The sequence below is a fragment of the Aeromonas sp. 75A genome (genome assembly GCF_051919425.1).
GTDB lineage: Bacteria > Pseudomonadota > Gammaproteobacteria > Enterobacterales > Aeromonadaceae > Aeromonas > Aeromonas veronii.
The window spans coordinates 287,477-345,147 of record NZ_JBQBES010000002.1; the positions used below are offsets into that span (position 1 = coordinate 287,477).

The window sequence follows — 57,671 nt, forward strand, 5'->3', positions numbered from 1 at the left end:
CGCCATAAGCTGCCATCCCCATGACTTTATATTCGTCACCAAACCAATCAAAACCTAAATATTGTGTCACCATGCTATAAAGAATACCGATACTGTTAGGCCAGCAGCTTTTCGAGATAACTGAAATATCATTTCCACAACCTAAACCCAGAGTAATCGTATCATGCTCGCCGTAACCATCAATCGTCATGATTACAGACTCTGAATAACCAGAACAGAAGAAAGCGCTGGCCGCATGACAAGCATGATGAGCTACTGAAATGACTTGGCATTCAGGAAACATAGCCTTGATATTGTTAAGTGTTTGTTGCGTATAAAGATAACGATTCAGAGACCACTTTATATATCGAAGCAAATCTTGTGATATATCTCTATAAATACCTAAGCGAGCAATTAATTCTTGCAAAAAATTCAGTGGGTACATCCCTTGCCGACATACGCGCATTTCAGACAATACGGCCAAAATATTATTTTTAAGCAGGGATGACTGTTCATGAACACAACAACTATCAATGTAGCTGAATAACTTGTCGGTTACATATAGCTCAGGATCATGATTTAATGCTATATATCTCAAATTCCCAAGTGTATGCTGTTTGATCAGATCGATAACTGTATTAATGGATATTATGGGAAAAGCCCCATCATGCTTTATATTGGAAAAACGCTCCTCAGTTAAGCAATACAGAACCTCACCATCCATATTGACCAGCGATACGGCTGAATCATGCCCAAAATAATTAATACCAAGAACAAGTTCTTTCATAATTATAGTCCCCTGATAACATGGGTTTTATTTATGCGAGATCGCTGGTTTAAAATTCACTATGCACCATAATTTTTTTTCGCTAATTTATAGAATAACACCCATTCGAGGATCAGGTACGTGACCACACATCATTCGGTATCCATCCGTTAGGAAATATCTTGGTGGGTGGTAATATTCCAGTAGTTCATCGGTAACTAGGAATTTTTCATTGACTTTGTCCTTTCTCACAAATATTGCATTGGTACCATTGAGATTACAGCCAACCAGTTGATAATTTTTTTTGTCACCCAATTCAGCCAGTGCAGCCAGACTGGCCCCTTGATAATCTGTCAAATTCCAGATGTGATTCTTGTTATATTCTATTGACCATTTCATGGGGGGAGGGAATTTTGCGTTATACTCAATTACAACAACCCAAGGTTGCACAATATCAGTTTTTTCCCAGACATAATAATCATTACCATCAATGTCAATACATAGCATGCCTATGTCACCATTGAAATGGTTACCAATCAATTGGTTGATATTATCTTTGTCGATGAACTGATGTTCAAAATATAACATTCCATCAGCAATTTGTTTGGCAAAACGCTCTTTTATCAAGGCAGCATTAGTATTACTTCCTTCAATCCATAAACCTTGCCAGCCTTGTTTTAAAAGTAATAACGAATTATTTTCTAAGCCATCACCGACACCAAACTCGACAAATGTATGTGGCAAGGTAGCCCCCAATCTACGAAATACCTCAGCTAACATACCGTCTTCATCATGCTGTGAGTAACATTTATAGCCAAAGGGCTCTAGGCGTCGTTTATCCTTGTATTTGTCATCAGCCAACAATGCACGAATCTCTGATGAACATAACAAGGCATTGACTTTATCAATATACGCTGCCGCTATATCTTCCTTCCCGGCTTCAAAAAACTCTGACAAATCAACTAATTTTATATTCTTTGCTAAACAGTCAGCGAAAAAATCACTCATGATTTCATTATGGTATGAGAGCGAACAGATCAGAATGTATTCAGGCTTAGCTTGAAAAATGGATGCTCGGCTATACGTAGTGACATTAAGTACGGCATCGAAACCATCACTGCATGATTTATCTGCAATGCCGATTAGATTACATTCTTTAAATACATTCTTTTGTATCAACTCTTTAGTCATGGCCCCTGCTGGATACAATAAAACTCGGTCTTGCGAACGAATGAGCTCCGGCAATAAACTGAATATTTTCTTGTATACACAATCATGAATAAAAGATGTCATATATACTCCGTGTTATTTTGTCTTTATCAAGGTATGCATTTCACGAATCAGCTCATCACAAACATGTTCTTGTGTAGCGGAAATACGTCTGTGCTGCCAGTTTGGATAATCCAGATGCCAATTCTCGCCATCATTGGGTACCCAAACAACGGTTTTGACACCATAACCTGCTGCTATATGTGCACTGGCTGAACGCGGTGTCAGGACCAGTGCTGCATGACGGATAATTTTTAGCATATTCATTTCATCACCGATATAAGAGGCATTTGCTCCTGCAGTGACAAGCTCCTGATTGAATCGTAGCTTATCTTCGTCTGAGACATTATCTGTCGAGTTATTGGTAATATAATTCCCTGTCAAAACGACAGGTAAAGGGGCGTTCTTTATGATTCTTTTTATATTATCCAAGGAAAGATTCGGACTTGCCCAATTAGCCGTAGGCTGTAATGCAATATAACTATCGGGCATTAATCCGGCACAAGGTGGTACCGCGGGCAACTCCAGCCCAGGATTAGAATCAAAATTAATACCTAAACCAAGGTAATAACAGCCTAAATAATTTGCTGCTGGCGATGAATCCTTTTCTCTATGAAACAGCGCATAATTTTCCGGCAAAGGATAGGCCCCAGAGCCCAACTTCAAAAGTTCATCACTATAGGCTGAAACAATTTCTGGTAAGGTATTGTAATAAACCGACAGGTTGGGATTACGGCGTGCAAATTCACGAGCAGCACTCAGTGCACACAATTTATCACCTAACCCCCAACCTGTCTCAATTACAATTTCGACGGCCATCACATCTGTATCGGTAATTGTTGCTGGTACATCGATACAACCAGGTCGTAATTGGCTTATTTTCCTGCAGTCCAGAAATTCAGCTAATTCCTGCCTAAATGCAGTATGCTCGTAACCTTCACAAAGATCAACCAATTCAAAATTTAACGCCTCTGCGGCTGTACGCAGGGCTACCACAATTTCATTGTGGTAGCGGGTATTGGCTACGACAACAATATCCGGTTTCAATTCGGTGAGACTGTCATAGCTATAAGCAAAAATACCATTACCTGTTTTGCCAATTTTTTTACTATTTTTATCCAAGGCACCAAGGACTGTGAAATGACAGAAATAGCCACGATACACCAGATTAAATACCAGTTCACAATGTGGTGCAAATACAATACGTCTACCCTGATTTTTCAATGGTGCAAGATATTTTTGATAGTTATCCAGCACCACAGAGGGAATAGGAGCAAGATAGCTCTGCATACAAAAAGGCATAAAGTACTCCTGCTACCATACCAGATTATAGAAATTCACCGAGAACTACTATCTCAATATTTTCTTCACGCCAATGTTTCTGTTGGAAGTATATTTCCGTACTGTAGGCTGGAGAGAAAATAAGTATCGCATCCGGCTTGATCCTTTCAATTTCTGAGTACGGGAGGACTGGAATATTAACAGGGGGTACTTTCCCTTCCGGATTAATATCGCAAAAAGCCGCTACATTCAGGTTCCGTAGTTGTGTTTTTTCGTACAAATCAAACATGGCCTTGCTGGCGGCAGCAAGCACAACCGTCTTCCCCTCTTCAATCCAACGTAAAGCATGGGCATTGACCTGTTCTCTCAACCCCATAATATTATCGCTGATAGGACCAGTGCATTTATCACACAGCGACAACACGCCTTCTTCTCCCTTATATAATTGTTGCTGCATTTTTTTATGTCGCTCACCCAGCCAGATATCAGCTAGTGATTCATCACGCACATCACCTATAATCTGCTCTCCGTCAGCATCCCAACAGCAGGGTACACACTCGCCAGTCCATAACACACACAACTCCGAACGAATCTTAAAGCAAGTCCGTTTATGATTAAATTCGTCATCCAATGCTACAATAGTAATATCTCCACCTTTAGGATGCTTGTCAGTACGTTTTTCTATAAATCGAACATTATCATGTTGGCCAAAGTGGTCCATCATAATGGTCAAATCTTCATCCATATTATGCGCAGTACGTAAAAACTGTATCGTAATTACGGTATCAGAATTCCTGCGGTCACGTTCGGCGATGAACTTTTCAATATTACCTTTTACTTTTTCAAAATGATTATTGTTTCTTATTTTTTTATAAGCATCTGGATCCATAGTGTCAATACAACATAGTACATTTCCACCGTACTCCAACAATATATCAATCTTGTCATCATTCAATAAAATTGCATTAGTAGAAACATTTCCAGGGCCATAACCATGGGCCTTGAAATATTGTAGAGCATCACGCAATTTAGGATAAATCAAGGTATCCCCAAAATGATGTAACCAATGGATCGGCATTTTATATTCACGGGATTGATCGACAACTTTTTTGAAAAGATCCAAGTCCATGTGTCCTATAGGTCTATTCAGACCTGCTGAACGCGCGCACATGGTACAATCTATATTGCAATAATTAGTCAGTTCAACCTGAAACAACCCAGGTGCCTTAATTGAATTAGTCATTTTAACTCCTTTTAGTGCACGACTAAAACAGTCATAACACTATAACAACTTGATATTATGAATACGAAAATATCACTATTTTCAATTCATTGATTCACTTGTTTTATAAAACACCGATATTACTATCTGAAGACAATAATATTAGTGCAAGCGGTTTTATCATTGTACTGCAGCCGGATCTCGGCACTTATTTCGCTGGCAAAGGCCCGTGACGCGACCGTAAAACAGTCCACATCCCGTCTTTTGGCCTCTGCCAACGTGATTACTTGATGTTCACCCAATCGAATACAACTATTCAAGGCCCGACGATCAATCACGCAGCAAATATTGATACCATGTGTAGTAAGGAACTCATACACTTTCAATCCCAATTCACCAGCACCATATAACGCCGTTTTGGTAATACCTGACTGTCGTAACTTCTGTAACAACAACGGTGCAACCTTCTCATCATCCTGATAGGTAGCCAACTCACCGCACTGCTGTAATTGGTCAGGGAAAGCCAGAGCTACCAGTCCAGGATACCAAACCGTATTACGTAGAATCGGATCTGTGCCATCCAATAACAACTGATATGCCTGCTCACCGCTGCATACTCGTTCTTTAAGCTCGAGCACGCGGCTATGTGGCAACAGTGGCTGGCTGCATCCCGGCGCCATTGGCAACGATAAATTGGCCAACTCACGCGCTTCATGCCACATAGGATAAAGAGTCAGACGATAGAGAATTCCCACCAGATAGTGACGCTCGGCGAGTGACGGCCCTTCCTCCATCCAGCCAGCTGCAGATGCTTGCTCACCCCATCTCAGCAGGATGCCAACAAACGCCTCGCGCGATTGCCGACCGAGGATCGCATCATCAGATTGTGCAACTGGTTTGGTCGTGATCTGGCCATCATTCGTTATCTGATAGCATCGGGTCGAGCTGAGCGCACCATTGAGCAAGATCTCGCTTATTTCAGGATAGGCCGCTAATTGCTGAGCCCATGCTTGGCATGATGCGGGCTGAAATATCTGCAGTTTTTGGCTTAGCGCTACCCGGCTCGCACGCTGACTGGCATAAAACATGAAGTAGTTAACATCATTCAGCCCAGCCAACTGATGGAGATTTTGTAACAGGCTGCCACCACATCCCCAATCGAGAATAGCGATCTCGGAGCTGTTTCTTACCCCCTGTTGCACCAGGTATTGCAGCAGCCACTGCCGCTGTTGTTGCAAGTGGGCAACGATCTGCGGCTGGACAGTTTCCAACCAGCTCAGCACCTCACACCAGAGCGGCGTTTGTACCAGCTCCGACAGGGTGCAATGCTGCTGCGCTACCCAGCTCTCAGGGCATGTCAACCCCAGATCCTCAAGCAACTCAGTCAGCGTATATCCACGGCGCTGACAGAGCTGATGCACAAGATCCAGCGACCACTCTCGACTGGGTAGAAAGCTGGAACGACGGGAAACCGCCAAAGTCTTGACAGTCAGTCTGTGTCCGGGTATCTGTGCAAGAAGACGCGCGATAACATCACCTTCGCGCAATAGACAAAACAGCGTAGTGATACCCTGTTGCTGGCATCTCTCTATGAGCCAGCGAGCAAACACGTAAAGGACCGGCGCGTAGATACGACCAGCTAATTCTGAGCTGGTCGAGCAATCACTCAGCCAGCGCCATTGGCGCCGCAACCGCTCTAAGCCTGGAATGCAAAGAGGAAACAGACGCTGCTCGTACTTCACTTGCGCGAGGTAATCATCCCCTAACCCAACATGACAGGCGCTTAGCCCGGAGGCCTTTGCCATCTGCAGGTCGGTAATTTTGTCGTCCCCAATGTGCAAAACCGATTCAGGCGGCCATTGCTGCTCGGCCAGCAGGCGCTGATACAGACCCCCATCCTGTTTGCTGGCCCGATATTCGCCAGAAACATAGATCCTATGCAGCAACAGCTGCGGAGCCTTAGTACTGAAGAAGCGCTGCAACAGGCTGGCAGGCAGATACATATCGGAAAGCAGCACGATCAGTAGGCCGCGCTGTTGCTGACTGAGCAGCCAATCGACCAGTACCGGATTAAGCCACCAGTTGTCGTATTCCAGCTGCTGCTCCAGCTGGGCCAACTGCTCCCCCTGAGCGCTGGGCCAGCAAGCATAGATGTGCTCTAGCCGCACCTCTCTGTGACCTTCTCGCTGCATCATCTGACGCCGAGCCATCGATTCAGCCTCTTTACGGTATTCGACAAAGGCATCAGGATCGTCATTGCAAAGAATACCTAACTGGTAAGCTTGTACTGCCAGCTGATGCCAGAATTGCTCGACGGTTCCGGCGTGACGGAAGATCAAAGTGTCGAAGACATCACATGAAATGGCACGGATCGGCTGCGCTTGCAGAGCTCCATCCAATTTCGATAGATAATTCATCATGCTTATCTCCCTGTCATAGGCTGAGCTAGGTGTCGATAGTGTTGCAGCGCATTGTCGACGGCATCATCCATATCGAAATAGCGGTACTCGGCAAGGCGCCCCAAAGCAATCAGTTGCGGGAACTGGGCCAATTCATCGCGGCAAGACTGATAGTTCTGTTTGGCTGCGTTGGTAAACAACGGGTAGTAAGGCTCGAGCCCCTGTTCCGGCTGATAGTCACAAGGATATTCGTATACGATACTGGTGCCGAGATGAACCTGCCCGCTGAAATGCTTGAATTCGGTGATCCGCGTGAAGGCTTCTTCATTCGGATAATTGACGGTGGTGACAGGCTGAAATTGCTCTTGCGCCAGATGGCGATGTTCAAAACGCAGTGAGCGATATGGCAGGTAGTTTCCCTCTGCCGGCATCAACTGATCCAGCCTACCGGTATATATCAGTGGGCCATCGAAAGGAAGACCATCCAGCAGCACCCTCTTCTGCAGCCAGTCCAACCTGACATGCTGTTCCATAGGGGTCGACAACCTTACGTCAATCAAGGGGTGCGCAAGTATGCGCTCAAACATTGCGGTATAGCCTTCCGCCGGCACCGCCTGCCAGGGATCGGTGAAGTAGCGATCATCCCGACTCACCACCACGGGCACTCGTGCCGTCACCTCGGGGGAGATCTGCTCGGGCGGAACCCCCCACTGTTTGCAGGTGTAGTTGATGAAGGCTTTCTGATAGATAAAATCTGCCAATTCACTCAGCAGGGGATGCGCCTCTTTGCGCAGTTCCAGAATTGGCACTCTGGCTCCATCACCAAATCGGGTGCGCAGGGCCTCAATCATGGCGGCGGCCTTGTCGGCGGGGAAACAGCGCTCGATGCTGGTCAGGTTGAACGGGATCGGCACCAGCTGCCCGTCGATGCGTGACAACACATGATGCTCATAAGGCAGCCACTCGGTAAACTGCGAGAGGTAATCCCAGACTTCCTTGTTATCGGTATGGAAGAGGTGCGGTCCATAGCGATGGATCAACACCCCATGCTCATCATACTCGTCAAAGCAGTTGCCACCGATATGATCGCGCTGCTCCAGCACAAGTACCTTCCAACCGAGCTGGCTGGCCATTCGCTCAGCCATCACGGCACCGGAAAGCCCGGCGCCAATGACGATCGCCTGATAACTCATGCCGCCTCTCCAAACAGTTGTTGCATGACCCGTGCTGGATAAGCTCGCTGCATCCAAGCCAGTTGATGTCGCTCATCGAAGAACCAGCCTGGCGCCAGCTTCGCTACCTCGGTAACTGACTGCTCGATAAGCTGCGTGAAGCGGGCTACGTCATCCTGCCGCAGAAAGTAGAGTGCGGCAGAGTAATAGTGATGGGCACGCCCCTGGGCAATGGCCACGGGATCCGCCCCAAACGCAGCGGCGTTATCACAGGCACGCAGCAGATCACGCAGCGACTGCTCACGACGTTCTGCCGATTTGCGGGTCTGTCCGCCAAAGCTCTGGATATGGAAGCGATAGCGGCCCAATAATTCGGGGATAAAATCCAGCGTCCCCGGATTGTGGGAGAGGTTCAAGATGTGCCAGGGATAATCGAGGATGATCTTGCACCCCTCATCGATGGCATTTTCCATCCCTTCATAACGGCGAAACATTATGGAACTGGCATTGACGAACACCCCGAAGCGGATCAATTCCTCCCGTGTCATCACGGGTTCAAGATAGCGAGCATTGTAATAATCGCGTGTGAATAGCTTGATCCGTGCGCCAGTTTCATCATCAAACATCTCCGCTTCGTGGTAGCAAAGCGTGCAGCCAGTGTGTGTATCAAGATAATCGGCCTGGCTCTGCAGCTTGCCCGGCAGAGCAAGATCATCCCCGTCGACATAGGCGATATATTCACCGGTGGCCTCTCTCAGCAAGCGTTTCTGGGTCTTGGCCAACCCCATATTCTGCGAATTCTGTAGTGCCTTGAGTTGCGGCCACTGCTGCGCCAGCCGCTGCATAATGGCCCAGGAGTCATCGCTCGAGCCGTCATCAATGGCAATGACCTCAAAATCGAAATTGGTTTGCTGTTCCAGCAGACTTAGCAGACAGGGCTCGATAAAGCGCCCAAGGTTATACACCGGCACCAGTACGCTGACTTTCATAGAGGATCCAGAAGTAGAGTAAAAAAGAAGCGAATTGGAGAAAATGGACAAGGCTACCGCACGGTCTCTGTCAACCCTTCCTGCCCTTGATGGCAATATTTACTGCAAGAGCCGTGCCTGACCAATCTAATTCATTGATATGACTTGATTTATGTGACCTGGAATCCACTATTCAATACGATCAAGCTGACGGCTGCAGGCCACCAGCATGTCGATGCCGTCCCAGAGCCATTCGAATGCCAGCGCTTGTCCCGGACTTGCCACCCGATCGATACGGCAGCAAGGCGACAGCGGTAGCTCACACTCAAGCCGCGTTTTATCTGGCCCAACCCAGACACAGGTCTGCATATCCCAAGGCTGTAGCAGCAACTCATCAAGGGTATCGGCAACAAATTCGGCGACTGTACCTCCTCCGATGTGTTCAAGCCGCAAAGAGGCGGTGGGAGTCAATAAGGTGACGCCAGAGAAGGTGTCAAGCTTCATCTGGCCATCATAGGCGGCATTTTGTTGACTATTGATAAGGCGTTCCATCATCAGGAAGGGATTATCTGCAAATGGGGCGAAGATCCCTTCGAGCAGACAACGGCGCAACGCACTGGTGGGAGTGCCCAACCAGCAAATGGTGGTGGGGGACGCGCAGGCTTGTTGATTGAAACGGGTAAAGTCTTGTTGCAAAGCCGCGACCACTTGCCGCCACGCAGCAGCATCCAGGTTGGCGAGCCATTGGCTATCCAACACCACCATGGAGCGGCGATCCGGAAACACGATTTCCTGAGCACGGGGTGAGAGCGGAATAGCCCGTACCCGGCTGATGGTTTCATCACCTCCCCAGATAATGCGAAGCCGACACCGGGCCGACAGCCAGGCGGTGACGCGCTCGTCATGGTCATACCGGATAAAACGGGTACGCGAGGCAATCTCTTGCCACTCGGGCAGAGAGAATAGCTCGTTCAGGATGGCCAGCATGGCCTCTTGCACCGGGTCGATGCGCGATGAGAGACGTACCACGGACCCATTGCCCATCAGCAGCGCCATGACCCAGGAGTAGAACGCGACGGTCGGCACGTTGGAGGGGACCAGATGAAAAACCATCCCCAGCGGGGCGCGCCCTGCCATGCGTTTACGCTGTACCTCAATCTGGCGCTGCCGCAACCAAAAACCAAAAGCGGCCAGATCCGGGTTCTCTCGCCCCTCCTTCAGCAGACGAGCAGAGAGCGCAGCCACAAAGTTGCAGATGACGGGCGCAAAGCTTGGTAACGGGCGAATGACAAAACCTTGCCAGCCACTGACGGGAGCCACGAAAGCGACCTCGGGCCCCGCTTGCCACATGGCATCTTCTGCATCTGACCGGATCACTGGAAAGTGTCGCTGCATCCCCTCACCTCGGCGCCTTGCTGACGTCCTGATACATGAAAATAGCGGCCACGACGACCGCAGGGACAATCATCCTCGCCCAGTAGCACACCAAGATCTTCGCTGAGTAAACTGTGGCCTGGATAACTTTGGGGAATGGCAGAGATCACCTGCAACAAACCGGGTTGGCCGATCCCGAGCGGTCGATGGGTCAGCGGATCCCGCACCAGCAGATCAGCAAAAAGCGGGGCGTGCAGATGGCCCTGCTCGCACTCGACAAACACCGATCCCACCTGCTCCACCATTCCATAGAAGTTGTGCACCCGACTCAGCCCCAGCTGTTCATGGCAACACTGCTTGAAAGCTTGATTATCCACCGCTAGGTGTTGCAGCTTCTTCCAGCCACCGCTGTGAAAAAGCGTGCCCTGCGTCAGCGGCAGTTGCAGACCTCGCTCACGCAGCGGTTCCAGCAGACATTGCCAGACCATGAAGGTGAAACCGAACAACAGGACCGGCTGGCCCGCATATTTGTCACAAAAGGCCTCGATGACAGGCCAGTTGGGCCGCATCTGCTCATCGAGGGCATAAGTATGGTCACGGCCAAGGAAGGAGAGCCCCAGCGCACCGGCTCCTCGGGCTGAAAAGCCGCTGCGGTTTTGAATAAGGGCAGGTTGCTCCACCAGCAGCATGGGCAACCGTTGCTTGCCGACAAACTCTTGCAGGATCTTCACCAGCACCTTGCTCTGCAGGGCGGCGGTCTCCCTGTCCAGCACAATTCGTGACGGCGTTCCGGTAGTGCCAGAGGAGGTCAGCACCTTGAACACCTCGTCTTGCGGCACGCTCTGCCATTGGTCCAATTTGAACAGGCGGGCGGCCAGATAGGGAAGCTCTTGATAGGTCGAAGCCTGACCCCAGCCAAACGCCGACAGAATATTGGCAAAAGCTGGACACCCCTGCCCGTGCCGCTGCGTCAATTCATTCAGGCGAGCAAGGAGCAGCCCACTTTTTTCCTGTTGGGGCAGCCCGAAAACCGGCGCATCAAACAGCCTGTTCATAGCTGCTCCAGCGCTGTTAATAGGGCCGGATAATCAATCTTCATATTGCTGCGTCGTGGCAAATGGTGTTGGTAGATACGCACGCTTGATGGTGGCACCATCAGCCAGCGGGCCAGCTCCAGCTGTAGTGCATCACTGGGGCACGCGTCTGCCTCGATGGCTACCAACAGGCGATCATCGCGGCCGGTAGCGGCGCTGGAATAGCCCCTCCCCTGCAACCAGGCTTCCACTTCAGCCAAGCTTACCCGTTTGCCAAACAGCTTCAGGAAACGGTTGAGTCGCCCGGTCAGATAGAAGCGGCCCGCCTCATCACAACGAGCCAGATCGCCGGTAAAGAGCGCATCCATATCACGTCCCCGAACCAGATCTTCAGGGCGCTCGGCATAGCCAAGCATCACATTTGGCCCTTGGTAGACTAACTCCCCTTCCCCGTCGGGAAAGCCGGGCTCATGACGCAGAGAGAGACGCCCGCCCGGTACGGCACGGCCGATGGCATCCGGGGCAATCATCACTTCATCGTGCGCCAGCCAGGCAATGCGCGGCGCCGCTTCGGTCTGGCCATACATCACGAAAAAACGGCGTCCCAGCGCAGCTGCCTGTTCGGCAAATTGCTTTGCCAGTGCCGGCTCAAGTCGTCCTCCGGCCTGGGTCAGGGTCATCAGGCTGGGATAGCGGGCCCACTCAAAACGCAAGCGGTTTAGCATCTGAAAGGTAAACGGGACCCCCGCCACGCTGGTGACCTGATGGCGATTTACCTCATCCCAGAAGTGGCGCTCAAGGGGACTGGCAGTACATAAAACCAGCGAGGCACCAGCCAAAAGATGGCTGTTGAGCACCGACATACCGAAGGAGTAAAAAAGTGGCAATGAGGTGATGGCTCGCTCACGCCCGTTCAGCGCCAGATATTCGGCGATGGCCGCGGCATTGGCATCAAGATTGGTTCGCGACAATCGCACCCATTTGCAGGAACCTGTACTGCCCGATGTCGGCAGCAGCATGGCCAGCTCAGGGTGAAGCGAGGGCGCATCGCCAAGATGCGCAACTGCCCCATCCTCCAATACCCGCAGACTGACACTAAAGCGCTGGCACTGCTCATGGTGCAACCGGGCATCCTGTGCAGGATCGGCCAGCATGATGGCGTGGCCATCACGCAGGGCCAGCAAGTAGTGAAGCAGATGCAGGGTGGATGTCACAAATGGCAGGTAGACCAAATGGCGACCGGCAGGATAGATGGTGGCCAACTGCGCCACACGCTGGGCCAGCTCACCATAACTGAGCCACCCCTCTTGCGGGTCTCGCCAGGCGGGCTCGCTGTTACCCTCAACCAGATGGGCCAGCAAATCAGGCCGGTTCAAATCACCATCCCCCCATCGACCCCAATCACCTGCCCGGTCACATAGCTCGACAAGTCGGACGCGAGAAACAGGGCCACTTTGGCCACTTCATCTGGCGTGCCAATCCGTCCCATGGCGATGCTGGCCACCCGCTCGGCAAACTTCTCTTGCGGGATAGCATGCGCCATATCGGTATCGATAAACCCGGGGGCAATGGCATTGACCCGGATCTGGCTGGCGGCCAGCTCCTTGGCCAGTGACTGGGTAATACCGATCACCGCCGCCTTGCTGCCGGCATAGCAGCTTAGCCCGGCGGCCCCCACCTGCCCCATCAGGGAGGCGAGATTGATGATGCTGCCACCACCACTGCGCCGCATCAGGCGGGCGGCATACTGGCTGCAGTAGATCACGCTAAAGGTATTGTTGCTGAATGTCTTTTGCAGATGGGTCTGGTTAGCCATCCCCAATAACGCCTCTTCCAGCATGCCGGCATTGTTGACCAACACGTCCAGCTGACGAGTCTGAGCAAACAGCTGCTGAAAAGCCTGCTTGACCGCCGACGGATCAGCCACATCAAAACAGAGAGGCTGGCAAGGCACGCCAAACTCGGTACCAATCTCGGTCGCCAGCTGGCTCATCGTCACCTCATCACGGCCTCCCAGCCACAGTTCAGCCCCCTGAGAAGCAAACTGGCGGGCGATGGCAAGACCGATGCCACGCCCGGCACCGGTGATCAACACACGTTTGCCCTGCGACAGCCCCTGCATCAGAAAGCGACCCCGTACTTGGCCAGGATCTCGCGCGCCTTGCCGACCGAACTCATGTCGATAATGTCATCGGTGTCGAGCAGCACGCCGTAGTTATCCTCCAACTGGGCAATCAGCCCCATGTGGGCGACGGAGTCCCACTGCGGGATGCTATTGTAGGCCAGCCCATCGCTGACGCTGCCGATATCGAGACCCAAAGCCTCGGCAAAAACCTGTTCCAATGCGATTGTCATCTGAAAAATCTCCGTAGCCGCTCACGGGCGACATAGTAATCCGCAGGCAGCAGTTCCAATGCAAAAAATCCGTTCTCTTGCCCTATCTGGCGATAACCCAGTTGTTCATTCAAGCGCAGGGCCGAGCGATTGTTCTCCCGAACCAAAGTGCGGATACAACCGATGTGCAACTCGTCAAAACCCTGATCAAGCTGGGATAAGGCAGCAGCAACGGCCAGCATGGGATGCCGCACGGTCGAGTTGCCCAGATAGAGTCCCGCATCGGCAATCGCCTGCCCCTGTAGCGCGTCCTGGCACTCACCTTTCAGATTGACGTAGCCCGCTCGCACGCCCTTGCACCAGAGCACCCAGTGCTGCTGATCCTGCCGCTCAAGGGTGGCGGCGAACCATTGGCGCTGTTGCCGTGGCGAAATACGCGTCTGGGATACCATCTGCATTCGCACCTCATCCTTATTGCGCCAACGCCGCAAGGCAAGAAGATCCCACGGCTCTATCGGGCGTAACTCAACGCCATAGCTCATCTTAAACGCCATCCACTTTTCATGAACTGTCTCTCTTATCGACCACACTGCTGCCATTCCGTAGCAAAAATCGATAATACAAGCAGAAAAACCAGTATAATATCAAAAATAATCAAAGAGTTGTCATCGATTATCCTGGCTTTGACCAGTCATTAATCCAGCGGAGAGAGCCCATCTATGGCCATCGCCATTATCCCGGCCCGGGGTGGCAGCAAACGCATTCCACGCAAGAATATCCTCCTCTTCTGTGGTCAGCCCATGCTCGCCTATGCCATCCAGGCGGCGCAGAAATCTGGCTGTTTCAGCAAGGTGGTGGTCTCCACCGATGATGAGGAGATTGCCAAGGTTGCTCGTCAACTGGGCGCGGAAGTACCATTTCTGCGGCCAGCCAACCTCGCCGATGATCACACAGGTACCACCCCTGTGGTGATCGACACCATCCAGCGGCTCGACCAGCTCGGCATCCAGGCAGAACACTACTGCTGCATCTATGCCACGGTGCCGCTTATCCAGGCCAATGACCTGAAGGCCGCCTATCAGCGGCTGACCGCAAACAAGGCACCATTTGTCTACACGGTGGCTGAATTCGGCTTCCCTATCCAGCGCGCCGTGCGCATGGATGAGCAGGGCCGGGTCACCCCCTTCTGGCCAGAACAGATGGCGAAACGCTCTCAGGATCTGGAGCCTGCCTATCAGGATGCTGGCCAGTACTATTGGGGGACGCGGGCTGCCTGGTTGGGCGGGATCAGCCCCATCGGTGGAGAGGGGATTGGCCATATTCTGCCAAGACACAGGGTGGTCGATATCGATACGCCGGAAGATTGGCATCTGGCCGAACTGCTCTATCAAGTGCTGGCCCAAGATGGCGTTTAAGGTTGCCTTCCGGCTCGACGCCGGCGCCGAGATCGGCCTGGGTCATCTGATGCGCTGTCTGGCCATCGCCGATCGGCTGATAACGGCTGGCGCCGAGTGCCACTTTCTCTGCCATCAGCTACCGGCCCACCTGTTGCCACTGCTTCAATCCCACCAGCATCACCCCCTTTGCGCTCTGGACGACGCAGGCCCATTGCCCACCTTGCGTCCGGAGTGGCTGGTATGTGATCACTACCAGATTGATCGGCAGATCGAGCAGACATTGGCAATCCACTGTGATCAGTTGCTGGTGATCGACGATCTGGCCGATCGCCCTCATAATGGTCAGTTGCTGCTGGATCAGGGGCCACTGCGCAGCGCCGCCGATTACCAGCCGCTCACCCAAGCCGATTGCCGACTGCTGCTGGGTACCGACTATGCCCTCCTGCGCCCCGCCTATCGCCAGCTGGCGCGGCCACACGCCAGTCAGTGGCAACGGGGCCTTGTCTGCTTTGGCGGCGCCGATCCCGCCGGCGCCTGCCTCGTCACCCTCAACACGCTGGCTCGACTGCCATGGGCTAAAACCGTCAGCTGGACTCTGGTAGCCGGTGGGGCCAATCCTTTCTGGCCCGAGCTGCAACAAAGGGTTGCCGAACTGCCCGATCTGCCGCTCACCCTGCTGAGTCAGAGCGACCAGATGGCCGACCTGATGAGCCGACACGACTTCGCCATTGGCGCTGCGGGCGGCATGACTTGGGAGCGAGCCTGTCTCGGCCTGCCGACCCTAGCGGTGCCCATCGTCGACAATCAGCAGTTCAACGACCAGGTGATCGCCCGCTTCCAGCTGGCCGAGCGGCTGACTCTGAGCGAGCTGGCCGAGCCTGAGCTGCTCCTGCAAACCCTGCACCGGCTTGAACAACAGTCAGACGACTACCGCCGCCGTGGCCAGCAACAGGTGGACGGGCTGGGGCTGGATCGACTCACCGCCTGGTTGCTGCAACAATCGGATTATCAGCTGTTACCTGATGGTCAACAGTGGCAACTACGCCACGATGACAAACCACTGCTAACCCTGACTCTGGACGGTCAGCACCTGACATGGCAGGCCACCCGGTCACTTCAGCCCACGGAGTGGCAAGAGCTGGCACATCGCTTGCAAACAATTTTCTCCCAATTTCCCCTCTATCTTGCCGAGCCACCGCAGATAGCGCCCCCTGCCCCCTGGCAGCCGGCGCCGCAAGGCTGGCAACTTGGCACAGGAATCTGAACACAGATGCAGATCGATCATCGCCCCATCAACCAGGAACAGGCCCCCTATGTGATTGCCGAACTGTCGGCCAACCACAATGGCAATCTGGACCGAGCCCTGGCCATCATGACCGCCGCCAAAGCAGCGGGTGCCAGCGCCGTCAAGCTGCAAACCTACCGCCCGGATACCATCACCCTCAAAAGTGATCGACCGGAATTTCAGATCCACGGTGGTTTGTGGGATGGCCACAGCCTCTACGATCTTTATGAGTGGGCGCACACCCCCTGGGAGTGGCACCAGGCGCTGTTTGCCAAGGGGCGCGAGCTGGGACTGACGGTCTTTAGCAGCCCGTTCGACTTCAGCGCGGTGGATCAGCTGGAATCCCTCGATTGCCCGGCCTACAAGATCGCCTCCTTCGAGCTGGTGGATCTGCCCCTCATTCGCTACGCCGCCCAGACCGGCAAGCCGCTCATCATGTCCACCGGCATGGCGATCGAGGCCGAAATTGCCGCCGCGGTCGAGATGGCACTCAAGCACGGCAACGGCCAGCTGGCGCTGCTGCACTGCGTCAGCGGCTATCCGGCGCCGGCGGCCGAATATAACCTGCGTACCATCCCCATGTTGCGCCAGCGCTTCGGGGTCGAGGTGGGGCTCTCCGATCACACCCTGGGGTCGGCCACAGCCATCGCCGCTACCGCGCTCGGGGCCACCCTTATCGAGAAACACTTCACCCTGGCCCGCGCCGACGGCGGGCCGGATTGCGCCTTCTCCATGGAGCCGGCGGAACTTACCGAACTGGTAACCTCGGTCAATACCGCCCATGCCGCCCTCGGAGTGGCCGATTACCAGCTCACAGCCAGTGAACAGGGTAACCGCGCGTTTCGCCGCTCCCTCTATCTGGTCAAGGAGATGGCCGCCGGCGAGGTGCTCACCGCAGAGCATATCAAGTCGGTGCGCCCCGCCCTCGGCCTGCCCCCGGCCGATTACGATCGGCTCATCGGCAAGCGGGTCAACCGCGACATGGCAGCCAATCAGCCTCTCAACTGGGATTGGATTGCACAAGATGAATGAAGATCTGCTGCGCCACCATCTGGCGATCATCGAACAGCGTTGGCCACAGCTTGCTGCCCACCTCACGGTGGCACAGCTGGGCGATCTGCAGGTGGAGTTGTGTGAAGGCCTCAGCAGCACCCTGCTGGTCAATGGCATCCAGCTCACCAGCCGGCACGATCGGGTGAAGGAGGCCGAACTGCAAGCGGCAACTCTTCCCGATGTACCCGTGCTGCATCTTTATGGCACCGGACTCGGCGATCTGCAGAAGGTGTTGCTGACACGCCCCCGGTTAGAAACCCTGCATGTCCATATCATGCACCACAATCTCTTCACTCTGGTGCTGGCCTTGCTCGAGCACGACGAGTGGCTGCAAGACCCCCGGGTAGAGCTGAGCCTCGCGGCCGATGAACAGGAGATTGTCCTCCCCTTCTTCGCCCTCCCCAGCGAACTGGAGCTGGCCGAAGATGCGGCCTGCCGCATTCGTGGGCGTTTGATTAGCGAGATACTGGCCGGGTACACTCGCCAACGCTTTGATCCTGCATCGCCACGGATCTTAAGCCGGCTGGCTGAGAATATGTCTCTGGTGGCAAAAGATGGTGACGTGAGCTCTCTATTTGGCTCTCGTTCTGATAGCAGTGCACTGGTCATCGCCAGTGGACCCACCCTAGCACAACATCTGCCAAAACTGGCTGGCTGGCTGGCACATCATCCCGACTGGCTGGTGATTTGCGTCGATACAGCGCTGGTTTCGTTACGCAGTTATGGCCTTGCGCCTCATTTAGTGGTCAGTATTGATGATGCGCTTACCCCAGACAGGTTGCCAGGGGCAGGGTTGGATACAGTCCCTCTTGTCTACGCGCCCATGGTACCATCCGACACTCTGAATGCTTGGCCAGGCCCACGGCTTACCACCTACTCAGTCAGTCCCATGTATGCAGCGCTGGCTCGCAAACATCCCAAGGGAACCCTGCATCAGGGAGGAAGCGTCATTCATCCGACCGTCGATCTGGCAGTACAAATCGGATGCACTGAGGTACTCCTGCTTGGTTGCGATTTTGCCTTCCCCGGTGGCCAGACCCATGCCGGCTGGCAAGACGGAGCTCTCGGCCCCAGCGCCAGTCAGGCACTGAGCTGGGTCGTGGATGGTCATGGGAACCGGGTCAGCACCAATCCCAACTTCACAACCTATCAAATTGAGCTAGAACGCTATATGGCAGCCCATCCCGAAGTTCATTTCTGGAACAGCAGCCGAGATGGTGCTGCTCTGCTCGGCAGTGAATATCATCCGGACTTTGTATCATGACGCTCAAACACCATTGCATCACACTCGCCCACCGTTTTCGGCTCGGCCACCATGTGGAGAGTGCTCTGACCCTTCCTGATTTACTCGAACAGGTTTTGCTGGCGCTCCCACACGAACATCGCAGCGAGGCAGCCAGAATCATTGCCGCATTGCTGGCATGTCAAGAGCGCCATGACTGGCTTGGATTAGCCGATTGGCTGGAAGGTGAGCTGGCAGCTCTGTTAAGCACCTAGACCAGACTGAGCAAGTCCGCTTCAAGCAACATGTCTGCCAGCTGGCGGGCTTGCCAGAATGGAATGTGGATCGTCTCGGCAATCTCGAACAGGGTCATATCTCCATCACTGTAAGCAAGCAGGTTCATCATGTCTCGCACAGCCCATCCTGACCAGCGGGTCGACAGATCCGGATAGAGACCGCGCTTGCCCATTTGTGGTTCGCAAAGCACCGTTACTCGATAACGTCCATCCAGCTCAATACATTCAATTGCCCTGCGCACCGCCATAAAGCCTCCCGCCAAGCCAGCAGGAGTTACGAGAGAGAGATCATCAAGCGAGGTGTGATACTCAGGGTAACAACCATATTTTGTGCGCATAATCGAGGCGATCGGCAGGTCAACCCCGGGAGCGCACAGCTGACGCTCATTGGAACCTCGGTCCAGAAAGCTGAAACGATGAAATCCCGGGTCAATGTGGGCAAGAGCGTGCAATGCGGCTCTGTCAGCCAATGTGCCACCACGGCGTGAGGGCAAATAGGAGTAACCACGTTCATCCCCAAGACAAGAGAGGTTGAACCCCGCCAGCGTCTGTGCCTTGAGGTATGCCAGATGGCGTGACAGGTACACAATGGCGCCCAGCGTTTCAGGCACTAATATGAGGCGATAGCTATACCGGCGACGCGGCATACTGGCGAGCCAGGCCATCAAAAACACACCGACCAAGGGACCCGAAAGCTCGTTGTTGGCCATGGATGGATGGCAAAGATAGCTTGACAGCAGGATCTCTTGCTTGCTCTCTCCTGCCAAACACATATCGGCATAAGTCAGTGACCCCGGAGCAAGCGTCGCATCGATCACTACCCGGTACTGCCCTGGCTGCAACTGTTCACGAACCCTGTGAGTCAGACAAAAGCCCCACCGACGCCGGTAGTAGGAAGTGACATAAGGAATGGCATCAGGCAACTCCGGTAACGAGTGCAGGTGCGGCTGCAGTTCTTCCAGGGACAGAATTGTATCAACAGGCTCTGAATACCCCACCAGATGCAGATTATGATCGCGAAAATCGACTACCCGACGCCCATCCGGCCCCACTATGTAAGCCTCGCGTACGTTCCATTCTTCAGGCACTTGCCAGTCAAAACATTCAGTACCGGTCGGCACTTCGTGAACCTGCAACTCCGGCAGGCAATGGCATAGCAATGCAAGGCTTTCTCGAACGCCATTACCGGTCAGACTGCGATTGATAGGATAAAGGCGCACCGCCAGATCATACATGGCCTGGCCAATCTGCGTCGGGTCTTGCCAGTCTGCAGGTAAAAAATCCGTGTCAGGAGTCATGGGTATGCTGAACCAATTCGACAATGTGCCCAAGCGGGCTTAGGAAAAATTGAACGTGGGCGCCGCCAAACGCGATAGCGGGCTGGCTAGGCCCGAGGGGAAGATGACGCTGGGCCCGCAGTTTTTCGGCAGCCATTGCCAAGTCAGCCACCTCATAGGCCAGATGATTGAGCAGGTTATGACGGGTACGTAGCGCCTGACTGACGGGGCTATCATCACTGGCCGGTGCAATCAGTTCATAGCAAATCCCCGCATCATCATAGGCAAAACAGATATGCACCCGCTGCAACGGATCGAGCACCGGCTCGCTAAAGCGGGAAAGCCCGAGGGTCTCGCAGCAATAACGTACGCCAAGATCCAGTTCGGCCACCACCAGTCCAATATGGTGCAGTTTCATCTTCCCTCCCCGATAAGCGCATGGGGATGGACAGCGATCAGCTCTTTTGCCACCGCGGCAAAGTCGGCGCAGCGTACGGCCCAGACAGGTAACCGTCCAAACACCCCCTGGTGCCATTTGTCCTGATTTTTAAGGGCTTCAACCAGACGGGAGAGGTCTATCTCGCTGGCCAGATCGAGTCTTCGCACAAAGTAGTCACAATACCAGGGGCGCACCATTCCCTGCTCGCGGACATCACCCTCAAAGCGTTTCATAAAGCGATAATCGACACCTAGTTGCTGCTCGACATAGTGGGTGAAGGTAATGCGATCGGGATGACAGGCAAAACCGGCAATCCAGCCATCGTGGGCCGCCAACCAGGCGAAGGGGCTCTCTTCACCAAAGCAGTCATGACCCCCTGCTGCAACCACCTGGTCACGCCCCGCTCCCCATACCGCAACGCTGAATATAGGATCGCGGGTCCGCGCAACCCCTGGCAGAGTGCGAAACTGCTCCGTCATCAGGCCCACTTCACTGGGAGACGTCGCCCTGTCGAAACAGGTCTGACGAGTCAGGCTATACGTGAATGTTGGCACCAGCAGAGTGCCCTCGTTTCCAAGCCACTCCTGCATCCCCAACCAAAAAGCATGTATGCCGGCTTCATTGCCCCGTCCTGGAAACTGGGCCACAGCCATGGCGTCAGAGTGAACCATTATAGCGCTCCCTCGTGCGATCCCGAGGGAGCCAAGAATATGAGAGAGAGCTTCAATCACAGGGCAAGACCACGACGCAACAGCGCCTCACGAACATCCTGAAGCTGTTTCATCGTCGCCAGCTCTTCAGGCTCGAAGCGAACCGAGAACGTCTGTTCAACCAGTAACAGAAAATTGAAATGACCGAGCGAATCCCATTCCGGAAAGGCCCCAAGTCCCAATTGATAGTCGCCTCGCGTGACGGTTGCAGAAGGAAACTGCTGTTCCAACAGAGTGAAGAGATCAGTCATGGTGATAAAACTCCAAAAAAGGCAAATTCAGCTGTTCGAGCGCCAGACTATGGTAATGCTCATGGGAAAAACGGGCGGGATCCGGATTATCACAGGGGGTCAACGACAGGGATGCCAACCATGTCAGCGCAGGTTCATTACGTGCACAACGGTTCGAGCCAATAACCAAGCGCTCGATCCCCGCCTCGCGCAATGCAGCCGAGACTCTATCCAGTAACCAATATTCGAGCCCTCTGGACAACACTCTGCAACTCAGAGCCAGCGTATCGAGCAATGCCAGTTTGGGCGTGAGGTTTATGATCAGCACCAAGCCAACCAAACCATGATCGGCAAAGCGATCCTGCAACGACACTAGCCAGCACCAGCCAGACTGCGCCAGCCGTTTGAGCTCGCTCGCCTCATATCGCTGACAGGAGAGATTAAACTGGTTGGTTTTATGGATGATCTGCTCGGCACGAGCAAGGTTATCCACCGCCAACGGCTGTATCGCCGCACGCAACGACAAGGAGGCGAGAAAATGTTGTTCACTGCCAACCTCGCTACGTAACCGGGCGGCATCTGCCAATGCCAGATAGGAGGCCTGACGAACAGCGTCATCACCACTGAAGGTACGCGAGAACCCCCCATAAGTGAGCAAGGTTGTAGGCCATACCCAAATATCTGCTGGTGGTTCAATAACATCGACTTGTGGCAGTGCATGGCGAACTTCGGCCCTTTCCAGGGGGGAGTCATCCCAGAAGACCAAGGCCTCAAGCCCCAGATTGAGGCTGGCAGCAATATGTCGCAAACCTTGAGATTTAGAGCCCCAACCAATGGCAGACGCTGCAACATTTCGCCTTTTGAGTCTCATGGCGCCATGCTGCTCAAACACCAGCCAAACATCTGCAGGCTCGTTTTTAGAGCACAATGCCAATAACACGCCACGCTGATACCAATAGAGCGCCGCATCCTGAAACGACTGATAGAGTTTGCCGAGACCGTCCTGACCAAGGTACAGGCCAGTCAACCCCTCTTCACCCACTACCCCCCCCCATAGGGTATTGTCACAATCGAGCACCAGCACCTTGCGTATCGGCGCCTGATCAAGCATCCAACGCGCGGCAATCCAGTCGGCAAGGCTGGTCAAGCCGTGCATCGAGAGAGGACAAGAAAGAAGGTAACGATTACGCTCGTCCACACAATGGGCTCGCCCCTGCTCAAAGAGCCAGCGACCCAGCCCCAAATCCCTAATATGGTGACGTGCAAGTGCTCGGGTAAAACAGATATCCAGCTGCATCATCCAGGGGTGAAGAGCGCCACTCACACCGCCTCCTTGCAGTGAACAAGCACCGAGATAAAGATGAGGGAGCCCCCGCAGTGGCGAGAGCAATGCTTCCAACCAGGTGTCGATGGTTTCGGACAATGCAGGTTCAGCCAAGGTGTGCCAATGCTGGCATTCGCTGTCGGTCAGCAGTTGTTCCCAAAACCAGAGCACCAGATGTCCGTCACAAGCGGCCATCGGCTGCCATTGACCTTGAGGACAAAATTGCAACTGTGCATGTCGGGCCAAAGGAGCCCATGCCACATTACCGGGCATGAGAAATGCGGTGGATGCCAGGGAAAGGGTGGCCATATATGCACCTGAAAGGATTAAATACTTCTATATCATACTGTTAGGGAATGGAGATGAACAGTGTCATCCCCATCCGATTCAAGGACTAGCGCTTGAACACATCCAGGCCGGTAAAGTAGGTGGTATCATGGCCATCGAACGCATCGGCATACATCACTTTGCTATCCTCGAAGAATAACTCCAGAATTGCCTGCGCCTCTTTTAGCTTGCCCGCCAGCACCTCGGGGGCTGCAGTCATCTGTGCCATCATCAGGCTGATGATATTGGCGTAGAAATAGTTTATTGAACCGATCAATACCCGATAGAGATGGGATTCGCGGCTCATCAACAGATAAAGCAGATAGTCGTGATGGCGTTGCATCATGGCCAGCACCGCGTTGTGCTCACAGGCTACCTGGCGCCAGTCATCACGGAACTTGTCCACCAGCTCAACGAACAGCGGCACCTGCAATGCGGCAGCGAAATCAACGCTGCTCATGTCAAAGGACTGGAAACAAGTGGCCATCACTTCATCCATGAGCGGGATTTTGTCGAGTACCGGCCATTCAGGTTGCAACGATTCAACACGACGAGGGATTGCCCCTTCTATATAAGCGCCGTCACTACTGTTGACGCACTGCATCTCGGGATAATCACGCAATACACTGGCCATATTATGAATGGCTAGCCCAAATAGATGGTTGATACGCACTTCGTCGCCAAAGTTACCCGGTGCCGGGAAAGTATCCTTTAAATTTTCCTCGTATTTCGCCTCTTGCTTGTCGTTGTAATAGAGACTCAGGCTGGAGTGATGCTGTCCGGCTGTTTTATAGCCATTGTCTATGCCAAACAGATATACCTGCTTGAAGCCAAGCAAGGCCGCATAATTGAGGCCGGTATTACCGACGAACGGGTTGGAAAATTCGATAGTATCGTACTCGAATGCCTGACCAAATGCGCTAATCAGCATGGAGAACATTGGCTCGTTGGGCTTGAATGCCAATCCTGTTTTGCGAAAGAAGCGCTTGCATTCAGGATGGATGACATCAACGCTCAGGAACACCGTATCCTTGAGAAAGTCATCGGCGTTGAGGATGCTAAGAAAATCTGCTGAACTTTTGGTGCGCTCCACTGCAACATAGATATCCGGTTTTACGCCAGCTTTGTAAAGCGCGCTCACCGCTGTACCGCAGGCAATGATGATGGCCTGCTGCTGATGCTGCCGGATGAACTTGATGCTCTGATCCAGCGAAGGGCCATTACCGATCACGAAGACCGGCACCTGCTCGAAGGCACGGGTATCACGCCACCGTTTCAGGAAGGGTGTGCCATCTTGCAGATGGGTGTGGCTATGGGCAAGCGCATAGATGTTGTCATCAAAGAATCCCCATCCTGTCTTGAGCAGATAAAACTCGTTTTCCACCTGTGTGATCAAGGCGTGCAGCTTCGGCGAGTGGTAATGACAGAACGAGAAATAGCTCGCCGACCAGAATGCCCCCTTGCGATGCAAGGCTTCCATCATGTCAGCGACCAGTAATTGCTCGTCAACACCGATAAAGAGGTGAAGAGTGATCGACTCCTCCTCCATGTAGGCGAGCAACTGATGCCAGTCAAAGCAGAAGAGCGAGGCATAAAACATGTCAAGATCAGGTTCGAAAGCAAACAGATTCTTGATCTTGCACTGTTCATATAAACAACCGAGCTGGTAGCCCAAGCCAATGCCATACATCAGAGCCAGAGGAATATCGGTATGTAATGCTGCGTTTAGACGCAACCCTTCCAGAGCTGAGTTCTCTTTTAATTTGGAGATTTCATTGTTGTATTTGATATGGATTTGGCCATCGCTATACCACTGGGGCACAAAATCGATGCACTGCAAGACGCTGTGTTCAATGACCTCGGCAATCTGCGACTGAACCTCACTAAATGGATCATCCCCATAAAGCGAGATACCCTCGTCGAGCCACAGAATATTGGGAACGCCGTTTTCATTACAGAAGAAGCGAAAAGGCCTGGCAGGCTGGTACTCCTTGAAAAAGTCATGAATGGCGGGCATGTACTTGGCAAACGCAGCCATGTTGAGTTCATAGCGCAGCGGAAGTACCTCCTGCATTGCAGTTTCTTGCTGCTTTTGCTGCGCGAGTCGGGCCAACTCATTTTCTATATCTGTAATTTTTTTATGAATATCCATGTAGTACTAACCCGCGTTCAGCTTGTACATATCAGATGCTCGACCTGCTTTTGAAAGTTTCCACAAAGCTGTTTCTGTCTGATTCTTTGCATGTTCTATCCGCTCATGTAAGGTTTGAAACTGCACCAATGCTTGCTGGTGCTCCATATCAATAACTACATGTGGCTGGATATGCTGGAAAACAGCATCAAGGAGAATGAGATAATGTTCGATCAACTGTTCAGCCGTTTGCACATCCTCCTGTTCGAACAAGGTCAGTAACTCTTGACCTGCTGCGATTAATTCTGGCAAACGGTTATTACTCATTCGACTCGGCCCATCTTTTGTTGAGCCAAGGCCTTGTCACGCTCCTCGACAGGAATGGCATCCCAACCGCTTTTCACGGTCAGCATCAGATTCATCACCTCATCGATAGCTGTAATATCCATATCACGGCTAGCATCCATCATCCGAAACTTCATATAGTCATAAAGGGCAAAAAGATCTTCGGGAACCTTACCATAAGAGAGATCAAGCGAATCTTGAAGCCCGTTGATGATAGCCATGGCTTTGGAGATAGATTGGGATTTTTGCTCAAAATCTCGACGTTCGATGGCACCGCGAGCCTGAGCCAGACGCTCCAGGCCCCCTTGCATCAAAAGTTGAATCACACGGTAAGGATCAGCTACTGCCAATTCGGATTGCAGATTCTGGGTGGTATAGGCTTTTATATTTTTACGATACATATGAGACACCACTCATAAATTCAAATTAACTATTTTGGGTATTCAGCAAATTCAAATATGAAGCCGACTTGTTCATCTTGGCCAACATGGCATCCAGGCTTCCGTACCGGGCCCGCAAGGTCTCTTGATACTTGGTCAGTTGAGTGGCAACATCGGTCTCCTTCCGGCTCACTTCGCGCAGATCGGAATTCAAAGAGTCTTCCCTTTTCGCCAGCAAACCACCGGTCTTGGAGTAGGTTTCCAGCTGGCTGGCCAGCTGACCTGCAACCCCATCCTTGCCGCCAAAAACCGCCACTACCTGATCGAAATTCTTGTCGATAGCTTCGTTGAACTTGGTATCGTCGATAGACAATACCCCCTTGTTATCCATCTTTATACCCATCTGGAAAATCGTTGAGTAAGTAGAGGACTTTTGCGAAGGCTCGGTGATGATGCCATTCATCATATTGACCACGGCACGCGTCGTTGCATCGCCCGCCAGAGCACCACCATCATTCTGGCTTTTCCCTGCCACGATAGAGTTGCGCTTGCCAAGCTCATTGCTTTTCTTCACCAGCGCGTTATAGCCGTCGACAAAGCTCTTGACCATGTCCTTGATGCCAGCTTTGTCGGTGGTCACGTCAACTTTGTTGGACTTGTAAGTCTTGGTCACAGAACCATCGCTTGCAGTCGTACTCGTACTATCAGACTCCCTCAAAACTGTCAGTTTGAGGCCAACTATGGTGCCATCAAATGTGTTGGTAGCACTGGTCAGCGTGTTTCCATCTACCTTGATTTGAGCATCTTGCGCGGATTGAGTTTTTGACAATTTAGAAGTGAAGTTATCTGCCAACTCAGTGGTACTTCCGGTGATCACCAGATCCTTGCCACTCCCGCTAACCCCAGAGTCAATCACAAGTTTAGATTTACCATCAGATGTGTTCATGATGTTGACATTAAGACCAAAATTATTACCATTATTATTGATGCGTTTACGAATGGACTGTAGCGAATCCCCCGCCTTCACATCCACATCAAAGGTCTTATCACCAGCCTTAAAGGTCAAGGTTCCATCTTGAGTGATCATTGGAGTAGTCGAAGAGTCAAAACTACCTTCAAATTTGCTGGCCTTCGCCAATTTTTCGACAGTTATATCGTATTGCCCGTTAGAGGAACCCGTTTTGCTCTCCACCTTGAGCACCGGATTATCTTTGTCTTGGGTGATGTTTATGGCGCGTTTATTAAACGCATCATCCTTGGACATGGCCTGGAGTGTCGTCACAAAAGAGGCGATAGCCGATTTCAACTGTCCAACCCCTGAGAGAGTGATCTGGGCATTGGTCTTTTTGGTGGTTATGGGCTGCATCAGTTGTGCCTTCTTGGCATTGACGCTCGCAGCAATAACAGACTCCAGATCCAGCTGTGAACCCGCACCAGCAGACGTAATAGTGGCCATTCTCACTCTCCTCGTAAAACTTACGTATTAAATCTCTTTATCAAGCAATAATCCGACTCTTGAGCCACCACCTATTACATCACCTTCACGCAGATCCTTGAGCCGTTTGCTGATAGACAGCAACTCTTCACTTGGGATCTGACGGATCATTGACTTGGTATTGGCGTCCATCACCTTGATAACAACTTGCTCAAGATCCTTTTCGACGCTGAAGTTGACGGTCCATCCCTGCAACTTGCTGAACTCCTGCAAGTTTTGTACCTCTTTTTCAATGTCCTTATCTGAGACATCGGATTTGCGAACCTTCTCTTTGGCTCGCTCCGCTTGTTGCTTTTCCACATCCTGTGTCATCACCCGCTGCTCTTCCGCCATGCCAGATAGCACTTGAGCGGCCGATTGGCCGCTCTTGCTACTTGACTGAAGAGAAGAAGGAGTGACCGATGAGGGAATTCCAATGTCATTGGCCATATCGTCGCTCCTTTTCTATCTCATCACTGCCCGTTAACCCAACAGGGACAGAGCAGATTGGGGTCTTTGGTTGGCTTGCGCCAGGATACTTGAAGCAGCCTGCTGCAGGATGTTCTGCTTGGTCAGGTTGGCGGTTTCTGTCGCGAAGTCCGCATCACGGATACGCGAACGTGCAGCACTCAGGTTCTCGGACACGTTGGACTGGTTTCGAATGGTCGAGTCAAACCGGTTCTGCACCGCACCCAGCTCTGCCCGTTTGCTATCCACGGCCTTTATCATGAAATCAAGGTTGGCCATGGCTGTCTGGGCATCTTTAGCGGTTTTGATACTGCTGACACTAGTTGTAGTAACCGCTGTAGTTGCTTTGCCAATCGTATAAGGTTCACCTGTGGTGGTGGTAGTTACTGTTGCACTCCCTTTTGTCGCAGATGCAATACCCTTGATCGTAAAAGCAGATGTCATCTTGAAGGTAATTGTTTGCCCTGCATCTGCACCGACTTGGAAGGAGCCCTTATAAGTACCATCAAGCAGCTTTTGACCACCAAAAGTGGTATCGCCAGAGATACGATTTATCTCTGTCGTCAGTTGGTCATATTCCTGCTGCAAAGCCACACGATCATCCGAGTTGTTGGAACCGTTCGCTGATTGCTGAGCCAAAGTGCGCATCCGTTGCAACATGGAGGTCACTTCATCCATCGCACCTTCTGCAGTTTGTGCCACAGAAATACCATCGTTAGCGTTACGGTTACCTTGATCTAAACCGTTAACCTGTGAAGTCAAACGGTTGGCGATCTGCAAGCCGGCCGCATCGTCTTTGGCAGTGTTGATACGAAGGCCGGATGCCAACCTGGTATAGGAGGTATCCAGCGACTTGTTGGTATTCATCAAATTACGCTGGGCGTTCAGTGATGAAACGTTGGTGTTAATGTACATAGCCATAAAAAATTCTCCCGAAGAACATGCAACTGCAGGTTGCGTCGTCCAAACAAAACGACGGCCCACCGTTTGAAGAGCAGGTTGAACATGCCTGTCTCTTCAGGCGGGTGTCTGTTTGAACGAACAGGTCACCCGCAGTAGTGCAAACGTTGGATTCCGAACACCCCTCGATTGCTTCACTTTATTTAACGGCAGCACAGAGGCAAGCTTTAGGAAAATTGTTGCCTAAAGCGGCAAGTTTTCTCCGGGAAGCGGCAGCTGAATATGAATTGAGCAGCATCACCATACAACTCACTACTGATGATGACCCTGTTTACAGGAATAAGTATGTTGGCACGGTTCCTGCTAGATACTGAGAGAGTGACGTCAATTTGGCGGCACAATAAAAAGAGGCCGGTAAACCGGCCTAAAGATGAGCATATGCTCAGGAGAATATGACCAAGCGTGACAGAACTGAACAACTGGACAACACTTGGCATTACTAGTAGAGATTTATATCTCTCCCGATAGAACAGAGTGCGACCCGAACACCCCTTTGTTCCATCTCTTGATCAGGGCGGCCTGAACAACCGCCCTGTTTTCTTTTGTTAGCCTTGCAGAAGTGACAGTGCAGACTGCGGGCGCTGATTTGCCTGAGACAGAATGGTCGATGCTGCTTGCTGCAGAATGTTCTGCTTGGTCAGGTTGGCGGTTTCAGTCGCAAAGTCAGCATCACGGATCCGTGAGCGAGCAGCACTAACGTTCTCAGATACGTTCGCCTGATTGCGAATGGTCGAATCGAAGCGGTTTTGCACTGCACCCAGCTCAGCACGTTTACTGTCCACAACTTTAATCATGTAATCCAAGTTTGCCATAGCCGTTTGAGCATCTTTGGCTGTGGTAATAGTGCTGATGCTTGTTGTTGAGACATTACCAGTGTTGCTTTTAGTCACAGTGTAAGGTTCACCTGTTGTAGTAGTCGCGACTGTAGCATTCCCCTTCGTAGCCGAAGCCATTCCTTTAATAGTAAAAGCCGATGTCATTCTGAATGTAATTGTTTGCCCGGCATCTGCTCCGACTTGAAAGGAGCCCACATAGCCACCATTGAGCAGATTCTGTCCGCCGAATGTGGTATCTTTAGCTACGCGGTTAATTTCTGTAATTAACTGGGTGTACTCTTGTTGCAAGGCGGTACGGTCATCTGAGTTGTTAGAACCGTTGGCTGATTGCTGAGCCAGTGTACGCATACGCTGCAGCATAGAGGTCACTTCCTCCATTGCACCTTCAGCTGTTTGCGCTACAGAAATACCGTCATTGGCGTTACGGTTACCCTGATCCAAACCGTTGATCTGAGAGGTCAAACGGTTGGAAATTTGCAGACCCGCGGCATCATCTTTGGCGCTGTTGATACGCAAACCAGATGCCAGTCGAGTGTAGGAAGTATCCAGTGATTTGGTCGTATTCATCAAGTTACGCTGAGCGTTGAGTGATGAAACGTTAGTGTTGATATAAAGGCCCATGACTATTCTCCTAAGCTATTAAATTTACTCTTCTATTTGCTCTGGCTTTATTATTTTCTATGCCCGATGCATCTTATTTAACGGCTCGTTTTTGGATGTCTTTAGCATTTTTTTCAACGCTTCATCGCATTAACGCCGCTTACCTTATATATCGGCGGGTCAAGGGAAAACTTAAGGAAAAAATGGGGCCTAAACCAGTGACAGACTCAACCTTCTGAAGCCCGCCAACGGACGTTGTTTCCCAAATAGATGCAGCTTGAATGGAACTAACTGAGGACTCGGTGATCTGATCACCACCATCCTCTTCAAATCTGCATCATGGGCACGCAGCTTCAACCCATCACCAACTGGCCTCAATACAACAAATCATTGATTAACCGTGGTTCACTCACCTTCTGGGTTGATGCCGAGGCCATGAGTAACTGGTGTAGTGGTCTAATCATCCCGGACACCATTTTAGGTGGTACAGTCGCCACCATGACCTGAGGTGTTCAATGACAAGATTACGTCGCTCATTTACTGCCGAATTCAAACTCGAAGCCGCATCCCTGGTGCTCGATCAGGGATATTCTGTCCCCGAAGCCAGTCGTTCACTGGATATCGGTGAAACCATACTTCGCCGCTGGGTTCGGCAACTGCAATCCGAACGCAGTGGCACTACCCCAATCAGCAAAGCACTGACTCTGGAGCAGCAAAAAATTCAGGAACTGGAAGCCCGCATCAACCGGCTCGAACGTGAGAAGGACATTCTAAAAAAGGCTACTGCTCTCTTGATGACGGACGAGTTCACACGTTCGCGCTGATAGACCGATTAAGGGAGCACCCCCATCACTCTGGTCTGCTGCGCCTTCGATGTTCCCACCTCCTGTTTTTACGATTATCTGGCTCGCTGGCGGACGATTAACCGTGAGCGCATGCAACAGCGCTCTGAGTTGCGCCGTTTGTTCAAAGAGAGCAGGGATTCGGCTGGCAGCCGCGCCTTGATGTCGATGATGCGAGAGTTGGGGTATCAGATTGGTCGATTCAAAGTACGTAACCTGATGAAGGAAGCCGGCCTGGCATCCAAACAGCCGGGCGCACACCGCTATAAGGTGGCACGGTCTGAACGACCGGACATTCCCAATCTGCTGGCCCGCGAATTTGATGTCCAACAACCCAATCAGGTGTGGTGTGGCGATATCACCTACGTCTGGGCAGGTGGTCGTTGGCATTACCTGGCAGCGGTGCTTGACCTGCATACCCGGCGGGTTGTGGGGTGGGCGATGTCAGATAAACCAGATGCCGAGCTGGCCATCAAAGCACTTGAGATGGCGTATCAGCAGCGGGGTTGTCCGTCAGGCGTGCTGTTTCACTCTGACCAGGGCAGCCAATATGGCAGCCGGGCATTTCGGCAACGACTGTGGCGCTATCGCATGACCCAGAGTATGAGTCGGCGTGGCAACTGCTGGGATAACGCCCCGATGGAACGGTTGTTCAGAAGCCTGAAGTCAGAGTGGCTCCAGGCAAGGGGATATATGAGCCTGCGGGAAGCAAAGCGGGATATCAGTTATTACCTGATGGATCACTACAACTGGCGACGTCCACATCAATACAATGACGGGATACCGCCAGCAAAAGCCGAGGATCGGCCTAACCAAGTGTCCGGATTTAGTTGACCACTACAGTTTCACGACGACCATCATGGGCACCGGGGTCACAGCCAGCTTTACACTGACCAGACCATCGCCACCTTCCTGATGCTCAAGGGGATTTTCAACCTCACTTTACGGGCCACTCAGGGACTACTCGACTCCCTGTTCGAGTTGATGAACGTACCGCTTTGTGACCCCTATTACAGTTGTGTCAGCAAGCGCGTCCGCACGGTGACAGTTGCCTATCGGCAGCCTAGTAAGGGGCGTATCACCGACCTGGTTATCGACTCGACTGGCCTCAAGGTATTTGGGGAGGGCGAGTGGAAAGTCAGAAAGCACGGCGCCGAAAAACAGCGAGTCTGGCGCAAGTTGCATCTGGCTGTGGACCCGGTCACTCACGATATCGTGGCGGCGGAAGTCTCGCTGGAAAATGTCTATGATGCCGAGATGTTGCCGACCTTGCTCAACCCACTGCGGCGCAAGCTGGGACGTGCTTATGCGGATGGCGCCTATGACAGCAAAGCCAGCCATCAACTTATCTCGCGCAAAGGGGCGACAGCCTGTGTCCCGCCTCGCAAAAGCGCGGGGTTATGGGAAAAGGGACATCCGAGAAATGAGGCGGTGCTAGTGATGCGCAAAGTAGGGCTGGCGCACTGGAAGAAGATGTCGGGCTATCACCGTCGCTCGCTGGCAGAGACGGCAATGTATCGGTTCAAGCAATTGCTGGCGGGGAAAATCCGTCTGCGTAACTACAACGGCCAAGTGGGAGAAGTCATGGCGTATGTAAGCGCCTAAACAAACTGAATACCCTTGGCCTACCTGTCAGAAAGCCCCGAGTGTAGCGGTCACTTGGGGCTGGGGCAGGTGTGGCTTGATGGTTGATTTGGGAAACAACGCCCCGCCAACGGCTACAGGCACGCACGAGCCTCACCCGGTTCATGCCGCGAGAAAAAATCCGTCCCGACTCTCAATTTTGTCGAGCACTGTTGGCGATTGGGCTCACCAGCCCCTAAAATCGCGGCCCCATCAACAATTTGGCGTGAGTTGTTCTCCATGCAGACACTGGTTGAGCAGATTGTTTACATCAGCGACATGTTTGGTACTGCGGTATTCGCGTTTTCAGGGGTATTGGTGGCTGGCCGACTCAGGATGGACGGGTTTGGCGTCATGGTTTTGGCGGCGGTCACTGCCATCGGCGGCGGCACCATCCGTGACATGATCCTGGGAGCCACCCCCGTGTTCTGGGTGCGCGATCCCCTCTATATCTGGGTCGTTATTGCGACGGCGTTGATCGGTATGTGGATGGTCAAACTGCCCCGCAGAATGCCTTGGTATGTGCTGCCGGTGGCGGATGCCTTCGGACTGGCCCTCTTTACCGTGATCGGTGCCCAGAAGGCCCTCAACTTCGGCACCCCGGGGCTGATTGCCGTGATCATGGGTACCATGACCGGGGTAGCCGGTGGCATGATCCGCGATGTACTGGCGCGGGAGGTGCCCATGGTGCTGCAAAAAGAGATCTATGCCACCGCCTGTATCCTCGGCGGCATTCTCTATACCCTGGCGCTGGAGGCGAACATGGACAGGGTAACGGCCATGCTCATCTGCATGACGGCCGTGTTTGGCCTGCGAGTAGCTGCTATCTACTGGCATCTGTCGCTGCCCACCTTCTCGCTGCAACGCAATTGAGAGCAGGCCCACAGCGTCATCATGTCGCTGTGGGCCGCGCGTTGAACCAAATAGGCTTTTCTGTTGTCATAGAAGCAGTCGTTGTTAGCCGGAACTTCTCATGCGCAAAATCGGTATGCTTACCACCCTCCTCCTGGCGAACGTGACGGCAGCCCACGCCGAAGCACAAGTGGTATTTGGACGACTGGCCTCGGCGCCGGTGCAGCAGTTCAACCAGCAGATACGCCAGGCAAGCCATCAACAGCAAAACTGGGTTAATGACTACCGTGAGGTAGCTCTGCGATTCGTCGGTCATGGTGACACACCCAGCCGCATCCATGCCCAGCAGCTGGACAATGATCTGGTGCTCTCGGTCGCCCTCGACGGCAGCAAGAGCGACATGATCTACATCCTGACCCTCTATCGCAGCAACAACCTGTGGCAGATGCGGGAGGCGGAAATGGGCTGGCGTTGTCAGGGGCAAGACTCCTTCACTCCGGTTCCCTGTCCCTGATAGTCAGGGCTCACTCTGTGAAATAAAAAAATCCGGCACATTGGCCGGATTTTTTTATTGAAGGTAAAAACACGCTTACGGGCGGTACACCTTGACGTTGTCAAAGCCCTTCTCTTTCAGATAGAGCGCCTGCAGCTTGCTCATCACACCGCGATCGCAGTAGAGCAGGTAGGTCTTCTCTTTGGGCAGATCGCCAAAGGCGGTGGCCAGCTTGAAGAAGGGGATATGCAGTACTTCACGACCTTCCACCACCAGCGGCTTCTCGTCGTGTTCGTCGGCAGAGCGGATATCCAGGATCACCTCGTCAGCGCCCAGCACCTGGGTGGTTTCCACCTCTTGCACTTCAGCGGCAGTCTCTTCACCGATACGACGGATATCGAGGTAACGGGCCTCGGCCACCACCTTGTCCAGAATGGAGAAGTCAAAATTGGCCTCTTCCTCTTCAATGCGGGAGAGCTCGGCCTTCACGGTCGGCTTTTTGGAGATGACGCCACAGTACTCCGGCATGGTTTCGGCGAACTCCAGGGTGCCGATGCGGCGGGCTTCGCTGATGATATCCGGCTTGTCCCAAGTGATGAGCGGGCGCAGGATCACCTTGTCGGTGACCCGGTCGATCACGTTCAGGTTGGTGAGGGTCTGGCTGGAGACCTGACCCACACACTCGCCGGTCACCAGCGCCGGGATCTGGAATTCATCGGCCACTTTGGCAGCAGCACGCATCATCATCCGCTTGAGCACCACGCCCATCTGGCCGTTGTCGATCTTCTCGAGGATCTCGGCCACCACCGGCTCGAAGTCCACCGCGGTGAAACGCACACGATGGGAAGAGCCGAAGCGGTTCCACAGGTGATAGGCCACCTGCTTGACGCCAATCTCGTGAGCGGCACCGCCCAGATTGAAGAAGCAGTAGTGCACCCGGCAGCCGCGCTTGATGAACTGGAAGGAGGCCACACCGGAGTCAAAACCGCCGGAGATGAGGCTCAGCACATCTTCCTGGGTAGCGATGGGCATGCCGCTCAGGCCCTGATGGATGGCGCTGACGATGAAGAGCTCTTCGCCGTCGATCTCGAGGTTGATCTTCACATCCGGGTTCTTGAGGCGCACGCCGTTGCTTTCGCAGTGCTGATTCAATCCACCGCCCACATAGCGCTCAACCTCGAGGGAGGAGAACTCATGCTTGCCGTGGCGCTTGGCGCGCACGCAGAAGGTTTTGCCCTTGAGCTGGTCACCCCACACGGCTTTCACCTGCTCGAAGATGTCGTGGAGATCGGTGAACTTGCTGGCCTGCACTTCGAGGAAAGCCTGAATGCCGGGAATACAGGCCAAAGCTTCGATAGCCTGCTCGCGGAACTGGTCATTGCGGGAGCTCACGATCAGCTTGTCCCAATCCATCCGTACGCGGGCATCGTCGTCGAAGCGGCGCAGGACATTGCGGATATTGCCCTGCAGGATCTTGATAAAGCGCTGGCGAACCGACTTGCTCTTGATGGTGATTTCCGGGAACAGCTTGATAATGAACTTCATGGTAATGACTCGGGTGACCTTGATTTAAGGGCGCGAATTATATCAGAACTTTGTGGCCAGCGCCTACTGGATGAGCGTTTGCTCACATTCCCCCACGCAGTGTTTGCCGTGCAGCGCCAATCTTGCGTATATTCCCGACCCTGCGCCTCGCCAGATTTTTGACAACAGACTGATCCGATGAAGACCTATATCTACTACCCCGGCATGGAGGTACGCGACGAGCTCTGGCTCAAATTTGCCTTGCTCTATCTGGAGCGGCTTGCCTTTGTCTTCACCGTCAGCGAAAAGAGCGGTCTCACCGCCCTGCTCGATACCCTTCAACAGCAGACCGATCTGCTGGCCGAGCGGCCCGATGCCGCCTTCTTTGCCGCCATTACCCCGCAACTGGAGAGCCAGATAAGCGGCCTTGTGGCCCCCGATTTCGTCCGCCACAAGGTGTTTGGCAACAAGGAGCTGATTGGTCGCTGGCGTCAGGAGGCCAACCACGACTGCTTCTGCCCGGATCAGGCGGGGCTGGAGCGGCTGCACGGCTTTTGCCTTACTCACGGCTTTGCGACCCGGGATGAAGGGGGGATCAGAATGGCGCGGCGCTTTGCCAACCTGCTCTCCATGCGTCTCGCCCGTGAGTGGGCACTCGCCAATGACGGGGCGCTTATTACCGATCACGACTATCTCGACCGCCTGCTCCATCTGCTCGAATCCCGCTACCACAATCGCGGTGGTCAGGATTGCTTCCACCTCGAGATCCCGTTGCAAGTGCCCACTCACCTGGCCGACATTCCGTTTGCAGAGCTGATTGCCCTGCGCGGGCGCAGCGGCTTTCGCCAACAGCTGGCCGAATTTCATCTGGCCATCGACAACCTGCTCGCCATGCTGGGTAGCGGCTATGCCGACCCGGCGGCCCAGACCCGCTTTGAGCAGGCTCAGCAAGGGCTCAATCAACTGCTCGGGCCCGAGACCCTCAGCATGCCACTCACCACCCTGGTCAGCACCAGCCTGCCCGCCGTAGCCATGCTCCACCAGTTAAAGGCGAGCCACCCCGAAAGCAACCTCATCTTCCATCCCATCAAGAAGAGCCACTTTCACCAGCGCAAGAGCCAGCACTTCTTCACCCGGCTCGGCCATCTGCGCCAACCGGGCTGAATGGGCGGAATGAAAAAGGGGTTGGCATTTGCCAACCCCTCTCGTTATCTGCGGCCTACCAATCATCACCACGATGATTGGCCCGCTCTTGCGCCTTCCTGCGCGCCTCCATCGCCCTGTCACGGCGGATATTGGAAGGGGTACAGGCAAACTGTTTCTGATAGCAACGCGCAAAACTCTCGGAAGCTGGTTCGAAAGGTGAATAGAACCCGGTACGTTCAGGAGAAACATGGTGATCACCATGATTGGTTGTGGCACAACCCGAACTCATCAGCACCAGCAAGGGACACAGAACACGCAGCAAAAGAGAACTCCCGATTGGATTTGAATGAACTCGTAATTATTCACAAATTAATTCATCCAATCAAATATTGATGCATTTCAAATAGTTAATTACATTCACCTCAATGGCTGTCGGCAAAACGATCAACGGGTGATGGTGCCGGCATCACTGTCAGGATGCACCACGCGAAACTCGATACGATCGCTGTTGCCCGCTTCATCCACCACCACCAGCTGATAACGACCCGCCACACTCAGCACCTGATCCCCGTCCCAGCGCAGTCGCTGGCCGTTGAGAAACCAAGCCGACTTGCCGACACCGCCCAGCACCTTGGGCTGCAACCGATAGCGCTGGCTGCGGATAAGGTTGCCCTCCCCCAGCGCCACGATGCGAATGGGGGCCTGCAGCTCGGCGCTCTGCCCCTCCCCTGCGCAACTGCTGGCGAGCAGCGACTGCCGCCGCTCGCCGGGGGACCGCCAAGGCTCCAACGACAACGGCCAGAGTGCCCGAAAACCGGATTGTGCCGCATCGGGGCAACGGGGCAACGTCGGCTTGCCTTCGGCAGTGAGTGCAACTTGCCGCAGCGGCGAGGGCCAGTCCATGGGATCCGGCAAGGTGGGAGGATCGCGCCCTTCCAGCAACCAGGCGCTCTGGCGCTGCAAACAGGCTTCAGGCAGGGTCGCGTTCGCCTTGCGCCCCAGCGGCCAGCAAATCTCGGCCTCGCTCACCGTGTTGGGCTGTGCCGGCAGAGGGCTGTTGTCAGCCAGTCGCGAGTAGACCGAAAGCAGCAGCGGCACCGCCGCGCTCTGGCCGTAAAAACCGGGCATAGGGGTACCGTCGGGGCGCCCCAGCCAGACGCCGATGGTCCAGCGACCGGAGACCCCCATCGCCCAGCTGTCGCGATAGCCGTAGCTGGTACCGGTCTTCCAGGCCAGCCTGTTGACCCGGCCGGTCGCCTCGCTGGCAAAGGGTTGGTCCGCCCGTCCCTGCGCGCTCAATATCTGCCAGATGATCCAGGCCGCTCCCTGGCTCAGCAAGGGGCGTGACACCGCCTGCTGCCCCGCCAGCCAGACCGGCATTGCCACCTGCCCCTGCCGGGTCAGTGCGCTGTAGAGGGCCACCAGCTGCTCGAGTCGAATGCCCGCCGCCCCCAGCGCAATGGCCGGATTGGGTTTGTCGGAGAGCGCCAGCCGCACCCCAGCGTTGTCGAGGCGGCTGACCAGCTTGTCGGGCACGAGCGCCTCCAGCACCTGCACCGCCGGCACGTTGAGGGATTGCTGCAGCGCCTGGGTCAGGGTTACCGGCCCCTGAAAGGCACCGGAGAAATTGGCGGGGCGATAGTCCGAGCCCAGCCTTGGCGCATCGGAGAGCAGGGAGGCCGAGTGCACCAACCCCTCGTCCATCGCCAGACCGTAGATGAAGGGCTTCAGCGTAGAGCCAGGAGAGCGGATCGCCTGCACCATGTCGAGGTAACCGTGGCGGCGCAGATTGCCATACTCGGCGCTGCCCACATAGGCGCGCACCGCCATGGTTTTGTTGTCGACCAGGAGCAACGCCGCTGAGGTCTGCTCGGGGAAGCGGCGGATATAGCTTGCCACCCGCCCCTCCAACCAGCGCTGCAGATCGCCATCAATGGTGGTGTGCACCAGCGCCCCGGTCTGATGGTCGGCGGCGAGACGGGCAAAGAGCGGCGCCTCCATCGGCGTGAAGTGACCGCGGGCCAGCACCGGCTCGATACGTCCCTCCAACCACACCGGCTCGGGCCAGACACCCTGAGCCACCAGCCGCTGCATTACCTTGTCACGGGCGGCGCGGGCCCGCTCGGGATGACGGTCCGGCCGGTTGCGGCTGGGAGCCTGTGGCAGCACCGCCAACAGCGCCGCCTCGGCATAGGTCAGCTTGGCGGCGCTCTTGCCGAGATAGGCAAAACTTGCCGCCTGCACCCCCTCCAGGTTGCCGCCAAACGGCGCCCGGTTGAGGTAGACGGTGAGCAAGGTGCGCTTGTCGTAGTGCCACTCCAGTTGCAGCGCACGAGCCATCTGACGCAGCTTGCCGGGCACGCTCCGGTGGTAGGGCTCGATGAGGCGGGCCACCTGCATGGTAAGAGTCGAGCCGCCCGACACGGCGCGCCCGTAACGCAGCCACTGCCAGACACCGCGCACCATGGCCACCGGATTGACCCCGGGATGACGCCAGAAGTAGCGATCCTCGTAGCCCAGCAGCGCCTCGATATAGCGGGGGGAGACCTGCTCCAGGGTCACGGGGTAGCGCCACACGCCGCTGGTATCGGCAAAGGCGCGCAGTGGCCGCCCTTTCATGTCGAGCACCACCCGCGCATAGGCGGGGTCGAGTGGCGGCGGCGGGAAAATCCGATCCAGCGCCAGCAATGACAGGAGCAGTACTACAACTCCCAGCACCGAAAAGCGCAGCCAGCGCGGCAGACCGCCAAGCCAGCGCCAGCCTGCGCGGCCACTGCGACCCAGGCTCAGCCAACCACGCTGCCAAAAAGTGAGCAGGCGAACCCGCTCAAGGGAGGGTTTGTTACTCAGAGATACGCACCTCGTGGATATCCTCACCCACGGCTCGCAGCTCGGGCCGGTACATATCCTCCACCTGGGTCGGCGGCACCTGATAGCGACCCGGCGTCACCGCCCGCATCAGGTAGACCAGTTGCTGGTTGCTCCCCTCGCTCAGATCCAGCGCTGCCGTGTAGCGGTCATCGCGAAACTCCTGATGCTTGAGATAGTCGTTCCACTCACTCTGCCACGCCGGTTTCCCCTCGATGGAGAGCTCTTCGAGCTTGATGCTGTTGCCAAGGGCCGGGTTCTCCAGCTCAAAGCCAGCGGGCACCATCTCCACCAGCAGGGCATCGGGCACCGCCGATTCGCTGCTGACATTGAGCCGTACCACCACCAGATCGCCCACCTTCACTTTGGCCGGGTCAAAACGCTGACCGTCGCTGTTGAACCAGCTGCGGGTCACACTCATCCCTTTGCTAATCCGTGCTGGCGCCTGTTCGGGGTAGCCGATCAGGGTGCGCTGCACATAGAGGGATCCCTTGCTCTCGTTGGTAACGGTACTCGCGGCCAGTGCCTCGGGGGCACCCAGTTGCAACGGGGCCGAACCGTTCAGGGATTCATTGCCAAGAGAGGAAGTTACCCTGGCCTGCCAGTCGACGGCAGGATCGAAGCGGGCGAGTCGCAACAAGGCGAGCCGCTCTTGGGTGCTGAGCCACTGACGGTGGGCCAGGGTGTCGGCCACCTTGGCGCTGAGATCAGGCCAGCGTTCCGCAGCCAGCTTGTGCTGACGCAGCAAGGAGAGCTCAAGGGCTTCATCGCGCAGCGGTGAGCCGTAATCACCCAGATAGTCATCCCCGCGCTCGGTCGCCAATGCCCGGCTGAGGGCCTTGGCGGCGTTCTGCTCATCCCCCAGGGCCGAGAGCGCCAGCGAGAGGTGCAAGAGCGGCAAACCTGAGCGGGCGTGATCGGCCTGCTGCTCCCAGATAAGGCGCAAGGTAGCGAGCGGCGCCTTGCCCACCCGGGCCAGCACATAGGCGCTGTAGGCCTGATAGGCCAACCGGCTGTGCTCGGGGGCACTGCTCCAGCGCTCACCATACTGACTGTCGGTGAGATAGCTTTGCAGCCGGTTCAAAGCCTGATTGAGCATCGCCTCCGGCACTGCATCGCCTGCCTCCTTGCGCGCCAGCAGGTAGTCGGCGGCATAGGCGGTGAGCCATTGCTCCTCGTCGGAGCGACCATCCCACAGGCCAAAGCCGCCGCTTGGCAGTTGCAACCGCTGCAGCCGTTGTAGCAGGGCGCGTTGCACATCCGCCTCACTCGCCGCTTTCTTGCCCTCTGCGGGTTTGCTCCAGGCGGCCCGCTCATCGGCCGTGGTCAGCAAGTAAGGCCAGGCACGGGACAAGGTCTGCTCCAGACAGGCATAGGGGTAATCGGCCAGCGCCTGCCACTGGGCTGCCGGATCCCAGGGGGGAGTGCCGGAGAGGCTGAGCAGCCCCTGCAGGTTGGCACGATCCAGCCCGGCCAGCTCAGCTGGCGCAAAGCTCATCTGCTGACCGGAGGCCAGCATCTGGTAGCGCTGGCGAGTCTCGGCCGGCCAGGGGGAGCGCAGCGGCAAAGTCCAGTCGCGGCTGATGGCAAAATCCTTGCCGCTGGCCGCCAACTGCAGGCTTGCCACGCCGCTTGCCCCGGTCACGGTGAGCGGCAGGGTCAACCACTGCTCCTCGCCGTTTTTAAGGATAAGAGTGCCGGGCAGCTCACCGTTTGCTTTCAGCCCACCATTGAGGGTCCAGGCAAGGGAGAGGGTCTGATCCTCGCCGCTCATGTTGCGCAGCTGCACCAGCGCCCGGGTCTCATCCCCTCTGGCGCCAAAGCGCGGCCAGCCAATTTCGGCCACCAAGGGCGCTACTACCTTGACGGCGCGCTCGGCCTCCCCGACTTGCTGTTCGTTCCAAGCCAGCGCCATCAGCGCCAACTCGCCGTTGAAGTTGGGCAGATCGAGCGGGATCACCGCCTTGCCCTGCTGGTCAAAACTCACCTCGCCGCTCCAGAGGGCGGCTATCTCGACCCGGCTCTCCAGCGCGCCGCCCTTTTTCAGCGGCGCCCGATCGCCCCCATAGTTGAGGCGGGCCAGCTTGCCATCCTGCGGCGGGATCACCTGGCCGTAGTTGTCGAACAAATCTTGGGAGAAGCGCTTGCGGCCAAAGAAGATCTCGAACGGGTCGAGGGGTTGATAATCGCTGATATTGAGCACGCCCCGATCCACCGCCGCCAGCACCACGCGGCCTTGGCTATTGGGGATGGAGGTGGCGGTCACTTCCAGCCGGGTGAGCGGCACCGCTTTATCAGGCGAGCTCAGGGTGAGCGACAGTCGGCGCGCTTCCCGATCCAGGGTGAGGGGCACCAGCCCGACCGAGCGCAGGCTCTGCCCCTGCTGCTTGCCAGCCGGTTTGGAGGCGCTGTCTGGCGCGGCGATCTGGGCCGAGATATGCAGGTCATGGCGCTGCCACTCGGGACTGACCGGGATATCGAACTCGCCGCGGGCATCCTTGGCATCGCCACCGGCCCCTTTGAGCTCGATACGCTGCCACCAGCGCAGGCCGTCGCCATCTTCCACCAGCAACAACCCCTTGCCGGGGCGCGGGGCCACCAGCGTCACTTTGGCCTTGTCGCCCGCCTGATAGGCGCGCTTGTCGAGGGTGATGGCAATCTTGTCGGGCCGCGCCTGCTCGCCACCGCCGCCCCAGGCGTAACTGCCGATCTCCACCCGCAGGCTCGATTGATGGCCCTGACTGTTCTCCACCTCCAATCGATACCAGCCCGCGGCGAGTTGCAAGCTTAGGGGGGTCGGCCCCTTGCCATCCAGCTGCAGGGTCTGCTCCTGCTCCAGATAAGGCTGGCTGTTGAACTCGTACTTCCACCCCTCGCCATCGGCGTAGTGCCAGTAGTAGTCGCGGTACTCGTTGATAAGGCGCACCTTCACCGCCCCCGCCACCGGTTGACCTTGCTCATCGAGGTTGAGGATCTGGAAGGGGAGCTGCTTGCCCCCTTCCACCCGATCCGCCACGAAATCAGCCTTGAGTGCCGGCCACTGGCTGCCCGCGGGCCAGCCATACTGGGTGCGGCTGCGATTGACGGCGCGGCCACCGGGCTCGGAGAGCGACACCCGATAGGCCACCTCCAACGGCCCGAGACCGCGCACCCCATCGAGCTCATCAGCAAGCGAAAAAGTCCCCTGCCCCTGCGCATCGAGGGTGAGATTGAGAGGCTCGAGATCCTTGGCCTGCTCGGCAAGCAGCACGTCACCCAGAGTGAACTCCTGCCACTGGGTAAAGGGCATGGTGGCGCGGCTGATCTTTACCTCCGCCTTCGCCTTGGTGGCGCTCGCAGGCGCACCGTAGAGATAGTCCCCCTGCAGTGGCATAGTCAGGGCGGCGTCCAGATCGGTTACTTCACCATCCGGCCCCTTGCCGAGCTGCAGTTTGAGCCGCTCCGGCAAAAACTCCTCCACCAAAAAGGGCCACTCGAAGCGACTACCAGCGGCGGTCTTGAGGTTGATGGTCCAGCGCCCGAGCGGCGCATCGTCCGGCAAACGCAGGCCGTAGTGGGCGGCGCCAAGGCTATCAGGTAGCAGCCGTTTCTGTTCGAGCAATTGACCGTCCGGCTGCTTCACCTCCAGGTCCACCGCCATGCCCGGCAACAGCTGGCCATCTTGGCCCTTGAGCAGGATCTCGCTGTCGAGCCGCTCGCCGGGGCGATAAAGGTCGCGCCCGCTAAAGAGATACAACTGCTGGGCCTGCCAGGGCTGGGTGCCGAGATCGAAGGTGGAGAGATCGAGCGCAGCCCCATCGAGGCGCAGCACCGCCAGATGGTTGCCCTGTTCGGCCAGCAGCAGGCGAGCCCCCTGCACTTGATCGAAGCGACGATGGCCCTGCGGATCAGTGGTTTGCACCTGCAGCCGGTTGCCCTTCTCGTCGAGCAGGGAGAGCTGCACATCCTTGAGCGGGTCGGCGCTGGCCAGGGAGCTCACGAACACCTCCAGCTGATCGCGGTAACGGCGGGCACTGAGCCCCATGTCGCTCACCGCAAAATAGGTGGTCTCCTTGCGCCAGTCGTAGTTGCCAAGGGGCGACATCACCGCAAAGTAGACGCCAGCCTCCGCCAGCTGCGGCTCCTTCACATTGATAAGGCGGGTCTCGCGCCGGTTGGCATCAAGCTCCAGCGCATAGCGGCCGCTGAACACCCGCTTGGCCCGCTTGGTGATCTGTTCAAGCTCCCAGTTGCCCATGCCGGAACCGGGACGATACTCGGCCAGGAAACGGGGCAGGTATTCTGCATCGACCCGAAAGAAGTCGATATTGACCTCATCCACATTGACCGCGCTGATGGGCAGGCGCAGCTCTTGGCGCAGCGGCAATACCATGCCACTGGCGGTAAAGGAGGCTCCCGCCTCCAGCGGCCGGGTCTTGAGGGTCCAGCTCTCGGGGGATGGGCCCAGCCCCGCCTTGAGGCTCACCTCATAGCTTTTATCGGGCTGAACGTTCGGGAAATAGAGGGTGCGACCATCGTCGGCGAGGATCCACTCCCCCTGCACCTGCTTGCCCCCCTCATTGACCCCGAGCCAGCTCTGCCAGTTTGCCTTCGGCGCCAAGGGGCCGGAGAAGACCAGCGCCAGCGCCGGCGCATCGCGATATTGGCGGGCATTGGCCTGCACCACGGCGCTTGGGGCACCCGTTTCCTGCTGCGCGGCAGGCTTTGTAGTCGGCCCATTGGCGACAGGCTTGTCGGGGCCACAACCGGCCAACAGCAAACCGGCCAACCCGGATAGCAGCAGGGCCGACCAGCGGCGGCGCAGAGCGCCGGTTTCAGCGGTAGAGCGGTGAGAAGCAGAGGGAGAGTCGAAGAGGCGCATAGGTTCCATCCCGAGTTGGAGCGCTGCAAACGCAGCGTGGCTGGAAACAGGATAAGGCATCCTGCTCACCCGACACAAAGCTCATTACCCGAATGGGCACAATTCCGCCCCCCTGCAGCACGAGAACCCCCTTGCCCACTGATCCAGTGCGGCAAGGGTTGTCATCTAGTCGTGGCTGGTCTCGTTTTTTGCTCCGCCTTTGAACCAGCGAAACAGGATGGCCATGACGGCCGCCAGAAACAGCACCAGCGAGGTAATCAGCAGGGCCCGGGTCAACAGTTCGCTGTGGTGGAGAAAGAAGGGGGTATTCATCGCCAGCTTGCCCACCAAACTGAGGCAGAGCGCCCACATAAAGGCACTGGCAAAGCTGGCCACGCACATCCGCAGCACGCTCAGGCGGCCAACCCCCATCAGCATGGGGGTCAGCACCCGCACGAACGGGATAAAACGGGAGGAGAACATCGCCAGAAAACCGTACTTTTTCAGCAGCCGGGTCGCCTTGGGCAGGCTGTCGGGAGGCAACATCCGTTCGATATGATCCATAAAGCGGGTGCGCTGTAGGGCCCGTCCCTGCCAGTAGGCGAGCACGGAACCTATGCCTGCAGCCAACGGCAGATAGACAAGAGTCACTTCGGGGCCAAACACCCCCATGCCAACCAACCCACCGGCCAGCAGTACCAGGCTGTCCCCCGGCAGGGGCAGGAAGACGAATGCGGACTCCAGCAGCAGTACCAGCATCAGGCAACTGATCAGCAGGGGTACCGCCTGCATCTGAACCAGGGCGTCAAAATCCTGATGCCAAATGGCCATCAGCATATCCAGCATGTCACTCTCCCTACTACACGGTTCATCATGAACGAGGCAGGGGTTATAGCACCCATCCCCTGAACAAAACGTTAATTTTGTCCGACACAGGAAATAAAGTGTGTCGAAATATTGCTGCAATTAGGGAATGCAAGGAGGGCGAAAAGCAGAAACAAAAAGCCCCTCATCTTGCACGCACAAGGGAGAGGGGCAAACAGGCACAGAAATAAAACGGTTACTCGGCGGTGGCCATCTGCCAGGTTTTGAAGCCGCCGGAGAGATTCTTCACTTTAAAGCCGTGCTGGCTCAGCAAGCGGCAGGCGACATGGCCGCGCAGCCCAACCTGACAGCTGATCAGCAGCTCTTTCTCTTTGGGCAACTCATGGAGGCGACCACGCAACTCGTCGAGGGGGATATGCAGCGCCCCCGGAATGCGGCCCAGCTTGTCGAGCTCCGGGCCATTGCGCACATCCACCACCAGCTGATGGGGGTTACGAGCCTGCACCTCGGCCACATGGCAGAGCAGGGTGTCCCCCTTCAGGTGGTTGCTTGCCACGAAGCCGGCCATGTTGATCACATCCTTGGCCGAGCCGAACGGCGGCGCATAGGTAAGCTCCAGATCCTGCAGATCAAACACGGTGAGACCGGCGCGCTGGGCCACTGCCAGCACGTCGATGCGCTTGTCGATGCCATCCTTGCCGATGGCCTGGGCACCGTAAATCTTGCCATCCGGGGCAAACAGCAGCTTGAGGCTGACCGGATGGGCGCCGGGGTAGTAACCGGCGTGGCTGCCCGGGTGGACATAAACCTTCTCGAACGGCAATCCCAGTTGCACCAGTCGCTTCTCGTTGAGGCCAGTGCTGGCCACCGCCAGATCGAACAGCTTGCAGATGGCGGTCCCTTGGGTCTTCTTGTAGGTTTCGCTTCGGCCCAGCATATTGTCGGCGGCGATGCGCCCCTGCCGGTTGGCCGGGCCCGCCAGCGGGATCAGCACAGATTCGCCAGTGACGAAGTCTATCTCTTCCACCGCATCCCCCACCGCGTAGATGAAGGGATCCGAGGTACGCATCCCGGCATCCACCTTGATGCCGCCCCGTGGGCCCAGCTCCAGCCCCGCCTTGGCGGCGAGCAGGGTTTCCGGCTTGACGCCGATGGCGAGGATCAAGAGACCGGTATCAAGATGGGAACCGTCATTGAGGGTCAGGCGCAGGCCACCGCTTTTGGCGGTCGGCACGGCGGAGGTCTTCTCGGCAGGCAGATCCAGACTCTCGATGGCGGTGAGGCCGGTGCGCAGGCGCAGGTCGATCCCCTCTTCCCGGATGCGGGCATGGAGCATGTTGGCCATCTCCTTGTCCACCGGAGCCATCACCTGATCGGCCAGCTCCAGCAGGGTGACATCCAGCTTGCGCTGATGCAGCGCCTCCATCATCTCCAGCCCGATAAAGCCGCCGCCCACCACAGTGACGTGGCGCGGCTGATCGTGGTGCAGGGCCGCCAGAATGCGATCCATGTCCGGGATATTGCGCAGGGTATAGACATGGGGGCTGTCGATACCGGGGAAAGGAGGACGGATCGGCGCCGCCCCCGGGCTCAGCAGCAGCACATCGTAATGCTCGCGCTGCTCTTCACCGGTTTGCAGGTTGCGCACCAGCAAGGTCTTGCCCGCCTTGTCGATCTCAATCACATCGTGGAAGACCCGCACATCGACGTTGAAACGGCGCTTGAAACTCTGGGGAGTCTGCAGCAGCAAGGCATCCCGGTCGGGGATATCGCCCCCGATGTGATAGGGCAGACCGCAGTTGGCGAAGCTGACAAACTCGCCCCGCTCGAACATCACGATCTCTGCCTCTTCACTCAAACGACGAGCGCGAGCCGCCGCCGATGCGCCCCCCGCGACACCACCGATAATCAGGATCCGTTTCATCTGCAAGACTCCTCATACATGATAATGGGCAATAAATTAGACTTTTCTAATTTAGAATTCAATGAAATTTTGTTTCACACCATTTTGCAGTATTCTTGCAACCCCGACGGTTGCTTAACAGGATGTTGTTTGTTCATGTCGTCTACCGCACTCAGTCATCTTCCTCCTGCCCTCCAGACGCCGCTCTTTTTCCGTCTGGATCTGCGCAGTCAACGGCTGGTCGCCCTGACCGACGTGATGCAAACCCCGCTCTACTGGCTCGATGAGCCGCGCGCCCCCTGGCCTGCCCAGCTGCCCGATGCCCTGCGCCTGCCCATCGAACAACTGCTGGCCAACGGCCATGGCGGCAAGATCACAGTGCGCTTTGCCAGCCAGTTGTGGCATATCGCCCTCGCCCACGAGCAGGATGGCTTCTGGCTCATCTGTCTGCAGAACCTTCGCCAGGAGCCCATCGCCGATCTGGCATTGCAACTGCCGCGCCTCAGCCAGATGGCGAGCCAGCAACAGTATGCGCCCCTGCTCGAGGCCCTTAAAGAGAGTTTGGGGGCCGATCGGCTCATCCTCTGGCACTATCAGGCCAATGGCGATCTCGGCAGCGAGCAACTCACCCCAGTGTTCACCCTAGGGGTCGAGACGCTCTACCCCATTCGCGGTGACAGCCGCTATATCCGCGCCCTGCGTACCCGCAAATCGTTGAGCTTCTCGGAAGCGGCCCACCAGCCGATGCTGAGCAATCACCTCTATCTGACCAGTGCCGGTGTGCGCTCACGCCTTGATGGTGCCCTGCTGGAGCAGGACAAGCTGTTCGGGGTGCTGAGTCTGGAGTATCTCGATCCCACCCCGCTTAGCGAGGAGATGTTGCAGCTGGTGCGCAGCAGCGCCCAGCTGCTCGGTCACTGGCAGCCGCAACCGGAAGAGCACCGCGCCGAGCTGGCCCTCCCGCCCGAGCTGCACCAGCAGACCGGCATCGACTACTGCAAGACGCTGGTAAGCTGGGCCATGAGCGCCAGCGGTGCCCGGGTGGGCTGGATCGGTGAGTTCCAGCCCCGCGGTCAGGATCTCTGGATCATCCCCCGCTGCGTCATCAACGAGGAGATCTGCTCCACCCTCAAGCCCATCCAGCTCGACCCCGGCCCCGCTCAGGAGCTGTTCCAGCATGGTCAGGCCATCTATGTGGAAGATCTGCCCGTGCGCTATCCCAAGGCGACCCGGCTGCTGGCCCTCAATGCCAGCGCCTACATCGGCATTCCGCTCCATGGCCAGAGCGGCGCCCCCATTGGCCAGATCACCCTGCTGCTCGATACCCCCCTTGAGGAGCCCGAACAGTTGCTGGATCTGTTGAGCAGCCAGCACGAACGGGCAGCCATCGAGCTCAAGCGCCTCGCCACCGACGATGCCCTGCGGCTGGCTGAGGTAGCCTTTAATACCCACGATGGGCTGATCGTGATGGATCACAACGGCATCATCCTCAAGGTCAACCACTCCTTCAGCCGGATCACCGGATTTGGCGAGGTAGAGGTGATCGGTCACTCCATTCGCAAGCTGCGCCCCACCTACTACGGGGATCATCTCAAGGAAGATGTCAGCCGCACCGTCAACGAGCAGGAGTTCTGGCTCGGGGAAGAGCGCTGCCTGCACAAGGATGGTCACCTCTTTCCGGTGCGCTTGATGGTGAACGGCGTCAAGGATGAGCAGAGGGAGCTCAGCCACTTTATCTGCAGCTTCTACGACATCACCCAGGAAAAAGAGGCGGCCAGACATATCGAGCAGCTCGCCTACTACGACGATCTCTGCGGTCTGCACAACCGCCGCAGCCTCAACCATATTTTGCAGCAGACCCTGAGCGCCCCCAACGGCCAGTGGGGCGCCCTGCTGCTGGTGGATCTCGACAACTTCAAGTCGATCAACGACTCCCTCGGTCACGCCTGCGGCGATCTGTTGCTGCAGGCCGTGGTGCAGCGTTTCAGGGAGCTGCCCCAGGACAATCTGGTGCAGGCGCGCATCTCAGGTGATGAGTTTGCCCTGCTCTTTACCCAGCTGGGACAAGGGGAAGTCACCGCCAAAATTCTGGCAGAGCACTTCGCCCGCGAGCTGATGGGGCTGTTTCGCACCCCGTTCGACATCGGCGATCACAAACTGCACTGCAGCGCCTCGGTGGGGATCAGCCTCTTCTCCGGCAACGAGACGGATCATCTGGTCCTGATGCAACAGGCCGACACCGCGACCCACATGGCCAAGCGCGCCGGTCAGGGCCACTACGTCTTCTTTACCGAGGCGATGGCCCAACATGAGAAGAACCGGCTGACCCTTACCAATGAACTGCGCGATGCCCTGCGTCACCACGAGCTGCAACTCCACTACCAACCGCAATACCGGGTCGACAATGGCTCGCTGTCGGGTATCGAGGCGCTGCTGCGCTGGCAGCGCAGCGACGGCACCATGGTGCCGCCCGGGGAGTTTATCCCCATCGCCGAAGAGACCAGCCTGATCCTCGAGATCGGCTACTGGGTGATGAAGACCGCCTGCGCCCAATACAGCTTCTGGCTCAACCGTGGCCTGCAGATCCCCCATCTGTCGGTCAACGTCAGTGCCCGCCAGTTCCACACCCAGGGCTTCGTACAACAGGTGGAGTACATCTTGCGCGATACCGGTGTGCCCCCCTCCCGCCTGCTGCTGGAGGTGACCGAATCTGTAGTATTGGAGAATAGGCAGGAGAGTATTGCCAGAATGCGCCAGCTCAAGGAGCTCGGCATCCTCATCTCCATCGACGACTTCGGTACCGGCTACTCGTCGCTGGCCTATCTGCGAGATCTGCCCGCCGATGAGGTGAAGCTGGACAGAAGCTTCATTCAGACCCTGGTACACAGCGAACAGGACAGAGCCATCGTCAAGGCAATACTCGATCTGGCCCAGGTCTTCCGTTTTACCGTCACCGCCGAAGGGGTGGAAGAGGAAGCGCAGCTGGCCATCCTCAAAGCGCTGGGATGCCAGCATTATCAAGGGTTTCTCACCAGTCGGCCGCTCACCGTCAAGGGACTGGAGCAGCTGCTTGGCAGCCGGGCGCCGGACTAAAGGTGTAGGATCAATAGGGGTTTATGTAATAAAATAACGGCCTGCTCGAATCGTTGGAGTTGTTTATGTCTGTCATTAATCGGATCCCAGACGTTGAAATCAGCCAGCCAGCCGGAGCTCACGGCACCGTTGGCCGGATCCATTCCGTCGAAACCTGCGGCACTGTCGATGGCCCGGGAATACGCTTTATCGTATTCATGCAAGGCTGCCTGATGCGCTGCAAGTACTGCCACAACCGCGATACCTGGGATACCGAAGGTGGCCGCGAAGTGACCGTACCGGAGTTGATGAGTGACATCACCAGCTATCGCCACTTCATGAATGCCTCCGGCGGTGGTGTGACAGCGTCCGGCGGTGAAGCCATGCTGCAACCGGCTTTCATTACCGAACTCTTTACTGCCTGCAAAGAGAAAGGGATCCACACCTGTCTCGACACCAACGGCTTCGTCCGTCATCTCGACGAACAGGTGGACAAGCTGCTCGACCAGACCGATCTGGTGCTGCTCGACATCAAACAGATCAATGACGAGAAACACATTCCACTGACCCACGTCAGCAACAGATACACCCTGGAGTTTGCCCGCTATCTGGCGGCCAAAGGCAAGACCATGTGGATCCGCTACGTGGTGGTACCGACCTGGAGCGATGACGACGAGAGCGCCGAAGGGCTGGGTCAGTTCATCGCCGAGCTGGGCGAGAGCGTGGAGAAGGTGGAGCTGCTCCCCTACCATGAGCTCGGCAAACACAAGTGGGATGTGCTGGGCGACCCGTACGAGCTGAGCGGGATCAAGCCCCCCAGCAAGGAGACCATGGAACGGGTCAAGGGCATCCTCGGCAAGTACCACAACAACGTCAAATATTGATGGTAAAAGCAGGCTGATCCGTCAGCCTGCTCTGCTATGGGCGGTCGGGAAGACCGCCCGGACTCTACTGCATGAATGGACGACAAGATGAGTGAAGGACAACTCGCCGCCCTCCTGATCTGGCTGGTACTGCTGGCCTTCAGCCTGCGCCGCTCTCTGTGGCAAACCCTCCATGACAACCCCCTCTATCAGCACCTGCTGCTGGGGAGTGCCATCGCGCTGGTGCCGCTCTGGTATCTAAGGGCCGGTCTGCATGAGGGGCTGGAGGTCCATTTTCTCGGGCTCACCTCCCTCACCCTGCTGCTGGGCTGGCGGCTGGCACTGCTCGCCCCCTGCCTGACCCTGCTGGTGCTCGGTTACTTCGGTGTCACCAATCTGGCCGATTTTGGCTGGCAGGCACTGGTGGGCATCGCCCTGCCGGTAGCCACCAGCTGGCTGCTGTTTCTGGCCAGCTGGGCCTGGCTGCCGCGCCATCTCTTTGTCTATATCTTCGTGGCCGCCTTTCTCGGTGGCGCCATCACCATCTCGGTCAAGGTGGCCGCCAGCGCATTGCTGATGGGGCTAAGTCACAGCTACCCCTGGCACACCATCACGGCGGATTACCTCTCCATCTGGCCACTGCTGCTGTTCCCCGAAGCTCTGCTCAACGGCATGGCGATGACAGTGCTGGCCATCTACCGCCCTCACTGGGTCAATACCTTCTTCGACCGTACCTATCTGGGCAAGTAACGCTCTCTTTCCTGAGCTGCGCCCATAAAAAAGGAGAGGCCATCGCCTCTCCTTTTGGTATTCAACATGTTGCCAAATCACGGCTTAGTGCAGCTTCAGGGTCGGGCGCAGTACCCGGTTGATGCGACCCACCAGCATGATGAGGCCGGTCTTGACGTAACCGTGCAGGGCGATCTGGTGCATCCGGTAGAGGGAGATGTAGACCAGACGGGCAATGTAGCCCTCGACCATCATGGAGCCGCGCATCAGGTTGCCCATCAGGCTGCCCACGGTGGAGAAGCGGCTGAGGGAGACCAGCGAACCGTGGTCGTGGTAGAGGTAGGGCTTCATCTCGCCGCCGTTCATCTTGGCCAGGATGTTCTTGAACGCCTGGCTGGCCATCTGGTGGGCAGACTGGGCGCGCGGCGGCACGAACTTGCCATCCGGCTGCGGGCAGGCTGCGCAGTCACCGATCACGAAGATGTTCTCATCACGGGTAGTCTGCAGGGTCTCTTTTACCACCAGCTGGTTGATGCGGTTGGTCTCAAGGCCAGCGATATCCTTCATAAAGTCAGGCGCCTTGATACCGGCCGCCCACACCATCAGGTCAGCTTCAATCAGCTCGCCATCCTTGGTGTGCAGACCGTCGCTGGTCGCTTCGGTGATCATGGTGGCGGTACGCACGTCCACACCCAGCTTGACCAGCTCCTGATGGGCAGCGCCGCTGATGCGCTCCGGCAGAGCCGGCAGAATGCGCGGGCCCGCTTCCACCAGGGTCACCTTCAGGCTGTCGGTGGTGAGGTTCTTGAAGCCGTAGGCGTAGAGCTGCTCGACCGCGTTGTAGAGCTCGGCAGAGAGCTCAACGCCGGTTGCGCCGCCGCCGACGATGGCAATCTTCACCTTGTCGCCCGGCTTATATTCGGTGGCAAACTGCAGGAAGCGGTTCATCATGCTGTTGTGGAAACGGTGCGCCTGGGAGGGGCTATCGAGGAAAATACAGTTATCCTTGATGCCCTTGGTGTTGAAGTCGTTGGAGACAGAACCGATGGCCATCACCAGATAGTCGTAGGGCAGCTCGCGCTCGTTGACCACGATGTCGCCATTGTCGTCGTGGATCGGGGCCAGCACGATGCGTTTATCGTCACGCTTGATGTCGGTCAGGGTGCCGAGCTGGAAGTCGAAACCGTGGTTCTTGGCGTGAGACTGGTAGCTCAGAGCATCGATGCCCGCGTCCATGGAGCCGGTGGCTACTTCGTGCAGCAGGGGTTTCCACAGGTGGGTGCGGTTGCGATCGACCAGAGTGATCTTGGCCTTGTTCTTCTTGCCAAGCTTGCGACCCAGACTGGTGGCCAGCTCCAGGCCACCGGCGCCGCCGCCTACAACGACAATATTCATCATGATGATTTTCCTCGGTTCCTCAAAACGAAAGGGAGCCATTGGCTCCCTAAAACGAAATCGGTCGACGTGATGGATCAGGCTTCTTTGAAGGCCTTCATCCGCTGCAGATGATGCGAGATATTTTTGAACTTATGAGTCTCGCGCTCATCCCACACGATGTCGTAATAGTTCTTCAATTCACGTTCAGTGTCCCGATTATCGCGCACTTCATCCTGAACGGAAAGGATACACAGGCAGTTTCCTGAATTTTTCTTACGAAATTCAGTTACACACTTGGTACCGATATCGTCATATTCTTCCGGCCGGTCGATCTTGCCCTGCATGTTCTCTTCCGGATGGAGGTTGGGGTTGAAGATCACCTGGCGAATACCGCACAGAAAGCCGATCCGCTCGCTCCAGTAGCCACCAAGACCCACGCCGCAGATCAGCGGTTTGGGATCGGTACTCATATCGAGCTGTTTTTTCACTTCCTTGAGCAGATGGCTCATATCATGACGGGGGTGAACCGTGCTGTAGTGCACGAAACGCACATCATCATCAATAAACTGCAACTGCAGCACTTTCTCGTGATTGCCTGGGCTGGTGGCATCAAAGCCATGCAGATAGATGATCATGGATAAGACCTCAGGATCTGTGTCGGTTTTATCGAAACTACCCCAGCGGCGGCCCCGTGCGCCACCAAAACATCCAACTTTCTTGCTTTGGATCACGCCCCCGCCCCCGATTGCGCCCTGCGGCCCGCGAGCGCCGTCACATGCAGAGGGGCGCATTGCGAGCAACGCTCTGGTGCCTGGCTATCAAAGTGAGATCGCCAGACCGATAATGATAAACCCCTTACCAATCTGAGATGCCCTCACCTCCTTCCCCTGCCAGCAGCCGGACACTTATCTGGTCGGTATGTGACTCATCCCGCAAAAACAAGGCGTTATCGCCAAACGTTTTCTCTCGTGAGTGGCGTTGTGCATGTTTTGTGCACTGACCCGTGCTGCACCGGATCCCTCTCACTACTGCCGAGGGATCTGGCACCTCTGTCAATACACGAGATCAATGACCGGGAAAGCTGCGGCTTTCACTATCTTGCCTGTAGCAGTTGCGCGGGCTTCAAGGAGTGATCTGTTCATGAACGAGACCAATCCCCCCTCCCCCCGACCGGGTGCGCGCAAGCGCCCGGTGGACGAAGTGGAGCGCATGCTCCCCGCTGGCCAGCTATTTACCCTCGGCCTGCAGCATGTGCTGGTGATGTACGCCGGCGCCGTCGCCGTCCCACTGGTGATAGGCGGCAGTCTGGGGCTGCCCAAGGAGCAGATCTCCTACCTCATCAGTTCGGATCTCTTCTGCTGTGGCATCGTCACCCTGCTGCAGTGTGTCGGTATCGGGCGTTTCGCCGGGATCCGGCTACCGGTCATCATGTCGGTCACCTTTGCCGCCGTAATGCCCATGCTGGCCATCGGTGCCAATCCGGATCTGGGGCTCACCGGCATCTTCGGCGCCACCATAGCCGCTGGCATCATCTCGACCCTGCTGGTGCCCCTGATAGGCCGGTTGATGCCGCTCTTCCCCACCGTGGTGACCGGGGTGGTCATCACCTCCATCGGGATCAGCATCATGCAGGTGGGGATCGACTGGATGGCGGGGGGCAAGGGCAACCCCGAATATGGCAGCCTGCGCTATATCGGCACCAGCTTTGTGGTGCTCGCCTTCATTCTGGCTGTGACCCGTTTTACCAAAGGTTTTTTCAGCAATATCTCGGTGCTGCTCGGGATCATCTTCGGCTTCATAGTAGCCATCGCCATGGGAGAGGTGAGTCTCGACGGTCTTGGTGAGGCGGCCTGGTTTGCCCCCATAGTACCGTTCGCCTTTGGTTGGCCCACCTTCGATCCCATCTCCATCGCCACCCTGACAGTGATCATGCTGATCACCTTCATCGAATCGATGGGGATGTTTCTGGCGCTCGGCGACATCGTAGGCCATCCGGCCAGTCGCGGCGATATCGTACGCGGGCTGCGGGTGGATGCCATCGGCACCATCATAGGTGGTGTCTTTAACAGCTTCCCCCACACCTCGTTCTCCCAGAATATCGGGCTGGTAAGCGTGACCGGGGTATCGAGCCGCTGGGTTTGCGTGATGTCCGGGGGGATCCTGCTCGCCTTTGGCCTCATCCCCAAAATGTCGGTGCTGGTCGCCTCTATACCGCCCTTCGTGCTGGGGGGCGCCGGTATCGTCATGTTCGGTATGGTGCTGGCCACCGGTATTCGTATCCTGGCGCGCACCGATTACAACAGCAACCGCCACAACCTCTATATCGTCGCCATCAGTCTCGGAATTGGCATGATCCCGACGGTCTCCGGGAATTTTTTCCAGCAGCTTCCGGCGCAGCTACAACCGCTTTTTCATAGCGGTATCCTGCTGGCCACCATCAGTTCGGTGCTGCTCAACCTCTTCTTCAACGGCTATCAGCCGGACCTGACTCACCAGACCCGTCCTCTGTTCGTTGGTCCCATCAAACCGCAGCAAGAACAGGCATAACAAACAGGCCCCCGGACAGCGAGACTGTCCGGGGGCCTGTTGTTCATATCACCGCTGACCCAATCAGGCAGGCAACTGCGCGAAGCGCTCTACTGCCTGCGCTACTTGTGCCAGACTCCCCTGCCAGAAGGCGGCCTCACGGATATCCTGCCCCAGATGCTTGGCTACCAGATCTTCGGCGCTCATCCGGCCGGTATCGCGCAACAAGGCGCGATACGCCTCAGCGACACCCTCTTCCCCCGCCGCCTTGCGGCTCATCAACTGCTGATAGACCCCGAGGCTGAACAGATAACCGAACAGATAGGGGTAGTTGTAAAAGCCCAGCCCCGCGATGGAGAAGTGCGCCTTGGCCGCCCAGAACATGGGGTGATAGCGGGTCAGGCTCCCCTCATACCAGCGTCCCCACGCCTCGTCAGTCAACGCCTTGAGCCGCTCTGCCGACACATAACCCTGCGCCCGCTCGGCCACCAAGGCCTGCTCGAAATCGAAGCGAGCCGGGATATTGACCAGGAAGGTGGCCGCGCCGTCGGCCTCGGCCCAGATGATGGCCAGCTGCTCTTCCGGGCTTTGCGCCTGCTCGAACAGGGCGCTGCGCACCAGGGTTTCGGCGAAGATGGAGGCGGTCTCCGCCAGCGTCATGGGGTAGCTGCGCTGACTCATCGGCAGATCGCGGATCACCCAGTTGTGCCAGGCGTGACCCAGCTCATGGGCCAGCGTAATGACATTGTCCATGGTGCCGGCATAGGTAACGAAGACCCGCGGTTCGACCGGTTCGGCAAACTTGGTGCAGTAGGCGCCGGTGCGGCGATTTGGCGTGGGCGCCGCATCAATCCACCCCTTCTCGGCCATCATGCGGGCAAACGCCCCCATCTCGGGATCGAATCGGCTAAAGGCATCGGCAATCAACTCGATCGCCTCATCAAAAGGAATGTCACGGCTGCTGGAAGCTGGCGGCGGCGCAAAGAGATCCTCCGGCCCCAAATCGTCGAGACCAAGGCGCTCGGCCATCAGCCCCAGGACGCGCTGACCCAACCCACGGGCTCGCCAGGTTTCGCTCATCAGGGCATCGAGGGTGGCTCGCTCGATATGACTCTGATGGCAGGAGAGATCCAGCGCATCGAGCACACGGGTGTTGCCACGCTGACGGGCCAGCTCCAGCCGCCAGCCGTTGAGGGCATTGAGGATAGCGGCAACCGTCTCCTGCTCCCCTTCCCAACCGGCGCTGATGGCATCAAAGGCTTCTAAACGCAGCGCACGTATCGGGCTGGAGAGCAGATTGCTCGCCTCGGCCAGCCCCATCTCGCGGCCATCAATGGTCAAGCGGATCTTGCCCACCAGATCGTTGTAGAGGTTGCCCCAGGCGTGCAGGCCATCGGTGCCCAGACCGATCACCAGTTGCTCCGCCGCCACCGGCAGGCGCTGATCCTGCAAACGACGCTCGTGGCGCAGGCGGTACGCCTCCTCACCGAGCAGTGGATCACTCATCAGCGCGGCGAATTTCTCTTCCGGCAACGCCAGCATCAGATCTTCCACCGGCGCCAGGATCTTGAACAGATCGGCGTTGAGGGCGCGGGCACGGGACGCCAGCTGTTTGGCCTGCGGATCCCGCGCATCC

At 56.1% G+C, this 57,671-nt stretch carries 45 protein-coding genes and 3 pseudogenes (2 of these 48 running past the window's edge); 15 read left to right on the plus strand and 33 right to left on the minus strand.

Features of this window, described 5'->3' with window-relative positions; all coding sequences use genetic code 11:
* The 13 genes from ACTG2T_RS01280 to ACTG2T_RS01340 all read right to left on the minus strand — a co-directional run.
* Positions 1-766, minus strand: partial view of a carbamoyltransferase family protein gene (locus ACTG2T_RS01280; RefSeq protein WP_330124492.1) — the 5' end (the start) only. The gene continues 1,595 nt to the left of window position 1, outside the view; 766 of the gene's 2,361 nt are visible here — the first part of the coding sequence; the start codon lies at positions 764-766; its stop codon lies beyond the left edge, outside the window.
* Between the two features lie 87 nt (positions 767-853).
* Positions 854-2,038 (minus strand): hypothetical protein, encoded by a 1,185-nt coding sequence (locus ACTG2T_RS01285; RefSeq protein WP_330124493.1) that lies wholly within the window; start codon positions 2,036-2,038, stop codon positions 854-856.
* Between the two features lie 12 nt (positions 2,039-2,050).
* The gene (locus ACTG2T_RS01290; RefSeq protein WP_330124494.1) at positions 2,051-3,316 is read right to left on the minus strand and encodes a hypothetical protein; all 1,266 of its coding nucleotides are present in this window, start codon (positions 3,314-3,316) and stop codon (positions 2,051-2,053) included.
* Between the two features lie 25 nt (positions 3,317-3,341).
* Complete coding sequence (locus ACTG2T_RS01295; RefSeq protein WP_040067213.1) at positions 3,342-4,538, minus strand: radical SAM protein; 1,197 nt, start codon at positions 4,536-4,538, stop codon at positions 3,342-3,344.
* A 122-nt stretch (positions 4,539-4,660) separates the two neighbouring features.
* Complete coding sequence (locus ACTG2T_RS01300) at positions 4,661-6,937, minus strand: HAD family hydrolase (RefSeq protein WP_330124495.1); 2,277 nt, start codon at positions 6,935-6,937, stop codon at positions 4,661-4,663.
* Between the two features lie 2 nt (positions 6,938-6,939).
* The gene (glf, locus tag ACTG2T_RS01305) at positions 6,940-8,109 is read right to left on the minus strand and encodes a UDP-galactopyranose mutase (protein WP_330124496.1); all 1,170 of its coding nucleotides are present in this window, start codon (positions 8,107-8,109) and stop codon (positions 6,940-6,942) included.
* The gene (locus ACTG2T_RS01310; RefSeq protein WP_330124497.1) at positions 8,106-9,077 is read right to left on the minus strand and encodes a glycosyltransferase family 2 protein; all 972 of its coding nucleotides are present in this window, start codon (positions 9,075-9,077) and stop codon (positions 8,106-8,108) included. Before ACTG2T_RS01310 ends, glf begins: the two co-directional genes overlap by 4 nt.
* 168 nt (positions 9,078-9,245) lie before the next feature.
* Positions 9,246-10,451, minus strand: coding sequence for an acyl-CoA reductase (locus ACTG2T_RS01315; protein ID WP_330124498.1), 1,206 nt, complete (start codon positions 10,449-10,451; stop codon positions 9,246-9,248).
* The gene (locus ACTG2T_RS01320) at positions 10,430-11,485 is read right to left on the minus strand and encodes a LuxE/PaaK family acyltransferase (protein ID WP_330124499.1); all 1,056 of its coding nucleotides are present in this window, start codon (positions 11,483-11,485) and stop codon (positions 10,430-10,432) included. Before ACTG2T_RS01320 ends, ACTG2T_RS01315 begins: the two co-directional genes overlap by 22 nt.
* The gene (locus tag ACTG2T_RS01325; protein ID WP_330124500.1) at positions 11,482-12,840 is read right to left on the minus strand and encodes an AMP-binding protein; all 1,359 of its coding nucleotides are present in this window, start codon (positions 12,838-12,840) and stop codon (positions 11,482-11,484) included. Before ACTG2T_RS01325 ends, ACTG2T_RS01320 begins: the two co-directional genes overlap by 4 nt.
* Positions 12,837-13,586, minus strand: a complete 750-nt coding sequence (locus ACTG2T_RS01330; RefSeq protein WP_330124501.1) for an SDR family NAD(P)-dependent oxidoreductase — start codon at positions 13,584-13,586, stop codon at positions 12,837-12,839. The genes ACTG2T_RS01325 and ACTG2T_RS01330 overlap by 4 nt, the downstream gene beginning before the upstream one ends.
* Positions 13,586-13,819, minus strand: a complete 234-nt coding sequence (locus ACTG2T_RS01335; RefSeq protein ID WP_021230851.1) for an acyl carrier protein — start codon at positions 13,817-13,819, stop codon at positions 13,586-13,588. The genes ACTG2T_RS01330 and ACTG2T_RS01335 overlap by 1 nt, the downstream gene beginning before the upstream one ends.
* Positions 13,816-14,352: a GNAT family N-acetyltransferase gene (locus ACTG2T_RS01340; protein ID WP_330124502.1), complete on the minus strand. Its 537-nt coding sequence runs from the start codon at positions 14,350-14,352 to the stop codon at positions 13,816-13,818. The genes ACTG2T_RS01335 and ACTG2T_RS01340 overlap by 4 nt, the downstream gene beginning before the upstream one ends.
* Positions 14,353-14,517: 165 nt before the next feature.
* Here ACTG2T_RS01340 and pseF point away from each other — a divergent pair, with 165 nt between their 5' ends.
* From pseF to ACTG2T_RS01365, 5 genes are read left to right on the plus strand one after another with little or no spacing between them, the layout of a single operon-like run.
* A complete protein-coding gene (gene pseF / locus ACTG2T_RS01345) occupies positions 14,518-15,213 on the plus strand; it encodes a pseudaminic acid cytidylyltransferase (protein WP_330124503.1) in 696 nt (231 codons plus the stop codon).
* Positions 15,203-16,459, plus strand: a complete 1,257-nt coding sequence (pseG, locus tag ACTG2T_RS01350; protein ID WP_330124504.1) for a UDP-2,4-diacetamido-2,4,6-trideoxy-beta-L-altropyranose hydrolase — start codon at positions 15,203-15,205, stop codon at positions 16,457-16,459. The genes pseF and pseG overlap by 11 nt, the downstream gene beginning before the upstream one ends.
* A 6-nt stretch (positions 16,460-16,465) precedes the next feature.
* The gene (gene pseI / locus ACTG2T_RS01355) at positions 16,466-17,512 is read left to right on the plus strand and encodes a pseudaminic acid synthase (protein WP_330124505.1); all 1,047 of its coding nucleotides are present in this window, start codon (positions 16,466-16,468) and stop codon (positions 17,510-17,512) included.
* Positions 17,505-18,797, plus strand: coding sequence for a motility associated factor glycosyltransferase family protein (locus ACTG2T_RS01360; protein ID WP_330124506.1), 1,293 nt, complete (start codon positions 17,505-17,507; stop codon positions 18,795-18,797). The genes pseI and ACTG2T_RS01360 overlap by 8 nt, the downstream gene beginning before the upstream one ends.
* Entirely contained in the window at positions 18,794-19,030 is a 237-nt protein-coding gene (locus ACTG2T_RS01365; RefSeq protein WP_127007613.1) for a hypothetical protein, read from the plus strand. Before ACTG2T_RS01360 ends, ACTG2T_RS01365 begins: the two co-directional genes overlap by 4 nt.
* Here ACTG2T_RS01365 and ACTG2T_RS01370 read toward each other — a convergent pair.
* From ACTG2T_RS01370 to flaA, 12 genes are all read right to left on the minus strand, one after another.
* Entirely contained in the window at positions 19,027-20,349 is a 1,323-nt protein-coding gene (locus ACTG2T_RS01370; RefSeq protein WP_439973770.1) for a DUF4910 domain-containing protein, read from the minus strand. The two genes, ACTG2T_RS01365 and ACTG2T_RS01370, sit on opposite strands and share 4 nt — an antisense overlap.
* A complete protein-coding gene (locus tag ACTG2T_RS01375; RefSeq protein WP_111899744.1) occupies positions 20,339-20,746 on the minus strand; it encodes a VOC family protein in 408 nt (135 codons plus the stop codon). The genes ACTG2T_RS01370 and ACTG2T_RS01375 overlap by 11 nt, the downstream gene beginning before the upstream one ends.
* Positions 20,743-21,498, minus strand: coding sequence for an AAC(3) family N-acetyltransferase (locus ACTG2T_RS01380; RefSeq protein WP_407704244.1), 756 nt, complete (start codon positions 21,496-21,498; stop codon positions 20,743-20,745). Before ACTG2T_RS01380 ends, ACTG2T_RS01375 begins: the two co-directional genes overlap by 4 nt.
* Positions 21,495-21,728, minus strand: a complete 234-nt coding sequence (locus ACTG2T_RS01385) for an acyl carrier protein (RefSeq protein WP_111899742.1) — start codon at positions 21,726-21,728, stop codon at positions 21,495-21,497. The genes ACTG2T_RS01380 and ACTG2T_RS01385 overlap by 4 nt, the downstream gene beginning before the upstream one ends.
* The gene (locus ACTG2T_RS01390; RefSeq protein ID WP_330124507.1) at positions 21,721-23,340 is read right to left on the minus strand and encodes an HAD-IIIC family phosphatase; all 1,620 of its coding nucleotides are present in this window, start codon (positions 23,338-23,340) and stop codon (positions 21,721-21,723) included. The genes ACTG2T_RS01385 and ACTG2T_RS01390 overlap by 8 nt, the downstream gene beginning before the upstream one ends.
* An 85-nt stretch (positions 23,341-23,425) precedes the next feature.
* Positions 23,426-25,510, minus strand: a complete 2,085-nt coding sequence (locus ACTG2T_RS01395) for a motility associated factor glycosyltransferase family protein (protein ID WP_185900104.1) — start codon at positions 25,508-25,510, stop codon at positions 23,426-23,428.
* Between the two features lie 6 nt (positions 25,511-25,516).
* Complete coding sequence (locus ACTG2T_RS01400) at positions 25,517-25,816, minus strand: hypothetical protein (RefSeq protein ID WP_127007619.1); 300 nt, start codon at positions 25,814-25,816, stop codon at positions 25,517-25,519.
* Positions 25,813-26,235: a flagellar export chaperone FliS gene (gene fliS / locus ACTG2T_RS01405; protein WP_127007621.1), complete on the minus strand. Its 423-nt coding sequence runs from the start codon at positions 26,233-26,235 to the stop codon at positions 25,813-25,815. Before fliS ends, ACTG2T_RS01400 begins: the two co-directional genes overlap by 4 nt.
* Before the next feature lie 25 nt (positions 26,236-26,260).
* Positions 26,261-27,670 (minus strand): flagellar filament capping protein FliD, encoded by a 1,410-nt coding sequence (fliD, locus tag ACTG2T_RS01410; protein WP_330124508.1) that lies wholly within the window; start codon positions 27,668-27,670, stop codon positions 26,261-26,263.
* A 27-nt stretch (positions 27,671-27,697) separates the two neighbouring features.
* Entirely contained in the window at positions 27,698-28,138 is a 441-nt protein-coding gene (locus tag ACTG2T_RS01415) for a flagellar protein FlaG (RefSeq protein WP_330124509.1), read from the minus strand.
* A 33-nt stretch (positions 28,139-28,171) separates the two neighbouring features.
* Entirely contained in the window at positions 28,172-29,077 is a 906-nt protein-coding gene (flaB, locus tag ACTG2T_RS01420; protein ID WP_127007627.1) for a flagellin B, read from the minus strand.
* A gap of 584 nt (positions 29,078-29,661) precedes the next feature.
* A complete protein-coding gene (gene flaA / locus ACTG2T_RS01425) occupies positions 29,662-30,573 on the minus strand; it encodes a flagellin A (protein ID WP_127007629.1) in 912 nt (303 codons plus the stop codon).
* A 318-nt stretch (positions 30,574-30,891) separates the two neighbouring features.
* Between flaA and ACTG2T_RS01430 the strand changes: the two are divergent.
* The 5 genes and pseudogenes from ACTG2T_RS01430 to ACTG2T_RS01450 form a co-directional block, all read left to right on the plus strand.
* Positions 30,892-30,999, plus strand: a pseudogene (locus ACTG2T_RS01430) (IS5/IS1182 family transposase); the annotation flags it as partial.
* Positions 31,000-31,067: 68 nt separating this feature from the next.
* Positions 31,068-32,228: pseudogene (locus tag ACTG2T_RS01435) on the plus strand (IS3 family transposase).
* Positions 32,229-32,237: 9 nt separating this feature from the next.
* Positions 32,238-33,046, plus strand: a pseudogene (locus tag ACTG2T_RS01440) (IS5 family transposase); the annotation flags it as partial.
* Between the two features lie 211 nt (positions 33,047-33,257).
* A complete protein-coding gene (locus ACTG2T_RS01445) occupies positions 33,258-33,890 on the plus strand; it encodes a trimeric intracellular cation channel family protein (RefSeq protein WP_005333975.1) in 633 nt (210 codons plus the stop codon).
* 100 nt (positions 33,891-33,990) lie between these two features.
* The gene (locus tag ACTG2T_RS01450; RefSeq protein ID WP_005333978.1) at positions 33,991-34,383 is read left to right on the plus strand and encodes a hypothetical protein; all 393 of its coding nucleotides are present in this window, start codon (positions 33,991-33,993) and stop codon (positions 34,381-34,383) included.
* Between the two features lie 75 nt (positions 34,384-34,458).
* On the opposite strand, the gene thiI is transcribed toward ACTG2T_RS01450, so the two are convergent.
* Positions 34,459-35,907, minus strand: coding sequence for a tRNA uracil 4-sulfurtransferase ThiI (gene thiI, locus ACTG2T_RS01455; RefSeq protein WP_206875270.1), 1,449 nt, complete (start codon positions 35,905-35,907; stop codon positions 34,459-34,461).
* Between the two features lie 177 nt (positions 35,908-36,084).
* Between thiI and ACTG2T_RS01460 the strand changes: the two genes are divergently transcribed.
* Complete coding sequence (locus tag ACTG2T_RS01460; RefSeq protein WP_330125161.1) at positions 36,085-37,050, plus strand: hypothetical protein; 966 nt, start codon at positions 36,085-36,087, stop codon at positions 37,048-37,050.
* Positions 37,051-37,476: 426 nt separating this feature from the next.
* Here ACTG2T_RS01460 and pbpC read toward each other — a convergent pair whose 3' ends face one another.
* From pbpC to ACTG2T_RS01480, 4 genes are all read right to left on the minus strand, one after another.
* Complete coding sequence (pbpC, locus tag ACTG2T_RS01465) at positions 37,477-39,909, minus strand: penicillin-binding protein 1C (RefSeq protein ID WP_330125162.1); 2,433 nt, start codon at positions 39,907-39,909, stop codon at positions 37,477-37,479.
* Positions 39,875-44,761, minus strand: coding sequence for an alpha-2-macroglobulin family protein (locus ACTG2T_RS01470; protein ID WP_330125163.1), 4,887 nt, complete (start codon positions 44,759-44,761; stop codon positions 39,875-39,877). The genes pbpC and ACTG2T_RS01470 overlap by 35 nt, the downstream gene beginning before the upstream one ends.
* 165 nt (positions 44,762-44,926) lie before the next feature.
* A complete protein-coding gene (locus ACTG2T_RS01475) occupies positions 44,927-45,586 on the minus strand; it encodes a DedA family protein (RefSeq protein WP_330125164.1) in 660 nt (219 codons plus the stop codon).
* 214 nt (positions 45,587-45,800) lie between these two features.
* On the minus strand, positions 45,801-47,489 hold the full coding sequence (locus ACTG2T_RS01480; protein ID WP_005344666.1) for an FAD-dependent oxidoreductase: 1,689 nt from the start codon (positions 47,487-47,489) through the stop codon (positions 45,801-45,803).
* A gap of 135 nt (positions 47,490-47,624) precedes the next feature.
* Here ACTG2T_RS01480 and ACTG2T_RS01485 point away from each other — a divergent pair, with 135 nt between their 5' ends.
* The 3 genes from ACTG2T_RS01485 to ACTG2T_RS01495 all read left to right on the plus strand — a co-directional run bounded on the left by ACTG2T_RS01485 (position 47,625) and on the right by ACTG2T_RS01495 (position 52,153).
* The gene (locus ACTG2T_RS01485; protein WP_330125165.1) at positions 47,625-50,561 is read left to right on the plus strand and encodes a sensor domain-containing phosphodiesterase; all 2,937 of its coding nucleotides are present in this window, start codon (positions 47,625-47,627) and stop codon (positions 50,559-50,561) included.
* A gap of 65 nt (positions 50,562-50,626) precedes the next feature.
* The gene (gene pflA, locus ACTG2T_RS01490; protein ID WP_330125166.1) at positions 50,627-51,424 is read left to right on the plus strand and encodes a pyruvate formate lyase 1-activating protein; all 798 of its coding nucleotides are present in this window, start codon (positions 50,627-50,629) and stop codon (positions 51,422-51,424) included.
* 87 nt (positions 51,425-51,511) lie between these two features.
* Complete coding sequence (locus ACTG2T_RS01495; protein ID WP_043819419.1) at positions 51,512-52,153, plus strand: energy-coupling factor ABC transporter permease; 642 nt, start codon at positions 51,512-51,514, stop codon at positions 52,151-52,153.
* A gap of 84 nt (positions 52,154-52,237) precedes the next feature.
* Here the strand turns inward: ACTG2T_RS01495 and ACTG2T_RS01500 are convergent, their stop codons facing one another.
* Together ACTG2T_RS01500 and ycfP are read right to left on the minus strand one after the other, a co-directional pair.
* Positions 52,238-53,530 (minus strand): NAD(P)/FAD-dependent oxidoreductase, encoded by a 1,293-nt coding sequence (locus tag ACTG2T_RS01500; protein ID WP_005333998.1) that lies wholly within the window; start codon positions 53,528-53,530, stop codon positions 52,238-52,240.
* Between the two features lie 74 nt (positions 53,531-53,604).
* Positions 53,605-54,144 (minus strand): alpha/beta hydrolase YcfP, encoded by a 540-nt coding sequence (ycfP, locus tag ACTG2T_RS01505; protein ID WP_005334000.1) that lies wholly within the window; start codon positions 54,142-54,144, stop codon positions 53,605-53,607.
* A gap of 505 nt (positions 54,145-54,649) precedes the next feature.
* On the opposite strand from ycfP, the gene ACTG2T_RS01510 reads away from it, so the two are divergent.
* On the plus strand, positions 54,650-56,056 hold the full coding sequence (locus tag ACTG2T_RS01510) for a nucleobase:cation symporter-2 family protein (RefSeq protein ID WP_330125167.1): 1,407 nt from the start codon (positions 54,650-54,652) through the stop codon (positions 56,054-56,056).
* Between the two features lie 63 nt (positions 56,057-56,119).
* Here ACTG2T_RS01510 and ACTG2T_RS01515 read toward each other — a convergent pair whose 3' ends face one another.
* Positions 56,120-57,671: the 3' portion of a M3 family oligoendopeptidase gene (locus ACTG2T_RS01515; protein ID WP_330125168.1), read on the minus strand. 245 nt of this gene lie beyond the right edge of the window; only the last 1,552 of its 1,797 coding nucleotides appear in the window; the start codon falls outside the window, past its right edge — the gene reads right to left on this strand; its stop codon occupies positions 56,120-56,122.

Excerpts from the sequence above, each read along its gene's own strand:
- ACTG2T_RS01320 (WP_330124499.1), bottom strand. The coding sequence starts at position 11,485 with ATGAACAGGCTGTTTGATGCGCCGGTTTTCGGGCTGCCCCAACAGGAA.
- ACTG2T_RS01295 (WP_040067213.1), bottom strand. The coding sequence starts at position 4,538 with ATGACTAATTCAATTAAGGCACCTGGGTTGTTTCAGGTTGAACTGACT.
- ycfP (WP_005334000.1), bottom strand. The coding sequence starts at position 54,144 with ATGATCATCTATCTGCATGGCTTTGATGCCACCAGCCCAGGCAATCAC.
- ACTG2T_RS01475 (WP_330125164.1), bottom strand. The coding sequence starts at position 45,586 with ATGCTGGATATGCTGATGGCCATTTGGCATCAGGATTTTGACGCCCTG.
- flaB (WP_127007627.1), bottom strand. The coding sequence starts at position 29,077 with ATGGCTATGTACATTAACACCAACGTTTCATCACTGAACGCCCAGCGT.
- ACTG2T_RS01395 (WP_185900104.1), bottom strand. The coding sequence starts at position 25,510 with ATGGATATTCATAAAAAAATTACAGATATAGAAAATGAGTTGGCCCGA.
- ACTG2T_RS01445 (WP_005333975.1), top strand. The coding sequence starts at position 33,258 with ATGCAGACACTGGTTGAGCAGATTGTTTACATCAGCGACATGTTTGGT.
- ACTG2T_RS01370 (WP_439973770.1), bottom strand. The coding sequence starts at position 20,349 with ATGACTCCTGACACGGATTTTTTACCTGCAGACTGGCAAGACCCGACG.
- ACTG2T_RS01365 (WP_127007613.1), top strand. The coding sequence starts at position 18,794 with ATGACGCTCAAACACCATTGCATCACACTCGCCCACCGTTTTCGGCTC.
- ACTG2T_RS01495 (WP_043819419.1), top strand. The coding sequence starts at position 51,512 with ATGAGTGAAGGACAACTCGCCGCCCTCCTGATCTGGCTGGTACTGCTG.
- ACTG2T_RS01480 (WP_005344666.1), bottom strand. The coding sequence starts at position 47,489 with ATGAAACGGATCCTGATTATCGGTGGTGTCGCGGGGGGCGCATCGGCG.
- thiI (WP_206875270.1), bottom strand. The coding sequence starts at position 35,907 with ATGAAGTTCATTATCAAGCTGTTCCCGGAAATCACCATCAAGAGCAAG.
- ACTG2T_RS01510 (WP_330125167.1), top strand. The coding sequence starts at position 54,650 with ATGAACGAGACCAATCCCCCCTCCCCCCGACCGGGTGCGCGCAAGCGC.
- ACTG2T_RS01390 (WP_330124507.1), bottom strand. The coding sequence starts at position 23,340 with ATGGCCACCCTTTCCCTGGCATCCACCGCATTTCTCATGCCCGGTAAT.
- ACTG2T_RS01375 (WP_111899744.1), bottom strand. The coding sequence starts at position 20,746 with ATGAAACTGCACCATATTGGACTGGTGGTGGCCGAACTGGATCTTGGC.
- ACTG2T_RS01385 (WP_111899742.1), bottom strand. The coding sequence starts at position 21,728 with ATGACTGATCTCTTCACTCTGTTGGAACAGCAGTTTCCTTCTGCAACC.
- ACTG2T_RS01400 (WP_127007619.1), bottom strand. The coding sequence starts at position 25,816 with ATGAGTAATAACCGTTTGCCAGAATTAATCGCAGCAGGTCAAGAGTTA.
- ACTG2T_RS01290 (WP_330124494.1), bottom strand. The coding sequence starts at position 3,316 with ATGCCTTTTTGTATGCAGAGCTATCTTGCTCCTATTCCCTCTGTGGTG.
- fliD (WP_330124508.1), bottom strand. The coding sequence starts at position 27,670 with ATGGCCACTATTACGTCTGCTGGTGCGGGTTCACAGCTGGATCTGGAG.
- ACTG2T_RS01460 (WP_330125161.1), top strand. The coding sequence starts at position 36,085 with ATGAAGACCTATATCTACTACCCCGGCATGGAGGTACGCGACGAGCTC.
- ACTG2T_RS01340 (WP_330124502.1), bottom strand. The coding sequence starts at position 14,352 with ATGGCGTTTAAGATGAGCTATGGCGTTGAGTTACGCCCGATAGAGCCG.
- ACTG2T_RS01285 (WP_330124493.1), bottom strand. The coding sequence starts at position 2,038 with ATGACATCTTTTATTCATGATTGTGTATACAAGAAAATATTCAGTTTA.
- ACTG2T_RS01300 (WP_330124495.1), bottom strand. The coding sequence starts at position 6,937 with ATGATGAATTATCTATCGAAATTGGATGGAGCTCTGCAAGCGCAGCCG.
- fliS (WP_127007621.1), bottom strand. The coding sequence starts at position 26,235 with ATGTATCGTAAAAATATAAAAGCCTATACCACCCAGAATCTGCAATCC.
- pseF (WP_330124503.1), top strand. The coding sequence starts at position 14,518 with ATGGCCATCGCCATTATCCCGGCCCGGGGTGGCAGCAAACGCATTCCA.
- ACTG2T_RS01330 (WP_330124501.1), bottom strand. The coding sequence starts at position 13,586 with ATGCAGGGGCTGTCGCAGGGCAAACGTGTGTTGATCACCGGTGCCGGG.
- pseI (WP_330124505.1), top strand. The coding sequence starts at position 16,466 with ATGCAGATCGATCATCGCCCCATCAACCAGGAACAGGCCCCCTATGTG.
- ACTG2T_RS01470 (WP_330125163.1), bottom strand. The coding sequence starts at position 44,761 with ATGCGCCTCTTCGACTCTCCCTCTGCTTCTCACCGCTCTACCGCTGAA.
- ACTG2T_RS01310 (WP_330124497.1), bottom strand. The coding sequence starts at position 9,077 with ATGAAAGTCAGCGTACTGGTGCCGGTGTATAACCTTGGGCGCTTTATC.
- pflA (WP_330125166.1), top strand. The coding sequence starts at position 50,627 with ATGTCTGTCATTAATCGGATCCCAGACGTTGAAATCAGCCAGCCAGCC.
- flaA (WP_127007629.1), bottom strand. The coding sequence starts at position 30,573 with ATGGGCCTTTATATCAACACTAACGTTTCATCACTCAACGCTCAGCGT.
- glf (WP_330124496.1), bottom strand. The coding sequence starts at position 8,109 with ATGAGTTATCAGGCGATCGTCATTGGCGCCGGGCTTTCCGGTGCCGTG.
- ACTG2T_RS01500 (WP_005333998.1), bottom strand. The coding sequence starts at position 53,530 with ATGATGAATATTGTCGTTGTAGGCGGCGGCGCCGGTGGCCTGGAGCTG.
- ACTG2T_RS01335 (WP_021230851.1), bottom strand. The coding sequence starts at position 13,819 with ATGACAATCGCATTGGAACAGGTTTTTGCCGAGGCTTTGGGTCTCGAT.
- ACTG2T_RS01360 (WP_330124506.1), top strand. The coding sequence starts at position 17,505 with ATGAATGAAGATCTGCTGCGCCACCATCTGGCGATCATCGAACAGCGT.
- ACTG2T_RS01450 (WP_005333978.1), top strand. The coding sequence starts at position 33,991 with ATGCGCAAAATCGGTATGCTTACCACCCTCCTCCTGGCGAACGTGACG.
- ACTG2T_RS01415 (WP_330124509.1), bottom strand. The coding sequence starts at position 28,138 with ATGGCCAATGACATTGGAATTCCCTCATCGGTCACTCCTTCTTCTCTT.
- ACTG2T_RS01315 (WP_330124498.1), bottom strand. The coding sequence starts at position 10,451 with ATGCAGCGACACTTTCCAGTGATCCGGTCAGATGCAGAAGATGCCATG.
- pseG (WP_330124504.1), top strand. The coding sequence starts at position 15,203 with ATGGCGTTTAAGGTTGCCTTCCGGCTCGACGCCGGCGCCGAGATCGGC.
- ACTG2T_RS01485 (WP_330125165.1), top strand. The coding sequence starts at position 47,625 with ATGTCGTCTACCGCACTCAGTCATCTTCCTCCTGCCCTCCAGACGCCG.